Here is a 54934-nt window from a genome sequence, read left to right as displayed (position 1 = left end):
CACCACCTGCCGCGCCGCCGAGTCCGGCACCGACAGCCGAGCCGGTAGATCCACCGACGCTGTTGCCCAGCACTGAACCACCCGCCGCGCCAAGACCACCACCAATGGCGGCTTCCGTACGATTACGCTTGTTCGCTCCGACGGCACTGCCGGCTGCACCGCCAACGCCCGCTCCCACTGCGGCACCGGTGCTACCGCCGAGTTGTCCGCCGACCACGTTACCCAGCACACCACCCAGACCACCACCGACCGCCGCGGAACCATCGCCGGCAGCCATGGCGCCTTGCGCCACGAGCAATCCTAAAACCAACGCAGTTAAAGTCGATCGCATACAGACCTCGCAGGTCCCGGATCGGGACGGTACGCCCGGAAGGGGCTATACGGAATTGGAGGCGAATTCCGGAAAAACGTTCAGCAACGAAAAGGCCCGGCATAAAGCCGGGCCTTTTCAGACATGCATTCGCAATCAGTGACGCTTGTGGCCCTTGGACAGGTTGCTGCCCACCGCGCCGCCCGCTGCGCCGCCCAGGCCGGCGCCGATGGTCGCGCCGTTCTTGCCACCCAGGCTGTTGCCGATGATCGAACCACCTGCCGCGCCTACACCGCCGCCAATGGCCGCTTTGGTACGGGCACCTTTCTTCGCTGCCAACGCACCGCCAGCCGCGCCAGCCAGGCCAGCGCCGATGGCCGCGCCGCTGCTGCCGCCCATTTTCTGGCCGACCACATTACCCAGCGCGCCACCCAGGCCACCACCCAGTGCGGCGGTACCATCACCGGCCATTGCACCTTGAGCGACCAGAAGCCCCAGAACCAGAGCAGGCAGAGTTAAACGCATGACGAAAACCTCAAAAGAAGGAAGAAAAAGGGCGCAGATTGAATGCTGTTGCCGCGGCAATGTCCAGTGCCACAGCGCACTTGGCGCCGATTGGACAGCGATTTTAGAAAAGGTTTTATCACAGGCAAAAAAAAGCCCGCTGGGGAGACGGGCTGGAGACTTGCTTTCTAACGGATGGCTTCACCCTACGTAGACCGGTGTGAAAAGTTTGTGAAAGAAACCGGACGATTCCGCAATTTCTGTAGGACGCTTCTCTAGAAAATCAGCAATCAAAAACCCCGCTCAATGGCGGGGTTCTGTGGCATCCGGATTACTTCCTGGAACGTGTCGTCACCTTGGGCAGAAATTTCGCTTTCGGCCCCTTGGGTGCTGTCGACTTGATCTTGCCGGTCTGCACCGGATCTTCGCCAAAGCCCGCCTGATACTCGGTCTGGCCACAGCGCACGCAATTGTTGAATGGAAATTCAGCCCCGTCGTCTTCGATGTACGGATCAGTCATCTCTTCACCCCTTTCAAAAGCGGGCCGATACCGGCAAGACCCTTTTGCCTGAAAAAATATCGACCTCCAAGGCTTTTGAGACTAGCCGGTCATTCCTGGACTTGTGATTCAGATCGCCCGAAGCCCGACGAATGGCCTACAGAAATTAAACACAATGTTCAGACCGCTGGTCCTACGGAGCTAAAGATTCCCACCCACAGGCCGTTGCCCTTTTTCCTACGCAATGAATCTCAAGGAGAGAACATGGAAATCAAAGGATTCCCGCCAATGCCTGTTGTAAAGCTCACGGACGAGCAGATCGCCGCCGCTAAAGCCGCGGCGGAAAAATTCAAGGAGAAGGTTGCCTCGGGTGAAATCGTCATCAAGCCACTGGACGGACCTAGTCCAGTGCAGCCTGGCAAACCTGGCGTCATCTACCATCCAGATCCGGTCCAGCCTGGCGGTACGCCAATGGTTGCAATCGATACGCCCCTGACCTACGACTCGAAAGGCACTGTCGTACTCAAACCGCAGGGCTGATTCATGGCAAGGAGCCCATTCCATTGAATGGGCTCCAACGATCAACGCAACTTGACCGCCGTACCGGTCGCAAACACCACAACCATTCCGCCCTTCCCCGCCGGCATGCTGATCTCGAAATCCACCCCGACCACCGCATCAGCCTGCAAGGCCCGCGCACGCTCCTTGATCTCGTCAGTCGCCTGAACACGCGCCTCTTTCAACGCCCGCTCCAACGTCTGCGAACGCCCACCGAAAAAGTCCCGCATCCCGGCGAACATATCGCGAATCACATTCACGCCCTGCACCGACTCGGCACTGACAACATCCAGATACGCCGTGATCTGCCGGCCTTCGATGGAGTGAGTGGTGGAAATGATCATGGAAGTCGTCCTTTTACATACAAATAAAGCCGCGATTGTACTGCCCCGGCAAAGTGAAGCCGAACCCAACTCTGTGAGCAAAAAAATCCGGACGCCAGAATGCACAAAACCCCTGGTTTCTCTCGAAACCAGGGGTTTTGTTTACATCGAATTTGGCGGTGAAGGAGAGATTCGAACTCTCGATACAGTTTCCTGTATACACACTTTCCAGGCGTGCTCCTTAAGCCACTCGGACACTTCACCGTATCTCTTCAAACATGTTCTGTCTGTCGAGGCGCGCTAATGTAGTCGAAAGCTTTTCTGATGGCAAACTTTTTTTCAGAATTTTCATGCGGTTAAGAGAAAAAGTCGTTTCCGCTGTCGATGGGCCATGGCGATCCGGCCAATCTCGGGTGGGCGCGGCCCTTCTATATAGGCGCGCAGGCGTTTGTCGTGGGGCACGTTGCGGCGGATCAGCCGCTCAAGGGTGACCGGCGGGTCAGTCACAGTGCTTTACCTGACCGGCGACGGTGGGTAACGTCTGCCCATCTTTCTTATAAGGAATTGCGCCATGAGCGACCTGATTGCCTACCACCTCGAAGACGGTATCGCGACCCTGACCCTGAGCAACGGCAAGGTCAACGCCATTTCCCCGGACGTGATCGCGGCCTTCAACGCGGCGCTGGATCAGGCGGTGGCGGATCGTGCAATCGTGATCATTACCGGCCAGCCGGGCATTCTCTCCGGCGGCTACGATTTGAAAGTGATGACCGCTGGCCCTAAAGAGGCCGTGTCGCTGGTAACCGCCGGTTCGACTCTCGCCCGCCGCCTGCTGTCGCACCCGTTCCCGGTGATCGTTGCCTGCCCGGGCCATGCCGTGGCCAAAGGTGCATTCATTCTGTTGTCTGCCGACTATCGTATCGGCGTCGACGGCCCGTTCAGCATTGGTCTGAACGAAGTGCAGATCGGTATGACCATGCACCACGCCGGCATTGAACTGGCCCGCGATCGCCTGCGTCGCTCGGCCTTCCACCGTTCGGTGATCAACGGCGAAATGTTCGATCCGCAAAGCGCTGTGGACGCCGGTTTCCTTGACAAGGTGGTTTCTGCCGAGGAACTGCAAGGTGCCGCCCTCGCCGCCGCACGTCAGTTGAAGAAGATCAACATGACCGCGCACAAGAACACCAAGCTCAAAGTGCGCAAGGCGCTGCTGGAAACCCTGGATAACGCGATCATTCAGGACCAGGAACACCTGGGCTGACCCCCTTCGTTCCGCTAAAGAAAAGCCCGACCGTCGTGTCGGGCTTTTTCTTACATGCGCGGTTTAAAACTCTTCGGCAGCTCTAGGACGCCTCTGACCGCCAAGTCGGAAACATGCGCTTAAACATCGCCCATCTCCGGACTCTATAGCGGCAATTGCCGAAAACAGTGCACATCCGTACACTGCGCCACCTTTTGTCCCGGTGGGCCTGAAAATGCTGTTTGTGTTTCGTATGTTATTGATGGGCCTGCACTTTATGCTGGCGGGTGTGCTCGGGGTGATTCTCGGGCTGTGCCGGCCATTCAATCCGGACAACAGTCGTCTGTGCGCCCGTCTCTATGCCCTGCCGGCAATGTGCATTCTGCGCCTGCGAGTGAAGGCCGACGTCGGTCAGCTGATGAACAAGCCCGACAGCTGCGTGATCATCGCCAACCACCAGTCCAACTATGACCTGTTCGTGTTCGGCAACGTCGTGCCGCGACGGACCGTGTGCATCGGCAAAAAAAGCCTGAAATGGGTGCCGCTGTTCGGGCAGCTGTTCTGGCTCGCCGGCAACGTGTTGATCGATCGTGGGAACGCGCACAAGGCGCGCCAGTCGATGCTGACGACCACCGACACCTTGCAGCACAAAGACACCTCGATCTGGGTGTTCCCGGAAGGCACGCGCAACCTGGGCGAAGAACTGCTGCCGTTCAAGAAAGGTGCGTTCCAGATGGCCATCGCCGCCGGTGTACCGATCGTCCCGGTGTGTGTCAGCAGCTACATCAAGCACATGCGCCTGAACCGCTGGCGCAGCGGGAAAATCCTCATACGCTCGCTGCCGGCAATTCCTACCGCCGGCCTGACCATGGACGACATGCCCATGCTCATCAGCCAGTGCCGCGAACAGATGCGCGAGTGCATCGATGCGATGGATCGGCAGCTTCAGGCTGCGTGAAAAAGAAACCCGCCCTGTGCGGGTTTTCTTTTGCCCGGTGAACTGTGCAGATTTCACTGACTCTCAAGCAGCGACACGGCTAAGCTGAAGCCATGCCTCCCCTGCCATCTGCCAAGAAGAAGTGAACCACCACCATGGGTCGAGTTGTTGCTGCTGCGGTATACAGCGCCGGTAAGAAAGTCACCAATATTTCCCTCGATGAAGGCGCTGCCTGGGCCGCCAAGACCGGACACTTCGTCTGGATCGGCCTCGAAGAGCCGAACGCCCAGGAGCTGGCCAATCTGCAGCGCCAGTTCAACCTGCATGAACTGGCCATTGAGGATGCCCTGGAAAAACACAGCCGTCCGAAACTGGAAACCTTCGGCGACGCGCTGTTCATCGTCACCTACTCCCCCGTTCGCGAACACGGCATCCTGCAGTTCATCGAAACCCACATCTTCGCCGGCAAGGGCTACATCATCACCGCCCGCAATGGTCATTCGGCGTCCTACGCTCATGTCCGTCAACGCTGTGAGGCGCGGCCGCTGTTGCTGGAACACGGGGAAGATTTCGTACTGTATGCGCTGCTGGATTTCGTGATCGAAAACTATCAGCCGGTGGGTGAAGCGATCCACGCCGAGATCGACGAACTGGAGCGCAACGTGTTGTGCAGCGCGCTGAATGAGCACGACATCCAGAAGCTTCATGGCCTGCGCCGCGATGTATTGCGCTTGCGTCGATACGCGGCGCCGATGGTGGAGATCGGCGAAGAGTTGCAGAAGCTGAGCTTCCCCTTCATCGACAAGAACATGCGCCCTTACTTCCGCGATGTGCAGATCCATGTCACGCGGCAGATGGAAGACCTGACCACCCTGGCCGACATTGCGAGCCAGACCATCGAGATCGGTGTACTGCTGGAGGCGTCACGGCAAAGCGTGGTGCAGCGCAAGTTTGCGGCTTGGGCGGCGATTCTGGCGTTCCCGACGGCGGTCGCCGGGATCTACGGGATGAACTTCCAGAACATGCCGGAGCTGAGCTGGCATTACGGCTATTTCGCCGTGCTGGGCTTTATCACCGTGGGTTGCGTGGGGTTGTGGGCGAGCTTCAAGAAATCGGGCTGGCTGTAAGGAAAAAAGCCCCCGTGCAGGACACGGGGGCTTTCGGGTTCAAGCAGCGTCTGGCTTGTGCGCCACAAAACGCATCATCCATTCCGCCACCGTGGTGCCGTGGTGATCGCTCTCAAGGCTGGCCACACCCTTGCTGTAGATCTGCTCGCCCAGCGCTTCCTGACGCAGATCCAGCAGCGCCCGCGAGTAATCGTGAATGAATTCCGGATGCCCCTGGAAGCACAGCACCTGATCGTTGATGTGATACGCAGCGAACGGACAGAAATCGCTGGAAGCAATCACCGTGGCGTTCTCCGGCAGCGCCGTGACCTGGTCCTGATGACTGATCAACAGGGTCAGCTCTTCACGCACCGGGCTCATCCACGGAGCCTTGGCCGCCAGCTTGTAGTTGTGAGTACCGACGCCCCAGCCCTGGGTCGCACGTTCGCTCTTGCCTCCCAGCAACAGCGCCAGCAGCTGATGGCCGAAGCACACGCCGAGCAGTTTGTCGCCGCGTTCATAGCGGGTCAGCAGGTATTGCTTGAGGGTCTGAATCCACGGATCGGTGCCGAACGAGTCAGCCTTGCTGCCCGTGATCAGGTACGCATCGAAGGTCAGGTCATCACTTGGATAGTCGCCCTGCATCACGTTGTACACCGTGAACTCGGCGGCAATCGGCTGTTGCGAGAACAGGCGCTGGAACATCTGCCCGTATCCCTGATATTCATCGACCAGTTCCGGACGCAGGATGTCGGTTTCCAGAATGCAGATGCGTAGCGACATAAAAAATTCCTGACACTTGATGGGAATAATGCACACCCCAGAGCCTGCCCTGAAACCACCCGGCAAGGCAAGCCCCGGAATGCTTCCCCAACCCGCTAAAACAGCTCGCCGCTGGCAGCCTTTTGCAGCAGCAGCGCTGGCGGTGCGAAACGCTCGCCGTACTGTCCAGCCAGGTACTGCGCCCGCGCGACAAAGTCCTTCACGCCATATTGATTGATGAACTGCAACGCGCCGCCCGTCCAGGCCGCGAAGCCGATGCCGAAGATCGAGCCGACGTTGGCGTCCGCCGTCGACGTCAACACGCCCTCTTCCACACAGCGCACGGTTTCGATGGCTTGCACGAACAGCAACCGGTCACGCACATCCTTCGGCGAGATCTGCCCGTCCGCTTTCTCGAAACGGGGTTTCAGCTCCGGCCACAAGTGTTTCTGGCCACCCGCCGGGTACTCGTAAAAACCGCCTCCTGCCGCCTTGCCCGGCCGCCTGTATTCGTTGAGCAACAAGTCAATCACGGCGAACGCCGGGTGCTCAATCAGCGGTTTCCCTTCTGCTTGCAGGTCTTTGGCCGTTTGTTGACGGATATGGCTCATCAGGCTGAGGGAAACTTCGTCGGAGATCGCCAGAGGCCCGATGGGCATGCCGGCCTTGCGCGCTTCGGTCTCGATCATCGGCGCGCTGACACCCTCACCCAGCATGGCAATGCCTTCGTTAGTGAAAGTGCCGAACACCCGCGAGGTAAAGAAGCCGCGACTGTCGTTGACCACAATCGGCGTTTTCTTGATTTGCAGAACGAAATCAAACCCGCGTGCGAGGGTTTCGTCGCTGGTTTGCGCGCCTTTGATGATTTCCACCAGTGGCATTTTCTCCACCGGGCTGAAGAAATGCAGGCCGATGAACTTGCTCTGATCCGGCACCGCAGCCGCCAGGCCGGTGATTGGCAAAGTCGAGGTGTTTGAAGCGATCACCGCTTCAGCGCCGACCACCTGCTGCGCCGCTGCCGAGACCTTGGCCTTGAGCTCACGATCCTCGAAAACTGCCTCGATGATCAGATCGCAACCTGCCAGATCGGTGTCATTTTCAGTGGTCTGGATGCGCGCCAGCACCGCTTCACGCTGCTGGGCGGTCATTTGCCCCCGGGCGACTTTCTTGTCCAGCAATGCCGCCGAATGCGCCTTGCCCTTTTCGGCAGCCGCGAGGCTGATGTCCTTGAGCACCACATTGATTCCGGCCGAGGCACTGACATAGGCGATTCCCGCGCCCATCATCCCGGCGCCGAGGACGCCCACGCGCTTCGTCACATAAGGCGCAAAGCCCTGCGGACGCGAACCGCCGGCGTTGATTTCATTGAGCTGAAACCAGAAGGTGCCGATCAGGTTTTTCGAGATCTGGCCGGTGGTCAATTCAGTGAAATAACGGGTTTCGATCAGGTGCGCGGTATCAAAATCCACCTGCGCACCCTCCACCGCCGCGCAGAGAATTTTCTCCGGCGCCGGCATCGTGCCCTGGGTTTTGCTGCGCAGGATCGACGGCGCAATCGCCAGCATTTGCGCGACTTTCGGGTTCGACGGCGTGCCGCCGGGAATCTGATAGCCCTTCACATCCCAACGCTGCACGGCCGCAGGATTGGCCAGAATCCAGGCCCGGGCCTTGGCCAGCAGCTCTTCGCGATCGGCTGCCAGTTCATCGATCAAACCGGCCTGCAACGCCTGTTGCGGGCGGACTTTCTTGCCTTCGAGCAGATACGGCAGGGCTTTTTCGATGCCAAGCATGCGCACCATACGCACCACTCCGCCGCCGCCCGGCAACAGGCCGAGGGTCACTTCCGGCAAACCGAGTTGCACCGACGCATCGTCCAGTGCCACGCGGTGGTGGCAGGCCAGGCAGATTTCCCAGCCGCCGCCGAGCGCCGCGCCGTTGATCGCCGCAACCACCGGTTTGCCGAGGGTTTCCAGGGTGCGCAACTGGCCCTTGAGGGTCAGCACCATGTCGTAGAAGGCCTTGGCTTCGGGCTTGCCGACCTTGATCAGTTCATTCAGGTCGCCGCCGGCGAAGAAGGTCTTTTTGGCCGACGTGATGATCACCCCGGCGATGTCATCTTTTTCCGCGAGCAGTCGGGCGACGCTTTCGCCCATGGCCTCGCGGTACACCGCGTTCATGGTGTTGGCGCTCTGGCCCGGCATGTCGATGGTCAGGAGGACGATGCCGTCCTGGCCTTTTTCGTAACGAATGGCTTGGGTCATGACAGGTTTCCTTGGGGTCAGAGGCGTTCGATGATGGTGGCGATACCCATGCCGCCGCCGACGCACAGCGTCGCCAGGCCGTAGCGCAGGCGCCGGGCTTCCAGTTCATCGAGCAAGGTGCCGAGAATCGCGCAACCCGTGGCGCCCAACGGATGGCCCATCGCAATCGATCCGCCATTGACGTTGACCTTGTCCGGGTCCACGGCCATGTCCTTGATGAATTTCAGCACCACCGAGGCGAACGCTTCGTTGACTTCGAACAGGTCAATGTCTTCGACCCGCAGCCCGGCCTTGGCCAGTGCCTTGCGGGTGGCCGGCGCCGGGCCGGTGAGCATGATGGTCGGGTCGGTACTGGTGACTGCCGTGGCGACAATTCGCGCCCGGGGTTGCAGGCCCAGCTCGCGCCCCTTGGCTTCGGAGCCGATCAGCATCAGCGCCGCACCATCAACGATTCCCGAACTGTTGCCCGGTGTGTGCACATGGTTGATGCGCTCGACATGGCTGTAGACCCGCAGCGCCGTGGCGTCGAAGCCCATCTGGCCGATCATTTCGAAACTCGGCTTGAGCTTGCCCAGTCCTTCGAGGGTCGACTCGGCGCGAATGAACTCATCGTGATCGAGCAGGATGAGGCCGTTCTGATCCTGCACCGGTACCAACGATTTGTTGAACGAACCGCCGGCCCGGGCCCGGGCAGCTTTCTGTTGCGAATGCAGCGCGTAGGCATCGACGTCCTGACGGCTGAAGCCTTCAAGGGTGGCGATCAGGTCGGCGCCGACGCCTTGAGGGGTGAAATGGCTGTGCAGGTTGGTCTGCGGGTCCAGCGCCCAGGCGCCGCCGTCACTGCCCATCGGCACGCGGGACATGGATTCGACGCCGCCGACCACCACCAGCTCTTCGAACCCGGAGCGGACTTTCATCGCTCCCAGGTTCACCGCTTCCAGCCCCGAGGCGCAGAAGCGGTTGATCTGCACGCCAGCGACGCTGACATCCCAATCTGCAACCTGCACAGCGGTCTTGGCGATGTCCGAGCCTTGATCGCCAATCGGCGTGACACAACCGAGCACCACGTCATCGACCTGGCTGGTATCCAGCGCCGTGCGCGCCTGCAGCGCGGTCAGCAACCCGGCCACCAGGTTCACCGGTTTGACGCTGTGCAGCGAACCGTCGGCCTTGCCTCTGCCACGGGGCGTGCGTAATGCGTCGAAAATCAAAGCTTGGGTCATGGCGTTCTCGAACCTGTGCGGTGAGGGAAATTCGTGCCTCCACTCTTGGCCGGGACGGTCACGGATTCAATGACCACAGCGCTCAATGACGTTGACGTGCACGCTCAGACGGACGGTCATTCCCGGCCAGGTTAACCGGTTCAGGTCACCGAGCTGTCTAGCAAAAGGGCGGCAAAGAAGCTGGCAATGGGCCTCATGCCTTTTTAATCGCGACTGGTAGCAAATACATATGAAATGGATCTAAGCCAAGCGTGACGCGGGCCCTAAGGTGAACATGTACGTCGTTGTCGTCGGGTTTTGCCGAGGCAGGCGTTCTTCAACAGGAAGTGCAGCGCTTGCCGTCATGGATATGCAGGCAGGCATCAGGAAATAACAAAAAAGGCGGTCAAGCCATGTTCAAACAACCGAAAGTTCGTCAAGCAGGGCTCATTCTTTTCGCCACGACGCTGTTGTTGATTTTGCCGAACCTGACCAAGGTCATCGGCTGACTCAAGCGGCAGGTATTGCTCATCGCCACTAACAATGTGACTGGCCCGCTTCCCGGGCCAGCGTGGCTGTGCCAACCTTTGCGCACTTCCACGACATGGACGGCGATCACTTGAAAACGCTCATTCTGTTCGGGGCCATGCTGCTGAGCCTGCCCCTGTCTGCCGCGCAGCTGAACCTGGAGCTGGGCGAGAACAGCCGCACCTGGCAGACCGAGGAGTTGCTCAAGCATCCTCAGGTGCAAACCCTCACGGTCAAGAATGATGTGTCCTACAAGAAGGACATGACTTATCGCGCCGTACCGATTGCCGCGCTGCTGAGCGGCATCAAACCCGAAGATCACCTGCAAGCCGTAGCGCTGGACGGTTTTGCCGCAGAGCTGTCCGCCGCGCCGCTACTGAACAACAAAGGCTCACGCGCCTAGCTGGCCATCGAAGACCCGGCCCACCCATGGCCGCCGCTGTCGGAAGGCAAGCACAGCGCCGGGCCGTTCTATCTGGTGTGGACCGATCCGCAGGCCGGCAATATCAGCCCGGAACAATGGCCGTTCGAAGTCGCCAGCATCAAACGCATGGCCCCGGTGGCCGAGCGTTTCCCTGTCCTGCTGCCGGATCCTGCGTTGAAGGCCGACGACCCGGTGAATCAGGGTTTTGCGCTGTTCCAGAAGAACTGTCTGGCCTGCCATCGCCTGAATGGTGGGGGGGATGCGCAGTTCGGGCCGGACCTGAATATTCCGTACAACCCGACCGAGTATTTCGGTGCGGACTTCCTCAAGCACTACATCCGCGATCCGCAGAGTCTGCGTCAGTGGCCGCAGGCGAAGATGCCGGGGTTTTCCGCCGAGGTGTTGCCGGACGCGGATCTGCAGAAGCTGATCGGATATTTGCAGCACATGGCCGGACGCAAGGTTGCGCCCTGATGCCATTCCTTGTGGGAGCGAGCCTGCTCGCGATGCGGTGTGTCAGTCATGCATGTGCTGGCTGAAAGATTGTCATCGCGAGCAGGCTCGCTCCCACAGGAGTAGTGCGTTTATTGCTGCTGGACGGAGATCACCGGTGTCGGCGACACCAGCACTTTCGCATGCATCTGCTCTGACCCGCCGCCCCGGCGCATGCCCCGCACCGGGCAGGCGTCGAGGTAATCCAGTCCCACCGCCAGTTTCAGGTGCCGCTCCGGCCGCGCCAGCTCATTGGTCACGTCGAAGCTGTACCAGGCGTCATCGATCCAGGCCTCGGCCCAGGCGTGACTGGCCAGGTGTTCGCAATCCTCGCTGTAGAGATAACCCGACACATAGCGCGACGGCACCCCGAGACTGCGCGCGCAGGCCAGAAACGCATGGGCGTGGTCCTGGCAAACACCCGCCCGCCCGGCGAATGCCTCGGCGGCGCTGGTGTCGACTTCGGTGGAACCCGGCGTGTAGGTCATGTGCTGGTTCAGCCCATGCATCAGGTCAATCAATGCGTTGCGGTCCCGTCGTTGCTTGCAGGATTTCTCGGCAAACGCTCGCAGCGCCTCGTCAGCCTCGGTCAGCCGGGTGAAACGTAGGAACGGCAGCGCCGACTGGCTCTCATGCTCCGCTTCGCGCAATTCGTCGATATCGACCTGTCCACGGGCGCCGATGATGATCGCTTCGTGGGGCTCGTCCATGGTCAGCACGTGCAGGATGTTGCCGAACGGATCGAGCTGGGCCCGCACCGGGCGCGGCAGGTCGAGCTGCCAGCTCAACACGTGCTGACGCTCGCTGTCGTGGGGTGTCAGGCGCAGGTACTGGATGCTCGCCCGCACCTGATCTTCGTAGTGATAGGTGGTCTCGTGGCTGATGGAAAGTCTCATGCGGCCTCCAGGTAGGAACTGTGAATGGCGTTGCCCAACTGGCGCACCAGCGGGATGAACTCGGTGAGCCAGGCGTGCAGCCCTTCCTCGAGGATTTCGTGGATGCCGGTGTAGCGCAGGCGTGCGTCCATTTCCGCCGCCAGCCTCTGTGCCGGACGACCGTTGGCCCCCGGCAGTTGCGCCAGGATCTGATCGATCTCTTCGGTGCAGGCCCGCAGCGAACGCGGCACGTCGGCGCGCAACAGCAGCAGTTCGGCGACATGCCGGGCTCCGGGCGCGTCGCGGTAGATTTCGGTGTAGGCCTCGAACGAGGACAAGGCCCGCAACAAGGCGCTCCACTGGTAATAGGCGTGGGCGGTGCCGTCGCTGACCGCTTCCGCCTGATCGCCGGCCATTTCGTAACGGGCGTCAAGCAGGCGCAAAGTGTTGTCAGCGCGTTCGATGAACGTACCCAGGCGAATGAAGCGGAATGCGTCGTTGCGCATGATGGTGCCGTAGGACGCGCCACGGAACAGGTGCGAACGCTCCTTGATCCACTCGCAGAAACGGCTCATGCCATAACGGCTGAGGCCCTGATTGGCGATGCCGCGGATCTCCAGCCAGGTGGCGTTGATGTTCTCCCACATGTCGGCGGTAATCCGTCCGCGTACCGCATGGGCGCTGGCCCGGGCTGCGCCGAGGCAACTGTAGATGCTCGCCGGGTTGGCCGCATCGAGGGCGAAGAAATGCAGCAATCGTTCGGCATGCAGTTCGCCGTGGCGTTCAAGGTAATCATCCAGGGTGCCGGTGATCATCAGCGGCATCGCCAGTTCGTGCAGACCATCGCCACGGCCGTCCTGCGGCATCAGCGACAGCGAATAGCTGACATCGAGCATGCGGGCAAGGTTTTCCGCCCGCTCCAGGTAACGCGACATCCAGTACAGATCCGAGGCAGTTCTACTTAACATGGCAGGCTTCCTTCAATCCTCGACCACCCAGGTGTCCTTGGTTCCGCCGCCCTGGGATGAATTCACCACCAGAGAGCCTTCACGCAGGGCCACACGGGTCAAACCGCCGGGCACGACCCGGGTTTCGCGACCGGACAATACGAACGGGCGCAGGTCGATATGGCGCGGCGCAATGCCGTTTTCGACAAAGGTCGGACAGGTCGACAGCGACAGCGTCGGTTGCGCGATGTACGCGTGGGGCTTGGCCTTGATCCGCTCGCGGAACGCATCGATTTCCGCGGTCGTCGCCGCCGGCCCCACGAGCATGCCGTAACCGCCGGAGCCCTGGGTTTCCTTGACCACCAGATCCGGAAGATTGGCCAGTACATGGGAAAGTTCAGACGGATTGCGGCACTGCCAGGTCGGCACGTTCTTCAGGATCGGCTCTTCATCGAGATAGAAACGGATCATCTCGGTGACGAACGGATACACCGACTTGTCGTCCGCCACCCCGGTGCCGATGGCATTGGCCAGCACCACGTTGCCGGAGCGATAGGACGACAACAGTCCCGGCACGCCGAGCATCGAATCCGGGCGGAACGCCAATGGATCAAGAAACGCGTCGTCGAGTCGGCGGTAGATCACGTCCACCGCTTTCGGGCCGTCGGTGGTGCGCATGAAGACCTTGTCGTCGCGCACGAACAGATCGGCGCCCTCGACCAGTTCCACGCCCATTTCCCGGGCCAGAAACGCATGTTCGAAAAACGCACTGTTGAACCGCCCCGGTGTCAGCACCACGACACTCGGGTCGTCGATCGGACTTGAGCTTTTCAGAGTGTCGAGCAGCAGGTTCGGGTAATGGTCGATCGGGGCGATGCGCTGGGCCGCGAACAGTTCGGGGAACAGGCGCATCATCATCTTGCGGTCTTCGAGCATGTAGCTCACGCCGCTGGGCGTGCGCAGGTTGTCCTCGAGCACGTAGTAAGTGCCGTCGCCGTCGCGCACCAGATCGACGCCGGAGATGTGCGAATAGATTTCGCGGTGCAGATCCAGCCCCTGCATCGCCAACTGGTATTGCTCGTTGGCCAGCACCTGCTCGGCGGGAATGATCCCGGCCTTGATGATGCGTTGCTCGTGGTAAAGGTCGGCGAGAAACATGTTCAGCGCCTTGACCCGCTGGATGCAGCCGCGCTCGACGATCCGCCACTCACTGGCGGGAATGCTGCGCGGAATGGTGTCGAAGGGAATCAGGCGTTCTGTCCCTTGCTCGTCCCCGTAGAGCGTGAAAGTGATCCCGGCACGATGGAACAGCAGATCGGCCTCGCGTCGCCGCTGGGCCAGCAGTTCGTCAGGCGTGTCCGCCAGCCAGCGGGCAAACTCCCGGTAATGCGGGCGGACCTGGCCGCCGGCATCGTACATTTCATCAAAATAGGTGCGGATCATGCCGTACTCCTTGTCACCCCGGACCTACAGGCCTTCGCAAGGCCCGTGCCATCGGCATAAACGCTTTGATTTCAATCGGTTGGATATTCACGCCACACGCACCGCACCATTCCTGTGCGGCAAATGCCCCAACCTGATCGCCCCCGCTTCATTGCGACGCAGTCCTGTCGCCTATCACCAGCATAGTCAGAGTTGATTTCACTGCCCGGCGCCGCCTGCGGATAATCCGCACATCCGCTGCAAAACGTCCCTGACGAAGCATGCAGCTCAACTGACATGGCTTGCCCCGGCAGCCCTCCCGGCCGTAACCCTGACCGGTTTCCTCTCCTTCCGGTCTTCCCTTTCAGCCACCTCTCCTGGTGGCTTTTTTTTGCGCCGGATTCTTGTTTCAGGGTTTTGCCATGCAATGTTCAAGGTGCAGAAACGACAACGGCCGACCCGAAGGTCAGCCGTTGCTCGATGTATTGCGAGGGTGATCAGTTCAAACGATGGCGGTTGCGCACCTCCTGCTTCACGCCCCAGCCTTCGATGATGCCGCCCAGAGGCTCGACCACCGCCGAAAAGCCCTGTTCGAAATCGCCGATGTCGTCGTAGGTTGCGTACATCACTTTGCTCAATTCCAGGGACCACGCGCCGTCGTCGCGCGCACTGACCTGGGCATTGATGGATTCACCGCGAAACTTGCCTGCCGCCCTGCGCGCCCGCTCCTCGTCCGGGAAAATGGCGTAGAACTCGATGGGATGGAATCGGGAAAAATCAAAACCGCCTTCTTTCATGCGGCGCAGCACGTTGCTGCTGATGTCTTCTTGATAGGCTGTGCTCATGAACGTCCCCCTCGCATAGATGGATAGACTTTCCGTATTCCCTGCACCCGGCCGAACGGCTCAGGCGTTACGGCAACCGTGTTGCCGACGGGAAACAAGCATGTAGCTGACAAGACCAGACCTTAGCGATCCGTTCGCTGATCTCGCTTGCAGAGTAGCCCCAAGATAGAGCCGCTGCCAAGGCCTGGTGCGTTACGGGCAAGAAGATTTTCAGATGGGTGTGATGCTGCGGATTTCGATGCTGTTCTGGGTTTTCAGGCTTTTGGCGCCTGCATCGGAGGTGCGCCCTTCCAGATCGTTCAGATCCAGTGCGGCGGCGACAGGAAGGAGTCGTTCCTTGATCAGTCGTGCGGCCTCATCATCGCTGGGGCATTCCGCACGCTCGAAGACTTCATCGACAATTTCACCGTGATCATCCACGAAAGTGACTTTCCACTTTTGCATTGGAGCCTCCTCGAACAAACCCGCAAATGGGCTTACATCTATCTCGACTTTTGTCAGGATTGATCGTTCAAAAGCTTTACACCGATGAAACATGAAAAACCTTTCATCTACGGGAGCGAATTGCCCCGCTCCCGCAGTGATGACGGCCGAGTGATCAGTCGTTGCTTGGCTTGTTCACCGCTTGCAGCACGTATTGCGGCAAGGCGAAGGCGCCGATGTGGATTTCCGGGTTGTAGTAACGGGTGACGATGCCGCTGCCGATGAAGCGCTGTTGCAGGACTTCACGGCTCAGTTTGCGGTAGGCCGGGTTGGTCGAGCCCCAGGCGAAAGTCATCGAGCCGCCGATGTAGGTCGGCACGGCCGCCTGGTAGAAGTGCCAGTCCGGGAACAGGCTGCGCAGGCGACCGGCGGTGGTCTTCACTTCGTCGATCTGCATGAACGGCGTGCCGTTCTGGGTCACGAGGATGCCGCCCTCGTTCAGGCAGCGGTGGCAGGCCTGGTAGAAGTTCTCCGAGAACAGCACTTCGCCCGGACCGATCGGGTCGGTGGAGTCGGAAATGATCACGTCGAATTTTTCGGTGGTGGTGGCGACGAAACGCATGCCGTCGTCGATCACCAGGTTCAGACGTGGATCGTCGTAGGCGCCCTTGGAGTGGTTCGGCAGGAACTCCTTGCACATGTCGACCACGGTGCCGTCGATTTCGACCATGGTGATGTGCTCGACGCTGGCGTGTTTGGTCACTTCGCGCAGCATGCCGCCGTCACCGCCGCCGATGATCAGCACGCGCTTGGCGGTGCCGTGGGCGAGGATCGGCACGTGGGTGAGCATTTCGTGGTAGATGAATTCATCGGCTTCGGTGGTCTGGATCACGCCGTCCAGCGCCATCACCCGGCCCATGCGCGGGTTCTGGAAGATCACCAGGTGCTGGTGCTCGGTGCGCACTTCGTGCAGCAGTTTTTCCATGCGAAAACGCTGGCCGTAGCCTTCGTAGAGGGTTTCCAGGTATTCGCTGGTCTTGGTGACGGTCATGGTGAAGTGCTCCGATGAATGCGCGGGCGCCAATCGTCAGGTTCGATTGCCCGGGAAAGGCGCGCATTCTACGTTGCCGAAGATGACAGGTCGAACCTCAGTTCATCGGCCCCGCGCAATCCATGGTGCGAACGGTCAGATCCGCACATTGCCCCGCGGCCCGGCGATCGCCCAGATGATCAGGCCCAGCACCGGCAGGAGGATGATCAACAGCACCCAGAGGATTTTCATCCCGGTCTCGGCGCCGCTTTTCAGCACGTTGATGATCGCCCAGATGTCGAGGGCAAGGATGATCAGGCCGATCAGGCCGTTGAACGTGGAACCCATGGTGTCGCTCCAGAATAGTGGCATGCACTTTTAGGATAGACGGTCGCGCGCAGGGTTCCCTTTTATTGCGTTCAGACGTGGACGGCGATCTTCAAGGCTTCCAGCGACGGCGCGGCAGCGATGCCGACCTCGGCGCACAGCTCCAGCACGCGCGGTACGTCGTTGCCGTAGACCAGCACCACTTGCAGCTCGTCGTCGAGCAACTGGCTGAAGTTCATCAGCGTGTAACCGCCGTTTTCCTTGTTCAGGCTGCTCATCTGCACCTGGATGCGGTTGAGCGCAGTCAGCGCTTCGGTCTTGGCCAGTTGTTTGGGCTTGAGGTTGAACTCCACGCCCGGACCGAACGACGCCACGATCTGCGCGAACAGGTCGACATAGGTGTCGGCCTGGAACAGCACGGTCTCCGGCAGACTGCCGACCACGACCCACTCGCCCAGCGGAATCGGGAAGGTGTCGTCGTAGTTGATGTCCGGGTTGGCAGTCAGAAAAGCGTCGGCATCGGCGTAGGCCTGTGCGGCCTCGTCGGCGACTTTCTGAATCTCGTCTTCGCCCATGCAGCCGGAGCTGATTTTGCTGATGAGTTCGGCGAGTGCGGCTTTCATGGGGGCAGGTCCTGTGGCTTGGGGAATTTCGAGGGCGCGAAGGATAGCGCATTCTCGCCCTCGCCACAGAGCCGGCTGCGGACCGACGGTGTCAGCCCAGCAGTTTTTCCAGCTGCGCGGTGGTGTCCACAGCGCCCATGGTGCGGGCGGCGTCCAGCGCGGTGACGCCGTTGGCGTCCTTGGCTTTCGGGTCGGCGCCCTGGTCGATCAGGAACTCGACGATTTCAACCCGGTTGAACATCGCCGCCATCATCAGCGCCGTGCGGCCATCGAAAGAGGCGCCTTCAATTTGCGCACCACCGGCCACCAACGCCTTGACCACCGCCAGATCACCCTTGAACGCCGCGCCGGCAATCGGGCTCTGGCCATTGCCATTGCGTTGTTCCGGGTCGGCCTTGTGCTTGAGCAGCACTTGCACCGCGTCCACGTGACCGTAGTAGCTGGCGAGCATCAGCAGGGTGTCGCCCTTGCTGTTGGTCAGGTTCACCGGCAGACCGGCGGTGATCAGGCGGTCCAGCATCACCGCATCGCCTTCGCGCGCCTTGTTGAATACCTGCTCGGTGAATTCGGCAGCTTCTTCGGGGGTCATCTGGCGGCTTTGGTCGGACATGGGGCAACTCCACTTTCGGTCAATCGGAAAGCCGCTAGTTTCCCGAGCGCGGCGATAGCTGTCACCCCCTTTTTTCCAAGCTTCGCGATAGCCAATATCAATAACGGAACTTGCCTGCGTGGATGTCCGCAAGGATTTCATCCGTGACCTGCACGTAGGTTTCGGTGCCCGGCAACCAGGCGTAGATCGGATCGTCACCCGTCTGGCCGGGATCGAAGCCTTCGTTTTTCAGGCGCGTCTTCTGGTATTTGAAGGTGCCGGTAGTTTCCATCTTCACCTTGACCCGCAGGAACAGCGGCACCGCATAAGCCGGCATACGTTGACGGGCGAAGGCCAGCAACTCGGTGAAATCCAACGTCGCCAGAGACTCGGCCGGGGTGATCGCCGCCATGCCGGCGCGACCGTTGGTGTCGGGGATTTCCACGCCATAGGCCACGGCTTCGGAAATGTGCGGATGCTGGAGCAGCAGGTTCTCGACCTCGGTGGTCGAGACGTTCTCGCCCTTCCAGCGATAGGTGTCGCCGAGCCGATCGACAAACTGCGCATGGCCGAAACCGATGTTGCGCAGCAGATCACCGGTATTGAAGAAGCGGTCACCCTTGACGAATACATCCTGCAGCACGACTTTCGCGGTTTTCTGCGGATCGGTGTAGCCGTCCAGCGGCGCCTTGTCGTCGATCCGCGCCAGCAGCAGGCCGCGCTCGCCCCGGTCGACCTTGCGCATGAAGCCGTCAGCACCACGAATCGGCTCGCCGCTGTCCTGGTCATAAGCGACCAGTTCCCAGGCCATCAGCGAGAAGCCGATGGTGTTGTCGAAATTGAGGATGTTGGTGAAGCCGATATTGCCGTCGCTCGCCGCGTACAGTTCGCAGATGTGATCCACCGCGAACCGGGTCTTGAACTCGGCCCAGGCACCGGGCCGCAAACCGTTGCCGATCATCTTGCGCACGTCATGGCGGCTGTCATCGCTGCTGACCGGCTGATCCACCAGATAACGGCACAACTCGCCGACGTAGCCGATGGTGGTGGCGCGGTAGCGGCGTACGTCGCTCCAGAACTGCCGGGCGCTGAACTTGCGGCGAATCGCGAAACCCGACGCGCCATTGACCGCCGAACCCCAGCACACGCAAAGCCCGGTGGCGTGATACAGCGGCAAGGTGCAATAGACGATGTCGTCCGGGCGCATGTCGAGGGCGATCATGCCGAAGCTCGCCGAGCTGCGCATCCAGCGTCCGTGCTTGAACACCCCGGCCTTGGGCAAACCAGTGGTGCCGGAGGTGTAGATGTAGAAGCACGGGTCATCGAAGAAGATCTGCCGGCTGCTGGCCGGATTGTCGCCCGGCGCGTCGGCGCTAGCGCTGATCAGATTGGTGTAACCCTCCGGCGCAATGCCCGGATGGCTGAACGTGTCCTGATCGGCGACGAACCAGGTACGGGCCGACGCAATCGACACTTGCTCGCGCACCGCCGCGAAGGCTGGCAGCAACTCCTCGCCGACGACAATCGCCACCGGCGCCACCAGATTGATGCTGTGGATCAGCGTGTCGCGGGTCTGTGAGGTATTGAGCAGCGCGCTGACGGCGCCGACCTTGGCCAGCGCCAGAATCGTCACCAGCAGTTCCGGACGGTTCTCGATGAACACCGCCACTACATCGCCTTTGCCGATGCCCTGCCCGATCAGATAGTGGGCGATGCGGTTGGCCCATTGGTTGACCTGTGAATAGCTCAGCACCACTTCGCCCGACAGCAGCGCGGGGCCTTCCGGATTGCGCAGGGTCGCTTGCTCGAATGTCCAGCCCAGGCCACAGGTTTGGGTCGGATCCTTGACGTTGGCCACCTTCATGCCTTTCACCACCCGAGGGATGGCTTTGGCGATCATCGGCAGTTTGCGGAGCATCATGCCCCAGGTAATCGTGTCGCTAGGCGCGTGACTCATGGCAGCTCCCGTTCGACCTTGACGTGCAGGCCGGATTTTTATTGTCGGGCAATCGGGTGAGGCAACCGGCGCTTCTCGAGCGAGGGTCGAGGCCGAAAATACGTCAGGGCTTCTCGGGCTGTACACGCGGTTTTTGCAATGTTTTGTATCCGCCAGCGCTACAAGGCGAAACGTGATTGCGGACGGATGGAATGGTTCCATCGGATCGACAGTGATCCCGCAAAATGCAGGATGCACGATGGCCATTCATGCAGAATGCACGACGAGTTGAATTTACATAATTTATAACTTATTGATTTATAAGAAATTTATAAAAACAAAATACTGGCACAATCGCTGCAACCTCCTCCGCATGCTTGCCATTCAAGTGCATACGGAGCTGAAAGACATGAGCCTGATCCAAGAAAAATTTACCTCCCTGTTCTCCAACTTCGCAGTCACCACCCAACCGCGTCCCGATGGCGGGATCCTGCTGACGCTCAAGAGTGCCGACGGCAAAGTGTTCAAACGTGCGCTCACCTATCAGCAATTGCATGCCGGCGACCAATTGTCGTGGGCGATCAGCGCGATTCGCCGTGACCTGGCAGAACAGGCCAGCGAGCTGCCGCAGATCGGCATGTTGCAAAGCCAGCAGCGTTTTGCCCTGCCGACCTATCACTCGATGTAATTCGAACACCGCATAAACAAACAGGCCGTGGAGCTTTCGCTTCACGGCCTGTTTGTTTATGCGTCGATTTGCGGAGTCAGAACGCTTCCGGCTCGATCCCGGTAAAGCTGTCGACGGTCACATGCCCTTCCAGCTCCCCACCCTCACGGGCCAGGCCACAGGTTTGCAGGCCGGCGATCCGGGCGGCATCGAGTTCCTGCACGATGTCGGACAGGAACAGGATTTCCTGCGGCTCAACGCCAATGGCCTGCTGGATATTGCTGTAGGACTGCGCTTCGCGCTTGGGCCCGGAAGTGGTGTCGAAGTAACCGCTGAACAGCGGCGTCAGATCCCCGGCTTCCGAGCAGCCGAAGATCAGCTTCTGTGCCTGAATCGAACCGGACGAGTAAACGAACAGTTGATACCCGGCCAGATGCCAGCGCTGGAGCGCTTCGACGGCGTCGGGGTAAACATGCCCTTTCAACTGCCCAGCCTGATAGCCCTGCTCCCAGACCATGCCCTGCAACGCTTTCAGCGGCGTGGCTTTGCGGTCTTCGGCGATCCAGGCCAGCAGAATTTCCACGACCCGTTCAACATCGGCCTGCGGTTCGTTGCTGTCGCGGCGCACGGCGTCCAGTTGTTCGGCAACGTCGGCGCGTGTGGCGTTCTGGCGAACGAAGTCCGGCAGGTGTTTCGCCGCATACGGAAACAGCACGTCGAACACAAAACTCACCGCGCTGGTGGTGCCTTCGATGTCGGTGAGGATGACCTTGATCGACATCGGCTCAGTCCTCCAGACGCGGGAAGCGGCCGGCGATGTCTTCGCCGGTGAAATTGGCCACCCAGCCTTCAGGGTTGTTGAACAGGCGGATCGCCACGAAATGCGGGTTCTCGCCCATGTCGAACCAATGCTTGGTGCCGGCGGGCACCGAAATCAGGTCGTTCTTCTCGCACAGCACGGCGTAGACGTAATCGTCGATGTGCAGGGTAAACAGGCCACGGCCGGCAACGAAAAAGCGCACTTCGTCTTCGCCATGGCGATGTTCTTCGAGGAACTTGGCGCGCAGCTCGGCTTTTTGTGGGTGATCGCTGTTGAGGCTGACCACATCGACGGTGATGTAACCGCGCTCGGTCATCAGCTTGTCGATCTGCTCTTTGTAAGCGCCGATCACCTCTTCCTGGCTGGCACCGGGCTGGATCTTCGCGGTGGCTTGCCAGCGGTCGAAACGCACGCCCTGCTCGGCCAGGGTCGAGGCGATGTCTTCGAAATGGGTCAGCACCTTGTTCGGAATTTCAGGGCTGGAAACGTGATAGACGGACAGGCTGCTCATGGGGCAACTCCTCGGTATCGGCCTTGCCGTCCGGTTCTTCGAGACCGGTCGGGCACTGCATTCATCAGGCAAATGGGCTGGTTCTGGTGAAGTCAGCCTTGGCGGTTCATGACGCTGCGGGTCTTCAACTCGCATTCAAACAGGAATTCAAAGGCCTCGATCTGGCGCAACGCGTCACTCATCTGTGCGCCCCAGGTGTAGAGACCGTGGCCGCGAATCAGATAACCGACGCAATCGGGATGGGCGTCGAGCCAAGGCTGCACCTTGGCGGCGAGGCGTGCAATGTCCTGATCGTTGTCGAAGATCGGCACCCGCACCCGGGATTCGTGGGTCGAAATGCCGCTGAAGGCTTTTTGCAATTCGTAGTCTTCGAACTCGATGAAGTCTTCCGGCGTCAGACGCGACAGCACCGTGGCGTTCACCGAGTGGGTGTGCAGCACCGCGCCAATTTCCGGGCGCCAGCTGTAGAGCTGGGTGTGCAGCAGGGTTTCGGCGGACGGCTTTTTGCCCGGTTCCAGACTGTTGCCGGACAGGTCGGTCGCCAACACATCGTCCAGACCCAACTGGCCCTTGTGCTTGCCGGACACGGTCAGCAGCGCTTCGCTCGGCGACAGGCGCGTCGAATAGTTGCTGCTGGTGGCCGGCGACCAGCCGCGACCATAAAGAAAACGCCCGGCATCGACGATTTGCTGGGCAAGCTGTTCACGGGTAAGGCTCATGGCCTGTCCTCTTGCATTCGAATGGCAATGATAACGGCAGCGGCGAGCGCTGCGAGACTGGCAATACTAAAGGTCAATGTCGCGCCGAGGACATTCCAGCTGTAGCCGGAATACAACGCGCCGAGCGCACCCCCGGTGCCGGCCAGCGCCGCGTACAGCGCCTGGCCCTGCCCTTGCTGACGGGCGCCGAAGCTACGTTGCACGAACGCGATGGCAGATGCATGAAAGCTGCCGAATGTTGCGGCGTGCAGCACCTGGGCAAACAGCAGCACCCAGAGGAATTCGGCGAACGAACCTAGCAGCAACCAGCGCAGCGCCGCCAGCAGAAAACTTGCCATCAGCACGCGGCGCAGGGAAAACCGCGCGAGGATCCGGCTCATGGCCATGAACATCAGCACTTCCGCCACCACGCCAACGGCCCAGAGCATGCCGATCACGCCACGGCTGTAACCCAGTCGCTCAAGGTGCAAGGTCAGAAAGGTGTAATACGGCCCGTGGCTCATCTGCATCAGTGCTACGCAACCGTAGAACGCCAGCACCCCGGGACTGCGCAACTGTTTGAGAAAACCCTCGCCCGTCGGCCGGTTGCCCTGGGGCGGCTGCGCGTTCGGCACCCACAGACTGCTGAGCACAATGCCGGCCATGATCAACACCAACGCCGCCGGGTAGATGTCGAGGCTCAGCCATTCGAACAATCGCCCGAGCGCGACCACGGTGATGATGAAACCGATCGAGCCCCACAGGCGGATCTGGCTGTAGCGGGAGGTCTGGCCCTGCAGATGCGCAAGCGTGATGACTTCAAACTGCGGCAACACCGCGTGCCAGAAGAACGCATGCAACGCCATGACCATCGCCAGCCAGGCGTAGGTCTTGCTGACGAAAATCAACGAGAAGGTCAGCAGCGTGCATGCCGCGCCGAAGCGCACGATGGCCAGGCGTTTGCCGGTGTAGTCGCCGAGCCAGCCCCAGATGTTCGGCGCCACGCAGCGCATCAGCATCGGAATCGCCACCAGCTCGCCGATGCGCGCGGCGCTGAATCCGAGGTGATCGAAGTACAGCGCCAGAAACGGCGCCGTCGAGCCGAGCAAGGCGAAATAGAACAGATAGAAACTGGACAGCCGCCAGTACGGGAGCGCCGCCACCGTCAGACCGCAGCGGCTGTGAGTTGACCCATCAGAGCTGGCCCAGAACCGGGGTGTTCACGCGCACGTCGGCGTTCTGGCCACGGTGACGCAGCAGGTGATCCATCAGCACGATGGCCATCATCGCCTCGGCAATCGGCGTGGCGCGGATGCCGACGCACGGATCGTGACGACCCTTGGTGATCACTTCGACCGGGTTGCCGTCGATATCGATCGAACGGCCCGGGGTGGTGATGCTCGAGGTCGGTTTCAGCGCCAGATGGGCGACGATCGGCTGACCGGACGAGATGCCGCCGAGGATGCCGCCGGCGTTGTTGCTGAGGAAACCTTCCGGGGTCATTTCATCGCGGTGCTCGGTGCCACGCTGGGCGACCGAAGCGAAACCGGCGCCGATTTCCACGCCCTTGACCGCGTTGATGCTCATCAGCGCGTGGGCCAGTTCGGCGTCGAGACGGTCGAAGATCGGCTCGCCCAGGCCCGGCATCACACCTTCGGCAACCACGGTGATCTTGGCCCCGACCGAGTCCTGATCACGGCGCAACTGGTCCATGTAGGCTTCCAGCTCCGGAACCTTGTCCGGGTCCGGGCTGAAGAAGGCGTTCTGCTCCACCGATTCCCAGGTCTTGAACGGGATTTCGATCGGGCCGAGCTGGCTCATGTAGCCGCGAATGACGATGCCCTGGGTCGCCAGGTATTTCTTGGCAATCGCACCGGCCGCCACGCGCATGGCGGTTTCCCGCGCGGAGCTGCGGCCGCCGCCGCGGTAATCGCGCTCGCCGTATTTATGGTGGTAGGTGTAGTCGGCATGGGCCGGACGGAACAGATCCTTGATCGCCGAGTAGTCCTTGGACTTCTGGTCGGTGTTGCGGATCAGCAGGCCGATGGAGCAGCCGGTGGTGCGGCCCTCGAACACGCCGGAGAGGATTTCGACTTCGTCCGCTTCCTGACGCTGGGTGGTGTGGCGGCTGGTGCCCGGCTTGCGGCGATCGAGGTCGCGTTGCAGGTCCTCAAGGGAAATCTCCAGGCCCGGCGGGCAGCCGTCGACAATGGCGACCAACGCCGGACCATGGCTTTCGCCCGCGGTGGTGACAGTGAACAACTTGCCGTAGGTATTGCCGGACATGCAGGACGCTCCGTGAAATCAAACCCAAATTCATGATGCGCGCCAGTATACGCAGGCTAACCGAGTAGTTCATCCTCGAACCTTGGCGGTGTTGGTGAGTCCAACCGGCACCTTTGCAAATGATGGCGTGATGATGCTGCGAGTTTTGATCTTGAGCCTTACCCTGTTTACTGGCTACGTCCAGGCAACTCTCCTGCAACGTCCGGTGACTCTGGACACCGGCAGCGGCGAACTTTTCGGCTCGCTGCTGCTGCCAAAGTCTGACAATCCGGTGCCGGTTGTCCTCATTCTTTCTGGCTCGGGTCCTACGGATCGTGACGGAAACAACCCCGACGGCGGGCGCAACGACAGCCTCAAGCGGCTGGCCTGGGTGCTGGCCAAACACAATATCGCCAGCGTGCGTTTCGACAAGCGCGGGGTGGCCGCGAGCCTGGCCGCGACGCCGGATGAGCGCAATCTGTCGGTGGGCGCCTACGTCGCGGACGCCGTGGCCTGGGGTCAGAAGCTCAAGGCTGACCCGCGTTTCGGCCCGTTGATTCTGTTGGGTCACAGCGAGGGCGCACTGATTGCCAGCCTGGCCGCACCGAAAGTCGACGCTGCGGCAGTCATTTCGCTGTCCGGCACAGCCCGGCCAATCGATCAGGTGCTGCGCCGACAACTGGCCCGCAGCCTGCCGCCACCGTTGATGCAGCGTAGCAATGAACTGCTCGACAGCCTCAAGGCCGGCCACACCGACGACAATGTCCCGCCGCCCTTACAGCCAATATTTCGTCCGAGCGTGCAGCCGTATCTGATTTCGCTGTTCCATCAGGATCCGTCCAAGGCCTTCGCTCAACTGAAAATGCCGGCCTTGATCGTCCAGGGCAGCAACGACATTCAGGTGCAGGTCGATGACGCCAACCTGCTCAAAGCGGCAAAACCCGACGCGACACTGGCGTTGATCGAAGGCATGAACCACGTAATGCGCATCGTGCCCAACGACGTGAAGCGGCAAATGGCGTCATACAAGGACCCGAATTTGCCGCTGGCGGCGGAATTGGGGACACGCATCCTCGAATTTATTGACGGACTTCGCGCCCGTTAAGGTCTTTTCACCCTCCAGTCCTGAAAAAAACGGCCGATAAGCCTTTGTCGCCAGCGTACTGGCTGGCGACATGCAGCTTGGACAGGATCTCGCCGTTATGACTGATACCCAGACTTCACCCGACACCACCGCTGAAAAAGACGCACCGCCAGCGGTCGAGCTGCCATGGGCGGATGTCCACGTCGAGCACCACAAGATGCTCCGCCTGGCGCCGTTGCAGACCGACCGCAACACCGGCGGGCGGCCGTTGCGCTTCGTCGAATTCGGTTACGCCGAGCGCAACAACAAAGAACACAGCCTGATGCGCATGGCGATCAAGCTGCCCGCGCAGCGTGTGCGCAAAGAGCAGAATCAGCTCGACGTGTGGGTCGACCACAAGACCAAACGCGTGCACTTCGGCCCCGACAGCGGCTTGCAGATCGAACCGCTGAACCGTGGCATCGGCCGCTTCATGGCCGCCCAGGGCATCAACTGGGCGAAAAAGCGCTGGCCCACCTACACCGTCGACGGCATGGACTTGAACAACAAGGACGCGCTGAACGAAGACACTCGCCTGCGCCGCGATCACTTTCTGCGTGTGCATGGCTTTGATGTGGTGTACGCCGACGCCCAGCATTTGAAGGGCAGCGTCAAGGAAGTCCAGGTCGGGGATTTGCTGGGCGACTGGAACAGCGAAAAGCTGCAGATCGTCGAGATTCTCGAAGCCGCGCAGATGCTGCAGCAGGCCGAGCAGAATCTGGCCGAGCAGGAAGTGAAGCTGAAAAAGCAGGAAGACAAGGTCAGCAAGTTCAAGCGTGAAGACGCGGGTTTGCGCTTCACCATTACGTGTCTGGTGGCGTTTGCGGTGTTCCAGGCCGGTTTGCTGATCTGGATTGCCACGCACCGCTAAGCCAATGATCGTTCCCACCGAGGTGGGAACGATCGGTTCAGGTCAGACGCGGGAAGCGAACAGCGCCTGGTGATCGCGGCACTGTTCGGCAGTCAGCATGAACACGCCATGCCCGCCACGCTGGAATTCCAGCCAGGCGAAATCGACTTCCGGGTACAGCGCTTCGACGTGTACCTGGCTGTTGCCCACCTCAACGATCAGCAAACCTTTCTCGGTCAGGTGATCTGCCGCTTCGGCGAGCATCCGGCGCACCAGATTCAAACCATCATCGCCACAGGCCAGGCCCAACTCCGGCTCGTGCTGGTATTCGTCCGGCATGTCGGCGAAATCTTCCGCATCGACGTAGGGCGGGTTCGACACGATCAGGTCGAAACGTTGACCCGGCAGACCGTCAAAACCATCGCCCTGCACGGTAAACACACGCTCATCGACGCCATGGCGCTCGATGTTCTGGTTCGCCACTTCCAGCGCTTCGAACGACAGGTCCGCCAGCACCACTTCAGCGTTCTGGAACTCGTAGGCGCAGGCGATGCCGATGCAGCCGGAGCCGGTGCACAGGTCGAGAATCCGCGCCGGTTCGTCGCCGATCCACGGTGCAAAACGGTTTTCGATCAACTCGCCAATCGGCGAACGCGGGATCAGCACACGCTCATCGACGATGAACGACATGCCGCAGAACCAGGCTTCGCCCAACAGGTAAGCAGTCGGAATGCGTTCTTCGATGCGGCGCTTGAGCAAACGCTGAAGATTGACCAGTTCGTCGTCTTCCAGCGCGCAGTCCAGATAGCTGTCGGCGATTTCCCATGGCAGGTGCAAAGCGCCGAGCACGAGTTGCCGGGCCTCGTCCCAGGCATTGTCGGTGCCATGGCCGAAAAACAGATCCTCCCCATGGAAGCGGCTGACGGCCCAACGGATGTGGTCGCGCAGGGTACGAAGTCGGGAAGTGATCACGGGGCAGAACTCCAGAAAAAACGACTGGCGATTCTACCAGCCAAAACGCGCCACGACGACGCAGGAAAAATCCCGGAGCGACGGTAGGAGTGTTCCGAATTCCTTATCGGCTATTGAACAGAACGTGTAACTTGACGAGGCTGCAGGCCAGTAACGACGGTGCCTACGATGGTAGCGATTCACAGAACCGCTCAGCCAGAGGACAATGTCGCAAAAGCCCCACCCCAAGGAGCCCCAGAATGTCCGTTCCAAAAACGATGTTTCAACTCAGCGGTCGCGGTTACGCAGCGGCCACGTTGAGCCATGCCACCGTGGTCATCATCGATGCCCAGAAAGAGTACCTCAGCGGCCCGCTGGCCCTGAGCGGCATGGACGCGGCTGTCGCGAACATCAAACAACTGGTTGCCGCCGCCCGCGCAGCCGGCCGTCCGATCGTGCACGTGCGCCACCTCGGCACCGTCGGCGGTCTGTTCGACCCGCAGGGCGAACGCGGCGAATTCATCCCCGGCCTGGAACCCCAGGGTGATGAAACCATCATCGGCAAATTGCTGCCGAGCGCTTTCCACGGCACCGAACTCTACGATCGTCTGCAAACCCTCGGTTCGCTCGACCTGATCGTCTGCGGTTTCATGAGCCACTCCAGCGTCAGCACCACCGTGCGTGCCGCGAAAAACCTGGGTTTCCGTTGCACCCTGGTCGAAGACGCCTGCGCCACCCGCGATCTGCCGTTCAAGGGCCGCGTGCTCAGTGCCGAACAGGTTCAGGAGGCGGAAATGGCGATCATGGCCGACAACTTCGCCACCCTCGCGTTGACCAATGACCTGATCTGATCGACCGCCAATGAGCGGCTCAGCCCGCCGCTCATCCGCAAAAGCCTCGCATTTGCTTCAATTACCCTAGCCTCAGGAACAACCCGGTCAACTCCCGGTCGAAGGGCCGATACCCATTGAGGAAGGTCGGAATGAAGTTATCCGATGGATTTGACGCACGCCGCTTGCGGCCCAAAGGCCAAAGCAACTGGCGTTTTCGATTCGGCGCAGCGATCGCCGCCATTCTGGCGACGTTCGGTGTGCTGTTGGCGATGGCCGGGGCTGCCAGCCTGATCGGGCATCCGCCGGCACTCGGCGACTTGAATGCGACGCCGATGGGCTCGGCGATCATTCTGGCCGTCGGCCTGCTGTTCCTGTATTTCGGCGTGGCCCTGTGGCGTCGTTGCCGGCGTCGCGCACGGCAATCGCGGGAGCTGAACATGTCCCCGCACCTGATGAAAAAACACGACTGAATCGACGGCCTGGCTTTTTGCCGGGCCGTTTTGTGTCTGTTTGGGTAAACTGGCCGCCCTTCGCGGAGGCTGATATGCAAGACGACGATTTTTCCCTGTTCAAAAGTGCGATCCAAGGCGTCAAGCCGATCAAGCACGACCGCGCCGACACCGGCAAACCCAAGACTGACCGCGCGCAAATCGCCAAGCTGCGCCAGTCCGCGACCATCCGCACCGAAACCACCACCGTTGACGGCCTGTCCGATCAGTTCGTGATCGATGTCGGTCCCGAAGACGAGTTGATGTGGGCCCGCGACGGCGTGCAGGAAAGCCAGATGCGCAAGCTCAAGATCGGGCAGATCCCGTTCGAGGGCAGCCTCGACCTGCACGGCATGAGCGTCGAAAAGGCCCGGGAAACCCTCTGGGCGTTTCTGGCCGAAGCGACCAAGTTCGAAATCCGCTGCGTGCGCGTCACCCATGGCAAGGCTGTGCGACTGGACGGCAAACGACCGATGATCAAGAGCCACGTCAACACCTGGCTGCGCCAGCATGCGCAAGTGCTCGGATTCTGCTCGTGCCAGGCCAAACACGGCGGCGCCGGCGCGGTTTACGTGATGCTCAAACGCACCATGATGGAAGGCCGCGACGAATAATCCCGTCACACCGAACTTGCAGGGTCGTGTCCGCCGCCGTACCCTTGCCCTTTGCGAAAATCCCCACAGGTAGTTTCATGTCCCTGGAACAGAATTACACCGCGATTCTCGGCCAACTGGGCGAGGACGTGTCCCGCGAGGGCCTGCTCGACACGCCAAAGCGTGCCGCCAAAGCCATGCAGTACCTCTGCCGCGGTTATGAACAGACGCTCGAAGAGGTCACCAACGGTGCCCTGTTCAGCTCCGACAACAGCGAAATGGTGCTGGTGAAAGACATCGAGCTCTACTCGTTGTGCGAACACCACCTGCTGCCGTTCATCGGCAAGGCCCACGTCGCGTATATCCCGAGCGGCAAAGTGCTGGGCCTGTCGAAGGTCGCGCGGATCGTCGACATGTACGCCCGCCGCCTGCAGATCCAGGAAAACCTCAGCCGCCAGATCGCCGATGCGGTCCAGCAGGTTACCGGCGCGCTGGGCGTGGCCGTGGTGATCGAGGCCAAGCACATGTGCATGATGATGCGCGGTGTGGAGAAACAGAATTCGTCGATGATCACCTCGGTGATGCTCGGTGAGTTCCGCGAAAACGCGGCGACCCGCAGCGAGTTTCTCAGCCTGATCAAGTAATTCGTGACACAAAAAAACCGGCGTTGATCGCCGGTTTTTTTTCGTCCGTGAAAAATCGGGTAAGCTGCGCGCCTTCTTCAATGTCCCTGTGAGGCTTGTAACGTGTTCGTCAAAGCGCTTCGTGTCGGCCTCGGCCAACTGATCATCTTCGTTGACTTCCTGACCCGCCCGGGCAAGAAACAGCGCCCCGCCGCTGCCCAGGCCCAGGTTGACGCCGCCGCCAAGGACCTGACCCTGTATCAGTTCCACGCCTGCCCGTTCTGCGTGAAGACCCGCCGCAGCCTGCGTCGCCTGAACGTTCCGGTGGCCCTGAAAGACGCGAAGAACAACGAGCAGGACCGCCAGACCCTGCTGGAACAGGGCGGCAAGATCAAGGTGCCGTGCCTGCGCATCGAAGAGAACGGCCAGACCACCTGGATGTATGAGTCCAACACGATCATCGAATACCTGAACAAGCGGTTCGCCGCCGTCTGAATCAAAAAAAACCGGCCTGATGGCCGGTTTTTTTATGCGGCCTGCGCGGCCTGTGCCTGGCGCACCACCGCTGCCAGACGCTTGAGCCCTTCGTCCAGGCGGGCCGGGTCAATGTGACTGAAGTTCAGGCGCAGATGACCGTGATTGCGATCCGGCTCGGGGAAAAACGGCTCGCCCGGCATGAACGCCACATCGTTGGCCAGCGCGGTATTGAGCAAGGTGCGCGTGTCCAGCGGCTGTTTAAGGGTCAGCCAGAAAAACAGCCCGCCCTGCGGCGTGTTCCAGTCCGCCAGATCAGCGAAATGAGTTTCCAGCGCCGCTTGAAAGGCATCGCGACGCTGACGGTAGAAGCCGCGCAATTCACTCAAGTGCTGCTGATACTTTTCGCTGCCGATCCACTGCAAGGCCTGCCATTGACCGATGCGGTTGGTGTGCAGATCCGCTGACTGCTTGAGTTTGAGCAGATGCGGAAACAGATCCGGGCTGGCGATCAGGTAGCCAACGCGCAGGCCCGGCAACAGGGTTTTCGACACGGTGCCGGTGTAGATCCAGCTGGATTTTTTCAAGCGTCCGGCAATCGGCTGGGCGCTGCCGCCGTCGAAGGTCAGTTCGCGGTAAGGCTCGTCTTCGATCAGGGTTACGCCGAATTCGTCGAGCAACGCCGCAACTGCTTCGCGCTTGGCTTCGCTGTAGCGTACGGCGGACGGGTTCTGGAAGGTCGGGATCAGGTAGATGAACGCTGGACGATGTTGCTCCAGGCGTTGACGCAACTGCGCCAGGTTCGGTCCGTCAGCTTCCAGCGGCACGGTCAGGCTATCAGCGCCGAACAGCTGGAAAATCTGCAAGGCTGCCAGATAGGTTGGCGCTTCCAGCAGGATTTCGCTGCCCTTGTCGATGTACAGCTTGGCGGCCAGATCGAGTGTTTGCTGGGAACCACTGACCACCAGCACCTGACTCGCCTCACACGGCAGACCCAGCGCCCTCGCCTCTGCCGCCAGCGCTTCGCGCAAGGCTGGCTCGCCTTCGCTCATACCGTATTGGCCGAGGGACAGCGGCATGTCGGCCCACTCGACCTTCGGCAACATGGCTTCAGCCGGCAGACCGCCAGCGAAGGACATCACTTCCGGGCGCTGGGCCGCAGCAAGGATTTCACGGATCAGAGAACTTTTGAGACGCGACACACGTTCGGAAAAAGCCATGGAAGTCACCGCTAGCGAGGCATGGGAAAAATGAGTCAAACTTATTGACTGAAATTACGACACCCTCTCTGGAAGCGTCAATATGCTTGACCTTAAAAACTGCACCAGCCAACAGCAAGCCATGGAAGCTTTTTTCTTCGGTTATCAAGCGTTCACTGCCAAGGCTGACGAAATGCTCGAGCGTCGCGGCCTGTCCCGCGTGCATCAACGCATCGTGTTTTTTATTGCCCGTTATCCGAATTTGAGCGTCAAGGAGTTGCTCGCGCTGCTCGGCGTTAGCAAACAGGCATTGAACATGCCGTTGCGTCAGCTGCAGGAAATGCATCTGGTGGAAAGCGTGGCGTCCGAAGAAGACAAACGTAAACGGCTTCTGACGTTGACCGTCGAAGGCGCGAAATTTGAGCAGGCATTGCGCCGCGAGCAGGTGAAATTACTGGAACGGGTGTTTGCCGAGGCCGGCGAAACCGCGGTGAATGGCTGGCTGGCGGTGAATATGGCGTTGGGGAAAAACCGCTCGGCCGAGTGATATAGCGCGATCCTCAAAACTTTCGTCTACAAAACCAAAAACAATATTTGCTTTATTTGTACACAAAAGCATAATCCACTGCGTGCGAGTTCCTGACCGCATGGTCAACAAATTCGCGTATGCCTCAAAGGGCCGCTGCCACCCCCTCATAGGGTCCGGCCCTGGAAATAACAATAAAACTCTTGAGGAGTACTCGCTGTGGAAAGCCGCAAATCCGAAGCATCGACGCTGGAACTCTCGCCGCCGTTACGCAATGGCCTGCTGGAGCGCCTCTTTAAACTCAGCTTGCATGGCACCACGGTGAAGACCGAGCTGATCGCCGGTCTGACAACCTTCATCACCATGGCCTACATCATCTTCGTCAACCCGAACATCATGGCCGATGCCGGGATCGATCACGGTGCGGCCTTCGTCGCCACCTGCATCGCCGCCGCGCTGGGCTGCCTGCTGATGGGCTTGTACGCCAACTGGCCGGTGGGCCTGGCGCCGGGCATGGGCCTCAACGCGTTCTTCACCTACACCGTGGTTGGCACCATGGGCTACAACTGGGAAACCGCCCTCGGTGCGGTGTTCGTCTCGGGCGTGCTGTTCATGATCCTGACCTTTTCGCGGATTCGCGAATGGCTGCTCAACAGCATCCCGGTCAGCCTGCGCTTTGCAATGGGCGCCGGCGTGGGTCTGTTTCTCGGGCTGATCGGCCTGAAAACCGCCGGTATCGTCGTCGACAGCCCGGCCACGCTGATCAAGCTCGGCTCGCTGCGTGAACCCGGCCCGCTGCTTGCCGCCATCTGCTTCCTGATGATCGCGATCCTCAGCTACCACAGAGTATTCGGCGCAATCCTCATCAGCATCATCACCGTGACCCTGGCAGGCTGGGGCCTGGGCATCGTGCACTACTCAGGCATCATGTCGACTCCGCCAAGCCTGGCGCCGACCTTCATGGCCATGAACGTCGCCGGCGTGTTCAACGTCAGCATGATCAGCGTGGTGCTCGCCTTCCTCTTCGTACACATGTTCGACACCGCCGGCACCCTGATGGGTGTTGCCCAGCGCGCCAATCTGGTGGGAGCTGACGGCCGCATCGAAAACCTGTCCCGCGCCATGAAAGCCGACTCCGCCTCCAGCGTATTCGGTGCAGTGGTCGGCGTACCGCCGGTCACCAGCTACGTGGAAAGTGCCGCCGGTGTAGCCGCTGGTGGTCGGACTGGTCTTACCGCAGTGACCGTTGGTGTGCTATTTATAGCCGCGATGTTCTTTGCCCCGCTGGCCGGCATGATTCCCGCCTATGCCACTGCTGGCGCGCTGATTTATGTAGCGATGCTGATGATGGGCGGCATGGCGCACATCGAATGGGACGAAGCGACCGACAGCATTCCGGCCATCGTCACCGCGATCATGATGCCGCTGACCTTCTCGGTCGCCGACGGCATCGCGCTGGGCTTCATTACCTATGTCGCGCTGAAGGCCGGCACCGGTAAGTACAAAGAGATTTCGGTCAGCCTGTGGGTGCTCTGCGCGATCTTCATCGCCAAGTTCATCTTCCTGTAAGCGACACGCGGTTCGAGCGTCAAAACAGCCTCACCCTTGCGGGTGGGGCTTTTGCACATTCTTGATAACGATAAAAAGGAGAAAGTGATGAGTCTGGAAACCTGGCTGCTGTTCAGCGGCGCTGCGCTGGTGGTGATCCTGATTCCGGGGCCACTGTCGTTGCTGATGATCAGCAACAGTCTGAATTACGGTTTGCGCCGCTCCTACCCGGCGTTTCTCGGTGGCGTGAGTGCGTCGATCTGCCTGCTCAGCGCTTCGGCCCTGGGGCTGGGCGCCCTGCTGCTGGCGTCGGAAAAGCTCTTCAGCGCGCTGAAGATCGTCGGTGCGTTGTACCTGTTCTACCTCGCCTGGCAGAGCTGGCAGCAATCGCGTCAGCCATCGGTTGGCGCAGAAGTGCCGCAGGCGGCACCGGTTCCACGCTTTCGCGCACTCTTCGGACGTGCATTCATGCTGGGCGCCAGCAATCCGAAAGACATCCTGTTCTTCGCCGCGTTTCTGCCGCAATTCCTCAGCGCCGAACAGCCGTTTCTGCCTCAACTGCTGGTGATGATTGCGACCTGGACCGTGCTGGATCTGCTATGCAAATTGACCTACGGCCTCGGCGCCCACGGTGCCGCGCGTTACCTGCGCAGCGGCAAGGGCCAGAGCTGGTTCAACCGCATCAGTGCCGGACTGTTTGGCGGCGCAGGTGCAGCTTCATTGTTGAGCAGCCACTGAGGCCATTGAAAGCGGCCAATACCTGGCAACATTTCGCCTGGCGCATAGATATATGTACCGCACTTCGCAACGTTGATTCACCGAACATCCGGCCTCTTCTGGCCAGATCAACGTGAATCGACCTTGCGAGTGAAATACCCATGAGCCCCAAACGCCCGATAAAACCCGGTGCCTCGACCACCTCCCCCGAAACGCCTTTCACCCTTCCCGACATCGGACCTCCGGCACTCCACAGGTTGCCGCTGAACATCGCGCCCCATGGCGAAGACCCAATACCTGTCGATCACCTGAGGGCGCCTGTTCAATCACCTTCCTCCCGGCATATACCTTTAGAGATCGTCGACCTTCCGGCCGAGACCCATATCACCCCTGTCGTGGTCCATGCGCCGATCGAGCACTATTTCCTTGCGCCCAATCAGCTATCCAGACTTCCGGCGCCGAATACGCTTTCCGGCATTCGGGAACTCGGGACGCAGAGGCACTTCGTGGATCTTCAGGAAGGGGGAACCGTGCTGCTGGGCATTGATTCGGAGAACCATTTCCGGGCCAGATTGAACAGCGACTTCAGACCTTCCGGTCCACGACTCGAACGGATGGAAGGCACCCTCACCTGGCGCGTGAAACCCAGCGACGAGAGTGCCGGCGGCAGCGATTCCAGATTGACGCTCAAGCGCCTGCGAAACCCGGATGATGATCCGCAAGAAGTGGTCGCACCCAAACGCTCTTCCACCGCGACGGGTGAGGAATGGTCCGATCCCTGGAAAAAATGGGACGCGCCTCCCCAGCAGGCATCCATCAGCGGCATTGAAGTCGATGGCATCCGGTTTCTGCTTGTGCCGCGCGGTACCGACCCGGATCACCCGATCGTCTACATCAAGAATCCGGAACACTGGGTGTATGACTTCGACTATATGGAGCGCATCCTCGGCACTGACCTGATGCAGCAACCCAGGGGGGCGATCCGCGTTCCGCCTGCCAATCAGTGGGAGATCGATCCGAACCTGCCCTTTCAACACCCGCTGAAGCAGTACATCGCCACTTATTTTCCGCTGTTGTCGGGTACCTCGGTAAACAAGGTGGCCAGACATCAATTCGGCCTGGCAAACGATGGGGATATGGCAACCGGCGTGGGGCTGACTCGCCTCAGGCAAACGTTCAACGATTGGAAACGCGGTAACAGCACGCCTCATCCGCCACTGGCCGATCCATTGCTGATGCTGCCGACGCTGGCTACATCCAGCGGCGGGCCAGGGCTCAGCCGTACACTGGAATTGCCAACCCTGACCCCGGAAGGCCCCCTGCAGCGACTGGACTTCGACCTGACAAGGCAAGAGTGGGATTATTTCAAAACGACGCAGTCAGGCGTTGAGCTCAAGCGGCTCATGGCCAACATCCTGAATCGCCAGGGCTATGATGTTTTCACGCCAACGCCTTCATCTTCCTTCCCGGCCCTGGTGTTTCGTCGGGAGAATCATCCCTTTGTCTTCTTCATCAGCCTGCATCGCGTCAGGGGCAGGAAAATTCATCAACCCCTGAATTCCGGTCCCGACGCTGCCGACGCCCGGTTGAACACCCAGGTCGGGTATCCGGCACTGCAGGAAATCCTCCAGGCGCACGCCGAAAAAAGGCTGGTGTGGCTCAAGGGCGGATCTCAAATTCATGCTTCGCAACCGGACAGTATTTTCATCGTCAGGGATGATGAGTCGAGGCTCGGAACGCTTGCCGACCTTTAATCAGGAACGCCTTTGGCGAGACGAAAAAAAGCCCGCAGTGTGAGCGGGCGAAAGACCAAAGAAGCTATATGCGCAGTCGCTTCCCGGTGGAGGCAGCTGCTTGGGGGTCAGCTGCCCCGGTACGTGGAATAGCTGTAAGGCGAGATCAGCAACGGTACGTGGTAGTGATCCTGTTCGGCAGAGATGCCGAACCGCAGCACCACCACGTCCAGAAATGCCGGCTCCGGCAACTGGACGCCACGGGCGCGGTAGTAATCGCCAGCGTGGAACTGAACCTGATAGACACCGGTACGGTAGTCATCGCCTTGCAACAGCGGCGCATCGACCCGGCCATCGCTGTTGGTAAACGCACTGGCGACCAATTCCAGGTGCGAACCTTCAACGCGGTACAGCTCGACCTTGATCGAGCTGCCCGGGCAACCGTGTGCAGCGTCCAAAACGTGTGTTGTCAAACGTCCCATTGATTCTGCGCGCCTGCCTGCGTGGAGCAGTCAGACTTCGCGCCTCCCGAAGTCAGTTGAAAAGGAGACCGCACCGTTTCGGAGCACGAAAAGCTGCGGCGAGCGACTGATTAAGACACTTTTCAAAAAAATTGTACACAATAAAAACGACATTTTTCCGCTTACCTCCGCCATCCCGCGATTTCCCGGGGATCTGCCCGAGAACCAGGCATTCATTGAACCCCTGAACCATTAGCTGACTGGTCAGGCAGGTTTCTTGCAGGTTCACGCCATTAACAGCAAAAGATGACAGCCGGTGAAAAATGCGAAAATTCAGGCTTACAAATTGAGAATAAAGTTGTATACAATCAGCCCATCGCTGTGACGCCAGCCTGCCATCCAAACTTCAGGGCGCCACACAATCTGTCAACGAATAAGAAGGAAGACTGCAGTGAGCGCTGACTACCCACGCGACCTGATCGGTTACGGCAGTAACCCTCCTCACCCACACTGGCCGGGCAATGCCCGGATCGCCCTGTCGTTCGTACTCAATTACGAAGAAGGCGGCGAGCGCAACATCCTGCACGGTGACAAAGAATCCGAAGCCTTCCTCTCGGAAATGGTTGCGGCCCAGCCTCTGCAAGGCGCGCGCAACATGAGCATGGAATCGCTTTACGAGTATGGCAGCCGTGCCGGCGTCTGGCGGATCCTGAAACTGTTCAAGGAATTCGACATTCCGCTGACCATCTTCGCCGTGGCCATGGCCGCCCAGCGTCACCCGGACGTGATCCGTGCGATGGTCGAGGCCGGTCACGAGATCTGCAGCCACGGCTACCGCTGGATCGACTACCAGTACATGGACGAAGCCCAGGAACGCGAGCACATGCTCGAAGCGATCCGCATCCTCACCGAACTCACCGGCGAGCGCCCACTGGGCTGGTACACCGGCCGCACCGGCCCGAACACCCGTCGTCTGGTGATGGAAGAAGGCGGTTTCCTCTACGACTGCGACACCTATGACGACGACCTGCCCTACTGGGAACCGAACAACCCGACCGGCAAGCCGCACCTGGTGATCCCGTACACACTGGACACCAACGACATGCGCTTCACCCAGGTCCAGGGTTTCAACAAGGGCGACGATTTCTTCGAATACCTCAAAGACGCGTTCGACGTGCTCTACGCCGAAGGCGCCGAAGCACCGAAGATGCTGTCGATCGGTCTGCACTGCCGACTAGTGGGCCGTCCGGCGCGTCTGGCTTCGCTCAAACGCTTTATCGAATACGCTAAAAGTCATGAACAGGTGTGGTTCAGCCGCCGCGTCGACATCGCCCGTCACTGGCACGAAACCCACCCGTACCAAGGGGCTGCCAAATGAGCACCTTTCAAACCCTGAAACCGTCGACCCTGAGCCGCGACGCCTTCGTCAAAGCCTTCGCCGACATCTACGAACATTCGCCATGGGTGGCCGAGAAGGCCTTCGACCTGGGCCAGGACGCGTCGATCGACCAGATCGAAACCCTGCACCAGCGCATGAGCGACATCCTGTTGAGCGCCGATCACGCCAGTCAGCTGGCACTGATCAACGCTCACCCGGACCTGGCCGGCAAAGCTGCCGTCCAGGGCCAGTTGACCGAAGCCAGCACCAATGAACAGGCTGGCGCCGGTATTCACCAATGCACGGCCGAAGAGTTTTCTCGCTTCACCGAGCTGAACGACGCCTACAAGGCCAAGTTCAAGTTTCCCTTCATCATGGCGGTAAAAGGCAGCAACCGGCATCAGATCCTCGCGGCGTTCGAAACGCGCATTCACAACCCGGTCGACACCGAGTTCAAATGCGCGCTGGCGGAGATCAACAAGATCGCCCTGTTCCGTTTACTGACTCTTTAGCAAGCCTGGCCCGAGCGTGTCAGACGCGGAGAACGCCCAGGGCCTCGCAAGCATCCCCAGCCACTTATTTAAAGGCAGACAAGAAGAATGAAAGCTTACGCCGTACCTTTCGAGAAGTTCGTCAACCTGGCCGATGCCCGTCTGGGCACCAAAATCATCTCGGTCACCGATGACTGGTTCGCAGACGCCAATCGTCTGTTTCAGCCGACCCCGGCCGTGTGGAAGGAGGGCGTGTTCGACGACAACGGCAAGTGGATGGACGGCTGGGAATCGCGCCGCAAGCGCTTCGAAGGCTACGACAGCGCGGTGATCCGCCTGGGCGTACCGGGTTCGATCAAAGGCGTGGACATCGACACTTCATTCTTCACCGGCAACTTCCCGCCATCGGCCTCGCTGGAAGCGTGCTTCCTGGCGTCGGGCGAGCCGGACGAAAACACCCAGTGGACTGAAGTGCTGTCGGCCGTCGAGCTGCAGGGCAACAGCCACCACTACCACGAAATCAGCAACGACAAGGCGTTCAGCCACCTGCGCTTCAACATCTACCCGGACGGCGGTGTTGCCCGTCTGCGCGTGTACGGCATTCCGTTCCGCGACTGGTCCGCTGTTGGCGACAACGAGCAAGTTGACCTGGCTGCAGCCCTCAACGGTGGCCGCGCCCTCGCCTGCTCCGACGAACACTTCGGCCGCATGAGCAACATCCTCAACCCGGGCCGTGGCATCAACATGGGCGACGGCTGGGAAACCGCACGTCGTCGCACGCCAGGCAATGACTGGGTGATCGTCGCGCTGGGCCACCCGGGCGAGATCGAGAAAATCGTCGTCGACACCCTGCACTTCAAAGGCAACTACCCGGACAGCTGCTCGATCCAGGGCGCGTTCGTCAAGGGCGGCACCGACAGCCAGATCGAAACCCAGTCGCTGTTCTGGCGCGAACTGTTGCCGAGCCAGAAGCTGGAAATGCACGCCGAACACACCTTCGTCGAGCAGATCAAGGCACTGGGCCCGATCACCCACATCCGTCTGAACGTGTTCCCGGATGGTGGTGTGAGCCGCCTGCGCCTGTTCGGCAAGGTAGCTAAATAAGGGTGAACCCAATCGCTGGCAAGCCAGCTCCCACAGGTTTTGTGAACGCCACAGTCCACTGTGGGAGCGGGCTTGCCCGCGATGGCGATAGTTCTAACAACACAGAATTTTGGATAAGAAGAACAGCATGCGCACATTGACGATTGAACCGCTGACCAAAGAAGCCTTCGCCCCGTTCGGTGACGTGATCGAAACCGACGGCAGCGATCACTTCATGATCAACAACGGTTCGACCATGCGCTTCCACAAACTGGCGACGGTCGAAACCGCTACGCCCGAGGACAACGCGATCATCAGCATCTTCCGCGCCGACGCGCAGGACATGCCGCTGACCGTGAGCATGCTGGAACGCCATCCGCTGGGCAGCCAGGCTTTCATTCCGCTGCTCGGCAACCCCTTTCTGATCGTGGTCGCGCCACTTGGCGATGTACCTGTATCAGGCTTGGTCCGCGCCTTCGTCACCAACGGCAGGCAGGGCATCAATTACCATCGCGGCGTCTGGCACCACCCGGTGCTGACGATCGAAAAGCGGGATGACTTCCTGGTGGTTGATCGCAGTGGCACAGGCAATAACTGCGATGAGCATTTTTTCAAAGAGGATGAGCGTTTGATCCTCGCCCCCCACCAATAAGAGAAGGTCCGATCACTCGACAACAAGAGTGACGGGCGAGAGGTAAAGACTGTGGAAGCACATCTGTTGGAATGGCTGAACCTGAGCGTGCGCTGGGTTCACATGATCACTGGCGTGGCCTGGATCGGCGCGTCGTTCTACTTCGTCTGGCTGGAGAACAACCTCAACCGCGTCAACCCGAAAACCGGTCTTGCCGGTGATCTGTGGGCGATCCACGGCGGCGGTATCTATCACCTGGAAAAATACAAACTGGCCCCTCCGTCGATGCCGGAGAACCTGCACTGGTTCAAATGGGAAGCCTATTTCACCTGGATGTCGGGGATCGCGCTGCTCTGCGTGGTGTTCTACTCCAACCCCGTGCTCTACCTCGTGGCACCCGGCAGCGGCCTGACCGGCCCTGAAGGCGTGGCCATCGGCATCGGTTCGCTGATCGCCGGCTGGTTCATCTACGACTTCCTCTGCGATTCGCCCCTCGGCAAGAAACCCGCCCTGCTCGGCTTCATCCTGTTCGTGCTGATCATCGGCGCGGCGTATGGCTTCAGCAAGGTGTTCAGCGGTCGTGGTGCGTACCTGCACGTCGGCGCGATCATCGGCACCATCATGGTCGGCAACGTGTTCCGCATCATCATGCCGGCACAACGCGCACTGGTGGCCGCGATTGCCGAGAACCGCACGCCGGATCCGGCGCTGCCGGCCAAAGGCCTGTTGCGTTCGCGTCACAACAACTACTTCACCCTGCCGGTGCTGTTCATCATGATCAGCAACCACTTCCCGAGCACTTACGGCAGCCAGTACAACTGGCTGATCCTGGCCGGGATCGCCGTGTTGGCGGTGTTGGTGCGTCACTACTTCAACACCCGTCACGACAGCCACAAGTTTGCCTGGACCCTGCCGGTGGCAGCGGTGGGCATGATCACCCTGGCGTACGTCACCGGCCCTGCGCCGATGCCGACCGCGCCGGACGTGGCCAAGGCTCCTGCGAAAATCGAGTACCAGCCGCTGCCGGAAACGGCCCTGGGTGGTGGCGCGAAACCGGCTGAAGCGGCACAACCGGCCGCCGCTGCTGCACCTGCTGCACCCGCCGCTGCTCCGGCTCAGGCATCCAACGCAGGTCCTGCGTTCGACAAGGTGCACAACGTGATCCAGGAACGCTGCGCGGTCTGCCACTCGGCCAAACCGACCAGCCCGCTGTTCAGCGCTGCCCCGGCCGGTGTGATGTTCGACACCCCCGAGCAGATCCGCCAGAACGCGGCGCGGATCCAGGCGCAAGCCATCACCACGCAGATCATGCCACTGGGCAACATCACGCAGATGACCCAGCAGGAACGCGACCTGATCGGTGCATGGATCGCCCAGGGAGCCCAGACCAACTAAGCAGTAAAAGCATCGCTGGCAAGCCAGCTCCCACAGGGTTTTGCACTGCCTGTGTGGGAGCTGGCTTGCCGGCGAATTGCCGCAACGCGGTTTACCTGATGCAAAGAAACAGCTGTGAGCAACCCGGCAGCTGTTCAATCACAAGAATAAAAAAGATCCGAGGTGTTGCATGTCCGAGCTGTCCAAAGCGCGCATCCCCGACGCACCCGCCATTCAGCGTTTGCCCCTTTTGCAACTGATCCTGGTCGGTTTGCAACATGTTCTGCTGATGTACGGCGGCGCCATCGCGGTACCGCTGATCATCGGACAGGCCGCTGGCCTGAGTCGTGAAGAAATCGCCTTCCTGATCAACGCCGACCTGCTGGTCGCCGGCATCGCCACCATCGTGCAGTCCCTGGGGATAGGCCCCATGGGCATTCGCATGCCGGTGATGATGGGCGCCAGTTTCGCCGCCGTCGGCAGCATGGTCGCCATGGCCGGCATGCCCGGCATCGGTCTGCAGGGGATCTTCGGCGCTACCATCGCCGCCGGGTTCTTCGGCATGATCATCGCACCGTTCATGTCCAAGGTCGTGCGCTTCTTCCCGCCGCTGGTGACCGGCACGGTCATCACCTCGATCGGTCTGTCGCTGTTCCCCGTGGCCGTGAACTGGGCCGGTGGCGGCGCAGGCGCCGCCCAATTCGGTTCACCGATTTATCTGGCCATCGCCGCGCTGGTGCTGGCGACCATTCTGCTGATCCACCGCTTCATGCGCGGTTTCTGGGTCAACATTTCCGTGCTGATCGGCATGTGCCTGGGCTACGTGCTCTGCGGCGCCATCGGCATGGTCGACCTGAGCGGCATGGCCAACGCGCCATGGGTTCAGTTCGTCACCCCGCTGCATTTCGGCATGCCGAAGTTCGAACTGGCGCCGATCCTGTCGATGTGTCTGGTGGTGGTGATCATCTTTGTCGAATCCACCGGGATGTTCCTGGCGCTGGGAAAGATCACCGGCCAGGAAGTCTGCCCGCGCATGCTGCGTCGCGGCTTGCTGTGTGATGCCGGCGCATCGTTCGTTGCCGGTTTCTTCAACACCTTCACCCACTCCTCCTTCGCGCAGAACATCGGTCTGGTGCAGATGACCGGCGTGCGCTGCCGCTCGGTGACCATCGTTGCCGGCGGTCTGCTGATCGTCCTGAGCCTGCTGCCGAAAGCGGCGTTTCTGGTGGCATCGATTCCTCCGGCGGTACTCGGTGGTGCGGCGATTGCGATGTTCGGCATGGTGGCGGCAACGGGGATCAAGATCCTGCAGGAAGCCGACATCGGTGACCGTCGCAATCAACTGTTGGTGGCGGTGAGCATCGGCATGGGCCTGATCCCGGTGGTGCGTCCGGAATTCTTCGCCCACCTGCCATTGTGGATGAGCCCGATCACCCACAGCGGGATCGCCATGGCCACCCTCAGCGCACTGACGCTGAACCTGTTGTTCAACATCCTGGGCGGCGCCGAGCGCGCGGCCATCAACGACTGTCACGCACACCCGCACTGATCCGAAGAGTAAAAAAAGGGGGCTCGCCAACGCCAGCCCCCTCGCGACAGCTTTGCCTCAAACAATAAAAACAAGAGGGAGCAACAGATGATCCGGACTCAAACCAACGTGTTGTTGAGCGGCGGCCTGCTGGCCGCATCACAAGCCATGGCCGGCGATTTATTGCTGTGGCAGACCAACAGCCTGAGCTACCTGTACGGCAAGAACTTCGCGATCAACCCGTCGATCCAGCAGACGGTGACGTTCGAGCATGCCGACAAGTGGAAGTACGGCGACAACTTCCTGTTCGTCGACAAGATCTTCTACAACGGCAAGGAAGACCGCAACAAAGGCCCGCACACCTACTACGGCGAATTCACCCCGCGCTTCTCCTTCGGCAAGATCTTCGACCAGAAGATCGAATTCGGCCCGATCAAGGACGTGCTGCTGGCAATGACCTACGAGTACGGCGAAGGCGAGAGCGAGGCCTATCTGATCGGTCCCGGTTTCGACCTGAAAGTGCCAGGCTTCAACTACGTCACCCTGAACATCTTCCGCCGCCAGACCGAAGGCCCGCGCCCGGGCGATGGTGTCTGGCAGATCACCCCGGGCTGGTCCTACAGCTTTCCGCTGGGCAATTCCGACGTGCTGATCGACGGCTATCTCGACTGGGTCGTCGACAACGACGAAAACTCGCGCGGCACCTATCACGCCAACCTGCACATCAACCCGCAGATCAAATACGACCTGGGCAAAGCCCTCGGCTGGAGCCAGAAGCAGTTGTATGTCGGTACCGAATACAGCTACTGGAAGAACAAATACGGGGTCGAAAGCAGCCACAACCTCGACACCAATCAGAACACCGCCAGCCTGCTGGTGAAGGTGCACTTCTAAGATGACCCGCAACCGTGCCGCCTACCTGTCGTCGGTGCTCTGTTGCGGGGCACTTGAGGCCTGGCCGTTGAGTCAGTATTCTCCGCGGCCTCCTGAATTCGGTCTAAAAAAAAGCCCGGATTTAATTCCTGACCGACGAGCCAACTTATCCCGGCCCCGGTCAGTACCGAGGCGTCCCGAAAACACGCTCAATCGACTGTTTTTCAGCAGCCGACGGGCGTTTTTTTGCTTTTCGAAAAGCCTTGGCTCAGCTCTTGCTAACAGCATTAAAGCTGACCGAATGGATGATTTTTGCGGCAACGAAAAAAGGCGCCACACCAGAGCGCCGACTCAAAAAAATAAACGTGGAATACCTACTTTGGGAGCAACCGAATGAAACGTATGAGCACCAGCCTGATGCTTGCGGGAACCATGCTGGCGGGGGGCCAGGCCATGGCCGACGGCCTGCTGCAATGGCAGAACAACAGCCTGACCTACCTGTACGGCAAAGACTTCAAGGTCAACCCGGCCATCCAGCAGACCGTCACCTTCGAGCACGCCGATGCGTGGAAGTACGGCGACAACTTCCTGTTCGTCGACAAGATTTTCTACAACGGCAAGCCTGACGGTGGCGTCGGCAACAACACCTATTACGGTGAGTTCCAGCCACGTATCTCGCTGGGCAAGGTGCTCGACCAGAAGATCGAATTCGGCCCGATCAAAGACGTGCTGCTGGCCATGACCTACGAGTTCGGCGAAGGCGACGTCGAGTCCTACCTGATCGGTCCAGGCTTCGACCTGGCGATTCCGGGCTTCGACTACTTCCAGCTGAACTTCTACCAGCGTCACACCGAAGGCTCGCGTCCGGGTGACAACGTCTGGCAGATCACCCCGGTCTGGTCCTACACCATTCCGGTCGGCAACTCGAACGTGCTGATCGACGGCTACATGGACTGGGTGGTCGACAACGACGTCAACAGCAAAGGCGAATACCACGCCAACCTGCACTTCAACCCACAGGTCAAATACGACCTGGGCAAGGCGCTGAATTTCGGCGAGAAGCAGCTGTATGTCGGTGTGGAATACGACTACTGGAAAGACAAGTACGGGATCGACGACACCCGTGGCTTCACGACCAATCAGAACGTGACCAGCTTCCTGGTGAAATTCCACTTCTGATAGCGCGGCGTCCTCACGGACGCCATCGCGAGCAGGCTCGCTCCCACATTGGTTTTGTGCACGACACAAATCCCGGTGGGAGCCAGCCTGCTGGCGATTGCTGTACCACTGATTTCAGGCTGGGACCACCGCCTCGCCAATCCCGAGAAACCGGCACAACTCATCGCGCTTGGCCAGTGCATCGCGCCGCCCAAGATCAATCAATTCGCTGCAATACCCCGCCTCGAACAGCAAATAACTCAACACCCCTGCCCCGCTGGTCTTGGTCGCCCCCGGCCCGCGCAAGAACAGCCGCAACGCCGCCGGCAGTTCCTGACGATGCCGTGCCGCGATTTCATCGATTGGCTGACTTGGCGAGATCACCAGCACGTCCACCGGCGCCACACCCAGCGTGCGTATCGGCGTGCCTTCGGGCATCAAATGGCTGAACTGGTTCAGACGCTGAAGCAGCTCGATATCGCTTTCCAGGCTGTCAATGAAGGTGCTGTTGAGCATGTGCCCGCCGATCTGCGCCAGCGTCGGCTGCTGACCGGTATAAGTGCGCTCCAGCGGTTGTGCCGGGTCGAAACCGCGCGGGTTGCCGCTGACGCCCACCACCAGCACCCGGCTCGCGCCCAGGTGCAGCGCCGGGCTGATCGGCGCCGACTGTCGCACTGCGCCATCGCCAAAGTATTCCTCGCCGATTTTCACCGGCGCGAACAACAGCGGGATCGCCGAACTGGCCAGCAAATGCTCCACGGTCAATTGCGTCGGCACACCAATGCGTCGATGGCGCAGCCAGGCATCGATGCTGCCGCCGCCCTGATAGAAGGTCACCGCCTGCCCCGACTCGTAGCCGAACGCGGTCACCGCCACCGCATGCAATTGCTTGCGGGCGATGGATTCGGCGATGCCGGGCATGTGCAGTTTTTCATCGAGCAGATGCCGTAGCGGCGAGCTGTTGAGCAGCGCCACCGGCAGGTGCCGGCCCATGCCCAGCAGGCTGTGACTGACGAAACGGCTGGCCTGGCGGATCACCCCCGGCCAGTCGCTGCGCAGCACGCGATGGCTGCGAAAGCCTTGCCAGAACAGGGTCAGGCGTTCAATGGCGGCCCGAAAGTCCGTGGCGCCGCTGGCGAGGCTGACTGCGTTGATCGCCCCGGCCGAGGTGCCGACGATCACCGGGAACGGATTATCCGCGCCCAGCGGCAGCAATTCGGCAATCGCCGCCAGCACCCCCACCTGATACGCCGCCCGAGCCCCGCCGCCGGAAAGAATCAAACCTGTGACCGGTTCAGCTGGGCTCATCGCAACGCTCCGTGGTGCTTATGGGATGGGGTGAATCAACGACGTTTGGCGTACAGCTTCGGCTCGCCCGGCGGACGGCTCTTGAAGCGCCGGTGCGCCCACAGGTACTGCTCGGGGCAATCACGCAACACGCCTTCGACCCACTGATTGATGCGGATGCAATCGGCTTCTTCGGTCTCCCCCGGGAAACCTTCCAGCGGCGGATGGATCACCAGACGATAGCCGCTGCCGTCCGCCAGGCGCTCCTGAGTGAACGGCACCACCAGCGCTTTGCCCAGTCGGGCGAACTTGCTGGTGGCGGTGACCGTCGCGGCCTGAATGCCGAACAGCGGCACGAAGATGCTTTGCTTGGCGCCGTAGTCCTGATCCGGCGCGTACCAGATCGCGCGCCCGGAACGCAGCAGCTTGAGCATGCCGCGCACATCGTCGCGCTCCACCGCCAGCGAATCCAGATTGTGCCGCTCGCGGCCCTGGCGCTGGATGAAATCGAACAGCGGGTTCTTGTGCTCGCGGTACATGCCGTCGATGGTGTGTTGCTGGCCGAGCAGCGCCGCGCCGATTTCCAGGGTGGTGAAATGCACCGCCATCAGAATCACGCCCTTGCCTTCGCGCTGAGCCTGTTGCAGGTGCTCGAGGCCCTCGACATGGGCCAATTTCGCCAGACGCTGACGGGACCACCACCAGCTCATCGCCATTTCAAAGAACGCGATGCCGGTGGAGGCGAAGTTTTCCTTGAGCAGGCGTTTGCGCTCGGCGGCGGACTTTTCCGGGAAACACAGTTCCAGATTGCGCTTGGCAATGCGCCGCCGGTCGCCGGCGAAGCGATACATCAGGGCGCCGAGAAAACGACCGATGGCCAGCAATGCCGGATAGGGCAACTGCACCGTCAGCCACAACAGCCCCAGGCCGCACCAGAGCGGCCAGAAGCGTGGCGCGAGAAATGCTTTTCGAAAACGCGGGCGATCCATTAAAGCTTCCGTAAATAAGTGGCCGCGCATTCTACATCGTTCAGCCCGGCTTGCGGCTGGCGGGCGTTCTCGTTATAAGTCTCGGCACTTTTAGTGACAAGCCGTTGTATGCCGACATGAGCCAAAACGAATCGCCAGACCAAGATCCCGTGTTCCAGTTGAAGGGCAGCATGCTCGCCATCACGGTGCTCGAGCTGTCCCGTAACGACCTGGACAGCCTCGATCGGCAACTGGCCGCCAAAGTCGCCCAGGCACCGAACTTCTTCAGCAACGCGCCGCTGGTCCTGGCGCTGGACAAGCTGCCGCCGAGCGAAGGCGCGGTCGATCTGCCGGGCCTGATGCGCGTGTGCCGCCAGCACGGCCTGCGCACCCTGGCGATCCGCGCCAGTCGCATCGAAGACATCGCCGCCGCCATCGCCATCGACATCCCGGTACTGCCGCCGTCCGGCGCCCGCGAACGGCCGCTGGAAACTGCCGAACCCGTTGCACCGAAGAAGCCGGAAAAGCCGCCGGAGCCGACCGTCAAACCGACCCGCGTCATCACCACGCCAGTACGTGGTGGCCAACAGATCTATGCGCAAGGTGGCGATCTGGTGGTGGTGTCTTCGGTCAGTCCGGGGGCGGAACTTCTCGCCGATGGCAACATCCATGTATACGGCCCGATGCGCGGTCGTGCGCTGGCCGGGGTCAAGGGTGACACCAAGGCGCGGATTTTCTGTCAGCAATTGAGCGCTGAACTGATCTCCATCGCAGGCCATTACAAGGTTTCCGAAGACCTGCGTCGCGATCCGATGTGGGGTTCGGGCGTACAGGTCAGCCTGTCGGGCGACGTGTTGAACATCATTCGGCTTTAACGGATACTGCCGCATTTTCCAAGCATCTCTAAAACGTAGCGAAAACGGCTCAAACGAAGTAGGAAAAAGGCCAAAAGCCGAATTCCAGCCAAGGCTGTCCGACTGCAGTAGTTTTCAAGAGATGTTTTTCAGGGGCTGAACAGTCCTTCTTCCTTAGGGGTGAAACACCTTGGCCAAGATTCTCGTGGTTACATCCGGCAAGGGTGGTGTGGGTAAGACCACCACCAGCGCCGCTATCGGTACCGGCCTCGCTCTGCGCGGCCACAAAACAGTGATCGTCGACTTCGACGTGGGCTTGCGTAACCTCGACCTGATCATGGGTTGCGAGCGCCGCGTGGTGTATGACTTCGTCAACGTGGTCAACGGCGAAGCCAACCTGCAACAGGCCCTGATCAAAGACAAGCGCCTGGAAAACCTCTACGTGCTGGCCGCCAGCCAGACCCGTGACAAAGACGCGCTGACCCAGGAAGGCGTGGAAAAAGTCCTGATGGAGCTCAAGGAACAATTCGAGTTCGTGGTCTGCGACTCCCCGGCGGGCATCGAGAAAGGCGCCCACCTGGCCATGTACTTCGCTGACGAAGCTATCGTCGTGACCAACCCTGAAGTGTCCTCGGTACGTGACTCGGACCGCATGCTCGGCCTGCTGGCCAGCAAGTCCCGTCGCGCCGAACGCGGCGAAGAGCCGATCCAGGAACACCTGCTGATCACTCGCTACCACCCGGAGCGCGTCGAAAAAGGCGAAATGCTGGGCGTCGAAGACGTCAAGGAAATCCTCGCCGTGCGCCTGCTGGGTGTCATTCCGGAATCCCAGGCCGTGCTCAAGGCTTCCAACCAGGGCGTCCCGGTTATCCTCGACGACCAGAGCGACGCCGGCCAGGCCTACAGCGATACCGTTGATCGCTTGCTGGGCAAGGAAAAAGAACACCGGTTCCTGAATGTCGAGAAGAAGGGATTCTTCGAGCGTCTGTTTGGAGGTAGGTAATGAACCTTTTTGACTTCTTTCGTGCCAACAAAAAGCCAAGTACCGCCTCGGTCGCGAAAGAGCGTCTACAGATCATCGTGGCGCATGAACGCGGCCAGCGCAGCACCCCTGACTATCTGCCGTCCCTGCAAAAGGAACTGGTGGAAGTGATCCGCAAGTACGTCAACATCGGCAACGACGACGTACACGTGGCACTGGAAAGCCAGGGCAGCTGCTCGATTCTGGAACTCAACATCACCCTGCCCGATCGCTGAGTCGATCCGGCAGGAACGACGGCGGCTCAGGGCCCTTCCGACACCGGAAGGGCCCTGAGCCGCCGTTGGCATTTGTTACGAGGCTGTTTTAATGCCGCTGTCCAACATCCACATCATTCATCAGGACGCCGCCGTACTGGTGGTGAACAAACCGACCCTGTTGCTCTCGGTACCCGGCCGGGCCGACGACAACAAGGACTGCCTGATCACCCGCCTGCAGGAAAACGGCTACCCGGAAGCGCGTATCGTCCATCGTCTGGACTGGGAAACCTCCGGCATCATCCTGCTGGCCCGCGACGCCGACACCCACCGCGAACTGTCGCGGCAGTTTCACGACCGCGAAACCGAAAAGGCCTACACCGCCCTGGCCTGGGGCCAGCCGGAACTGGACAGCGGCAGTATCGACCTGCCCCTGCGCTACGACCCGCCAACCAAGCCGCGCCACGTCGTAGACCACGAATTCGGCAAACACGCCCTGACCTTCTGGCGCGTGCTGGAACGTTGCGGCGACTGGTGCCGTGTCGAACTGACGCCGATCACCGGCCGTTCGCACCAGTTGCGCGTGCACATGCTGTCCATCGGTCATCCGCTGCTCGGTGACGGGCTCTATGCTCACGAACAAGCCCTCGCCGCCTGGCCGCGCCTGTGCCTGCACGCCAGCATGCTCAGCTTCACCCACCCGCAAACCGGTGAGCGCTTGCGCTTCGACTGCCCGGCGCCGTTCTGACCCCACCACAATGTCCCAAGCATCAGGCCGATGCGTTAAACTCCCGCCCATTGCTGTCTGGAGCTTCTTATGCGCGAAGAGTTGAACCAAGGCCTGATCGACTTCCTCAAGGCCTCCCCTACCCCGTTTCACGCCACCGCCAGCCTTGTTCAACGCCTGGAGGCCGCCGGTTATGTGCGCCTCGACGAGCGCGAGACCTGGCACACCGAAGCCAATGGCCGTTACTACGTCACCCGTAACGACTCCTCGATCGTCGCGATCAAGATGGGCCGCAACTCACCGCTGCACGACGGTATCCGTCTGGTCGGCGCCCACACCGACAGCCCGTGCCTGCGGGTCAAGCCGCAACCTGAACTGCAGCGCCAGGGTTTCTGGCAACTCGGTGTTGAAGTCTACGGCGGCGCGCTGCTGGCGCCGTGGTTCGACCGCGACCTGTCGCTGGCCGGCCGCGTCACCTTCCGTCGCGACGGCAAGGTCGAGAGCCAGTTGATCGACTTCAAAGCGCCGATCGCGATCATTCCCAACCTGGCGATTCACCTCAATCGTGAAGCCAACCAGGGCTGGGCCATCAACGCCCAGACCGAACTGCCGCCGATTCTCGCGCAGTTCGCCGGTGACGAACGTGTGGACTTCCGTGCGGTACTGACCGATCAACTGGCCCGCGAACACGGCCTCAATGCCGACGTGGTGCTCGATTACGAGCTGAGCTTCTACGACACCCAGAGCGCTGCGGTCATCGGCCTGAACGGTGATTTCATCGCCGGCGCCCGCCTCGACAACCTGTTGTCGTGCTACGCCGGCCTGCAAGCCCTGCTGACTGCCGACACTGAAGAAACCTGCGTGCTGGTGTGCAACGACCACGAAGAAGTCGGCTCCTGCTCGGCCTGCGGCGCCGACGGCCCGATGCTGGAACAGACCCTGCGCCGCCTGCTGCCGGAAGGTGACGAGTTCGTACGCACCATCCAGAAATCCCTGCTGGTCTCGGCCGACAACGCCCACGGCGTGCACCCGAACTACGCCGAGAAACACGACGCCAACCACGGCCCGAAACTCAACGCCGGCCCGGTGATCAAGGTCAACAGCAATCAGCGCTACGCCACCAACAGCGAAACCGCCGGTTTCTTCCGTCATCTGTGCATGGCCGAAGAAGTCCCGGTGCAAAGCTTCGTGGTGCGCAGCGACATGGGCTGCGGCTCGACCATCGGCCCGATCACCGCCAGCCACCTGGGCGTGCGCACCGTCGACATCGGCCTGCCGACATTCGCCATGCACTCGATCCGCGAACTGTGCGGCAGCCATGACCTGGCGCATCTGGTGAAAGTACTGAGCGCGTTCTACGCCAGCCGCGAACTTCCGTAGAAACCACGGGGATCGCAGCCTCACGCTGCGATCCCCTGCCCCGCGAATCCGGCTCATTTCTGATACACATCACCACCGGTCGGCAAAAAGCGACCTAGACTTAAATCATCCCCTTCGACAAGGCTGTCGCCATGATCTCGATGTCTGCGTTCCACTCCATGCTCATTCCGATCCTGTCCGGAATGATTCTGCTGGCGATCGGCTTCAACTTCCGCGACAAGAACGCCGGCGTGCTCGCCATGTGGATCGGCATGCTGATGATCCTGGCCACCGTGGTCTACAAGATCCTCGCCAAACTCAACGAATAAATCCGCGCCCGGCTCGCATTGATTCTGGCGGGCTCGTACACTCGCCCGATCCGCCCCTTGCGAGGTTGACCGCCTAGTGTTCGCTCGTTTCTTTGCCCTGCCCTGCCTTTTCCTCGTCTGCCTGATGACGCTGCTGCCGTCGGCGCCTGCCCACGCGGTGAGTCTGCCCGGCCTGCTCAATGGCTCGAACAAGGCGCAACCGGAAGCCCAGGAACCGCTCGGCCAGTCACTCGACGAAGTCATCAAATCCCTGGAAAACGATCAGCAGCGCACCCAGTTGCTGGGCGACCTGAAAAAACTGCGCGACGCCACGAAAAAAGCCCAGGCCACCCCGGAAGAAGGCGTGCTCGGCCTGATCGGCGGCACCCTGGCCAATTTCGAAAAACAGTTCACCGGCAGCGACAGCCCGCTCAACCGCTGGTCCGCCGAATTCGAACTGGCCAAAGACGAACTGTCCGCCCTGATAATGCCGGCCAGCGAATGGCTGCCGATCATCTTCGGCTTCGCCATGATCCTGATGGTCTGGAGCCTGCTGGCCGCCGCGCTGATCTGGCTCGGCCACCGGGTGCGCATGCGCTTCGGCCTGACCGAAGAACTGCCGCAACACCCCCGGGCCCTCGACATGTTGCGCTTCGCCCTGCGCAAGCTCGGGCCGTGGATGATTGCCCTGGTCATCACCGTCTACATGAGCTACGCGCTGCCATCGTCCCTGGGCAAAAGCCTGGCGATGGTCCTGGCTTACGCGCTGGTGGTCGGCACCTGTTTCTCGGCGATCTGCGTGATCGCCTTTTCCGTACTCGACGGCCCGCACCGCCACCGGGCGCTGTACATCCTGCGGCATCAGGCCTTCCGCCCGTTGTGGCTGATCGGCAGCTTCGCCGCATTCGGTGAAGGGCTGAACGATCCGCGTCTGGTGGCGGGTCTGGGCGTACACCTGGCCCACACCGCCGCCACCGTCACCAATGTGCTGGCGGCGCTCTCGACCGGACTGTTCATCCTGCGCTTCCGTCGCCCCATCGCGCACCTGATCCGTAACCAGCCACTGTCCCGCCGCCTGACCCGCCGCGCCCTCAGCGACACCATCGATATCCTCGGCACCTTCTGGTACGTACCGGCGCTGGTGCTGGTGGGGATTTCCCTGTTCGCCACCTTCGTCTCCGCCGGAGACACCAGCACAGCCTTGCGCCAGTCGCTGATCTGCACCGTGCTGCTGGTGTTGTGCATGGTCATCAACGGCCTCGTCCGCCGCCACGCCCTCAAACCCCAACGCGGGCCGAAACGCCATGCGCTGTATTCCGAGCGCCTGAAAAGCTTCTTCTACACCCTCGCGCACCTGCTGGTGTGGCTGGCCTTCATCGAACTCGGCCTGCGGGTCTGGGGCATGTCACTGATCGGCTTCACCGAAGGCGAAGGCCACGACATCAGCGTCAAACTGTTCAGCCTGATCGGTACGCTGATCTTCGCGTGGCTGATCTGGATCCTCAGCGACACCGCCGTCCACCACGCCCTCACCCGCTCACGCAAAGGCCTGGCCAACGCCCGCGCGCAAACCATGATGCCGCTGATCCGCAACGTGCTGTTCGTGGCGATCTTCATCATCGCCCTGATCGTCGCCCTGGCGAACATGGGCATGAACGTCACGCCCCTGCTGGCCGGTGCCGGCGTGATCGGCCTGGCCATCGGCTTTGGCGCGCAATCGCTGGTGGCCGACCTGATCACCGGCCTGTTCATCATCATCGAAGACTCCCTGGCCATCGACGACTACGTCGACGTCGGCGGGCACCTCGGCACCGTCGAAGGCCTGACCATCCGCACCGTACGCCTGCGGGACATCGACGGCATCGTCCACACCATCCCGTTCAGCGAAATCAAAAGCATCAAAAACTACTCCCGGGAATTCGGCTACGCGATCTTCCGCGTAGCGGTGCCGTTCAACATGAACATCGACGAAGCCATCAAACTGATGCGCGAAGTCGGCCAGAAAATGCGCACCGACCCGCTGCAGCGACGCAACATCTGGTCGCCACTGGAGATTCAGGGTGTGGAAAGTTTTGAATCGGGTAATGCGATATTGCGCGCCAGGTTCAAGACCGCACCGATCAAACAGTGGGAAGTTTCACGGGCGTTCAACCTGTCGCTGAAACGGCATCTGGACGAGGCCGGGCTGGATCTGGCGACGCCGAGGATGAATGTGCAGGTGATTACCGCAGGCGGTGGCCAAACTCAAGAATAGGGCCACCATCAAAGCTCTCTTCGCTGGCAAGCCAGCTGCCACCACTCACCACGATGAGCGTTAGCTCGAGTACCGCTTTTGAAGTGCCGGCCCCTTCACGCCCTGAGCCTGTCCGTCAACTCGTGAGCACCTCGGGCAGCGGCTTTATCAACGCTGATCCGCGTTGCACTAAAGCCTGCAAA

At 60.6% G+C, this 54934-nt stretch carries 58 protein-coding genes, 1 tRNA gene and 1 pseudogene (1 of these 60 cut by a window edge); 32 read left to right on the top strand and 28 right to left on the bottom strand.

Annotated features, from left to right (window positions below):
- The 3 genes from M5B98_RS28300 to M5B98_RS28290 form a co-directional block, all read right to left on the bottom strand.
- Positions 1 to 331, bottom strand: partial view of a hypothetical protein gene (locus M5B98_RS28300; RefSeq protein ID WP_085710667.1) — the 5' portion only. 86 nt of this gene lie to the left of the window's left edge; the window shows 331 of its 417 coding nt (coding positions 1-331); the start codon lies at positions 329 to 331; its stop codon lies beyond the left edge, outside the window.
- A 135-nt stretch (positions 332 to 466) separates the two neighbouring features.
- Entirely contained in the window at positions 467 to 835 is a 369-nt protein-coding gene (locus tag M5B98_RS28295) for a bacteriocin (protein ID WP_085710666.1), read from the bottom strand.
- A 310-nt stretch (positions 836 to 1145) separates the two neighbouring features.
- Positions 1146 to 1334, bottom strand: coding sequence for a hypothetical protein (locus M5B98_RS28290; RefSeq protein ID WP_085701198.1), 189 nt, complete (start codon positions 1332 to 1334; stop codon positions 1146 to 1148).
- 243 nt (positions 1335 to 1577) lie between these two features.
- Between M5B98_RS28290 and M5B98_RS28285 the strand changes: the two genes are divergently transcribed.
- Positions 1578 to 1853, top strand: a complete 276-nt coding sequence (locus M5B98_RS28285; RefSeq protein WP_085710665.1) for a hypothetical protein — start codon at positions 1578 to 1580, stop codon at positions 1851 to 1853.
- Positions 1854 to 1894: 41 nt separating this feature from the next.
- Here M5B98_RS28285 and M5B98_RS28280 read toward each other — a convergent pair whose 3' ends face one another.
- Positions 1895 to 2215, bottom strand: a complete 321-nt coding sequence (locus M5B98_RS28280; protein ID WP_114882012.1) for a YbjQ family protein — start codon at positions 2213 to 2215, stop codon at positions 1895 to 1897.
- A gap of 153 nt (positions 2216 to 2368) precedes the next feature.
- Positions 2369 to 2458, bottom strand: a tRNA-Ser gene (locus M5B98_RS28275).
- 307 nt (positions 2459 to 2765) lie between these two features.
- Here M5B98_RS28275 and M5B98_RS28270 point away from each other — a divergent pair.
- The 3 genes from M5B98_RS28270 (at position 2766) to M5B98_RS28260 (ending at position 5498) form a co-directional block, all read left to right on the top strand.
- A complete protein-coding gene (locus tag M5B98_RS28270; RefSeq protein ID WP_085732367.1) occupies positions 2766 to 3455 on the top strand; it encodes a crotonase/enoyl-CoA hydratase family protein in 690 nt (229 codons plus the stop codon).
- A gap of 214 nt (positions 3456 to 3669) precedes the next feature.
- Positions 3670 to 4392, top strand: a complete 723-nt coding sequence (locus M5B98_RS28265; RefSeq protein WP_085710663.1) for a 1-acylglycerol-3-phosphate O-acyltransferase — start codon at positions 3670 to 3672, stop codon at positions 4390 to 4392.
- Positions 4393 to 4526: 134 nt separating this feature from the next.
- Positions 4527 to 5498 carry a magnesium and cobalt transport protein CorA gene (locus M5B98_RS28260; protein WP_134825980.1) on the top strand — a complete coding sequence of 324 codons (972 nt, stop codon included), beginning with the start codon at positions 4527 to 4529 and terminating at the stop codon, positions 5496 to 5498.
- Positions 5499 to 5537: 39 nt separating this feature from the next.
- On the opposite strand, the gene M5B98_RS28255 is transcribed toward M5B98_RS28260, so the two are convergent.
- From M5B98_RS28255 to M5B98_RS28245, 3 genes are all read right to left on the bottom strand, one after another.
- Positions 5538 to 6260: an amidotransferase gene (locus M5B98_RS28255; protein WP_085710661.1), complete on the bottom strand. Its 723-nt coding sequence runs from the start codon at positions 6258 to 6260 to the stop codon at positions 5538 to 5540.
- Positions 6261 to 6355: 95 nt separating this feature from the next.
- Positions 6356 to 8500 (bottom strand): 3-hydroxyacyl-CoA dehydrogenase NAD-binding domain-containing protein, encoded by a 2145-nt coding sequence (locus M5B98_RS28250; RefSeq protein WP_248744646.1) that lies wholly within the window; start codon positions 8498 to 8500, stop codon positions 6356 to 6358.
- 17 nt (positions 8501 to 8517) lie between these two features.
- Positions 8518 to 9723 carry an acetyl-CoA C-acetyltransferase gene (locus tag M5B98_RS28245; protein WP_248744645.1) on the bottom strand — a complete coding sequence of 402 codons (1206 nt, stop codon included), beginning with the start codon at positions 9721 to 9723 and terminating at the stop codon, positions 8518 to 8520.
- A gap of 583 nt (positions 9724 to 10306) precedes the next feature.
- Here M5B98_RS28245 and M5B98_RS28240 point away from each other — a divergent pair.
- Positions 10307 to 11128, top strand: a pseudogene (locus M5B98_RS28240) (c-type cytochrome).
- 110 nt (positions 11129 to 11238) lie between these two features.
- Here the strand turns inward: M5B98_RS28240 and M5B98_RS28235 are convergent.
- The 10 genes from M5B98_RS28235 to M5B98_RS28190 all read right to left on the bottom strand — a co-directional run bounded on the left by M5B98_RS28235 (position 11239) and on the right by M5B98_RS28190 (position 20184).
- A complete protein-coding gene (locus M5B98_RS28235) occupies positions 11239 to 12042 on the bottom strand; it encodes a transglutaminase family protein (protein WP_119428433.1) in 804 nt (267 codons plus the stop codon).
- Positions 12039 to 12989, bottom strand: a complete 951-nt coding sequence (locus M5B98_RS28230) for an alpha-E domain-containing protein (RefSeq protein ID WP_065258049.1) — start codon at positions 12987 to 12989, stop codon at positions 12039 to 12041. Before M5B98_RS28230 ends, M5B98_RS28235 begins: the two co-directional genes overlap by 4 nt.
- A gap of 12 nt (positions 12990 to 13001) precedes the next feature.
- Positions 13002 to 14411: a circularly permuted type 2 ATP-grasp protein gene (locus M5B98_RS28225; RefSeq protein WP_248744644.1), complete on the bottom strand. Its 1410-nt coding sequence runs from the start codon at positions 14409 to 14411 to the stop codon at positions 13002 to 13004.
- A 476-nt stretch (positions 14412 to 14887) separates the two neighbouring features.
- Positions 14888 to 15235, bottom strand: a complete 348-nt coding sequence (locus tag M5B98_RS28220; RefSeq protein WP_007960698.1) for a ribonuclease E inhibitor RraB — start codon at positions 15233 to 15235, stop codon at positions 14888 to 14890.
- A gap of 210 nt (positions 15236 to 15445) precedes the next feature.
- Entirely contained in the window at positions 15446 to 15679 is a 234-nt protein-coding gene (locus M5B98_RS28215) for a hypothetical protein (protein ID WP_085710655.1), read from the bottom strand.
- Positions 15680 to 15833: 154 nt separating this feature from the next.
- Entirely contained in the window at positions 15834 to 16709 is an 876-nt protein-coding gene (gene speE, locus M5B98_RS28210) for a polyamine aminopropyltransferase (RefSeq protein WP_085608797.1), read from the bottom strand.
- Positions 16710 to 16844: 135 nt separating this feature from the next.
- Positions 16845 to 17036: a PLDc N-terminal domain-containing protein gene (locus M5B98_RS28205; RefSeq protein WP_003223221.1), complete on the bottom strand. Its 192-nt coding sequence runs from the start codon at positions 17034 to 17036 to the stop codon at positions 16845 to 16847.
- A gap of 71 nt (positions 17037 to 17107) precedes the next feature.
- The gene (locus M5B98_RS28200; RefSeq protein ID WP_248744643.1) at positions 17108 to 17638 is read right to left on the bottom strand and encodes a hypothetical protein; all 531 of its coding nucleotides are present in this window, start codon (positions 17636 to 17638) and stop codon (positions 17108 to 17110) included.
- Positions 17639 to 17729: 91 nt separating this feature from the next.
- Complete coding sequence (locus M5B98_RS28195) at positions 17730 to 18248, bottom strand: ankyrin repeat domain-containing protein (protein ID WP_085710653.1); 519 nt, start codon at positions 18246 to 18248, stop codon at positions 17730 to 17732.
- Between the two features lie 97 nt (positions 18249 to 18345).
- Complete coding sequence (locus tag M5B98_RS28190; protein ID WP_248744642.1) at positions 18346 to 20184, bottom strand: long-chain-acyl-CoA synthetase; 1839 nt, start codon at positions 20182 to 20184, stop codon at positions 18346 to 18348.
- A 388-nt stretch (positions 20185 to 20572) separates the two neighbouring features.
- On the opposite strand from M5B98_RS28190, the gene M5B98_RS28185 reads away from it, so the two are divergent.
- Complete coding sequence (locus M5B98_RS28185; RefSeq protein ID WP_085710651.1) at positions 20573 to 20851, top strand: DUF3509 domain-containing protein; 279 nt, start codon at positions 20573 to 20575, stop codon at positions 20849 to 20851.
- A gap of 76 nt (positions 20852 to 20927) precedes the next feature.
- On the opposite strand, the gene mtnC is transcribed toward M5B98_RS28185, so the two are convergent.
- The 5 genes from mtnC to aroC all read right to left on the bottom strand — a co-directional run bounded on the left by mtnC (position 20928) and on the right by aroC (position 25145).
- Entirely contained in the window at positions 20928 to 21611 is a 684-nt protein-coding gene (mtnC, locus tag M5B98_RS28180; RefSeq protein ID WP_248744641.1) for an acireductone synthase, read from the bottom strand.
- 4 nt (positions 21612 to 21615) lie between these two features.
- Entirely contained in the window at positions 21616 to 22161 is a 546-nt protein-coding gene (locus M5B98_RS28175; RefSeq protein ID WP_248744640.1) for a 1,2-dihydroxy-3-keto-5-methylthiopentene dioxygenase, read from the bottom strand.
- Positions 22162 to 22253: 92 nt separating this feature from the next.
- Complete coding sequence (locus M5B98_RS28170; RefSeq protein ID WP_085710648.1) at positions 22254 to 22880, bottom strand: methylthioribulose 1-phosphate dehydratase; 627 nt, start codon at positions 22878 to 22880, stop codon at positions 22254 to 22256.
- Positions 22877 to 24022: an MFS transporter gene (locus M5B98_RS28165; RefSeq protein ID WP_248744639.1), complete on the bottom strand. Its 1146-nt coding sequence runs from the start codon at positions 24020 to 24022 to the stop codon at positions 22877 to 22879. The genes M5B98_RS28170 and M5B98_RS28165 overlap by 4 nt, the downstream gene beginning before the upstream one ends.
- 31 nt (positions 24023 to 24053) lie before the next feature.
- The gene (aroC, locus tag M5B98_RS28160) at positions 24054 to 25145 is read right to left on the bottom strand and encodes a chorismate synthase (protein ID WP_114882003.1); all 1092 of its coding nucleotides are present in this window, start codon (positions 25143 to 25145) and stop codon (positions 24054 to 24056) included.
- 130 nt (positions 25146 to 25275) lie between these two features.
- Here aroC and M5B98_RS28155 point away from each other — a divergent pair, with 130 nt between their 5' ends.
- On the top strand, positions 25276 to 26229 hold the full coding sequence (locus M5B98_RS28155; RefSeq protein WP_248744638.1) for an alpha/beta hydrolase: 954 nt from the start codon (positions 25276 to 25278) through the stop codon (positions 26227 to 26229).
- A gap of 97 nt (positions 26230 to 26326) precedes the next feature.
- Complete coding sequence (locus tag M5B98_RS28150; protein WP_248744637.1) at positions 26327 to 27118, top strand: hypothetical protein; 792 nt, start codon at positions 26327 to 26329, stop codon at positions 27116 to 27118.
- A gap of 42 nt (positions 27119 to 27160) precedes the next feature.
- Here M5B98_RS28150 and prmB read toward each other — a convergent pair whose 3' ends face one another.
- Positions 27161 to 28069, bottom strand: a complete 909-nt coding sequence (prmB, locus tag M5B98_RS28145) for a 50S ribosomal protein L3 N(5)-glutamine methyltransferase (RefSeq protein ID WP_085710643.1) — start codon at positions 28067 to 28069, stop codon at positions 27161 to 27163.
- A gap of 239 nt (positions 28070 to 28308) precedes the next feature.
- On the opposite strand from prmB, the gene M5B98_RS28140 reads away from it, so the two are divergent.
- The 5 genes from M5B98_RS28140 (at position 28309) to M5B98_RS28120 (ending at position 31080) form a co-directional block, all read left to right on the top strand.
- Positions 28309 to 28899: a cysteine hydrolase family protein gene (locus M5B98_RS28140; RefSeq protein ID WP_085732351.1), complete on the top strand. Its 591-nt coding sequence runs from the start codon at positions 28309 to 28311 to the stop codon at positions 28897 to 28899.
- 131 nt (positions 28900 to 29030) lie between these two features.
- The gene (locus M5B98_RS28135; protein WP_085732350.1) at positions 29031 to 29351 is read left to right on the top strand and encodes a hypothetical protein; all 321 of its coding nucleotides are present in this window, start codon (positions 29031 to 29033) and stop codon (positions 29349 to 29351) included.
- Between the two features lie 74 nt (positions 29352 to 29425).
- On the top strand, positions 29426 to 29983 hold the full coding sequence (locus tag M5B98_RS28130; RefSeq protein ID WP_065258068.1) for a Smr/MutS family protein: 558 nt from the start codon (positions 29426 to 29428) through the stop codon (positions 29981 to 29983).
- Positions 29984 to 30060: 77 nt separating this feature from the next.
- A complete protein-coding gene (gene folE / locus M5B98_RS28125; RefSeq protein WP_003204506.1) occupies positions 30061 to 30606 on the top strand; it encodes a GTP cyclohydrolase I FolE in 546 nt (181 codons plus the stop codon).
- Positions 30607 to 30708: 102 nt separating this feature from the next.
- Positions 30709 to 31080 carry a glutathione S-transferase N-terminal domain-containing protein gene (locus M5B98_RS28120; RefSeq protein ID WP_007960011.1) on the top strand — a complete coding sequence of 124 codons (372 nt, stop codon included), beginning with the start codon at positions 30709 to 30711 and terminating at the stop codon, positions 31078 to 31080.
- Between the two features lie 32 nt (positions 31081 to 31112).
- Here M5B98_RS28120 and M5B98_RS28115 read toward each other — a convergent pair whose 3' ends face one another.
- On the bottom strand, positions 31113 to 32279 hold the full coding sequence (locus M5B98_RS28115) for a PLP-dependent aminotransferase family protein (protein ID WP_248744636.1): 1167 nt from the start codon (positions 32277 to 32279) through the stop codon (positions 31113 to 31115).
- Positions 32280 to 32361: 82 nt separating this feature from the next.
- Here M5B98_RS28115 and M5B98_RS28110 point away from each other — a divergent pair, with 82 nt between their 5' ends.
- The 4 genes from M5B98_RS28110 to M5B98_RS28095 all read left to right on the top strand — a co-directional run bounded on the left by M5B98_RS28110 (position 32362) and on the right by M5B98_RS28095 (position 36803).
- Entirely contained in the window at positions 32362 to 32805 is a 444-nt protein-coding gene (locus tag M5B98_RS28110; protein ID WP_248744635.1) for a MarR family winged helix-turn-helix transcriptional regulator, read from the top strand.
- A gap of 198 nt (positions 32806 to 33003) precedes the next feature.
- Positions 33004 to 34353, top strand: coding sequence for an NCS2 family permease (locus M5B98_RS28105; protein WP_114881997.1), 1350 nt, complete (start codon positions 33004 to 33006; stop codon positions 34351 to 34353).
- 87 nt (positions 34354 to 34440) lie between these two features.
- Positions 34441 to 35070, top strand: a complete 630-nt coding sequence (locus M5B98_RS28100) for a LysE family translocator (RefSeq protein ID WP_248744634.1) — start codon at positions 34441 to 34443, stop codon at positions 35068 to 35070.
- A 140-nt stretch (positions 35071 to 35210) separates the two neighbouring features.
- Positions 35211 to 36803: a hypothetical protein gene (locus tag M5B98_RS28095; RefSeq protein ID WP_248744633.1), complete on the top strand. Its 1593-nt coding sequence runs from the start codon at positions 35211 to 35213 to the stop codon at positions 36801 to 36803.
- A 107-nt stretch (positions 36804 to 36910) separates the two neighbouring features.
- Here the strand turns inward: M5B98_RS28095 and uraH are convergent, their stop codons facing one another.
- Positions 36911 to 37264: a hydroxyisourate hydrolase gene (gene uraH / locus M5B98_RS28090; protein WP_236182467.1), complete on the bottom strand. Its 354-nt coding sequence runs from the start codon at positions 37262 to 37264 to the stop codon at positions 36911 to 36913.
- Positions 37265 to 37694: 430 nt separating this feature from the next.
- Here uraH and puuE point away from each other — a divergent pair, with 430 nt between their 5' ends.
- From puuE to M5B98_RS28050, 8 genes are all read left to right on the top strand, one after another.
- Positions 37695 to 38621: an allantoinase PuuE gene (gene puuE, locus M5B98_RS28085; protein ID WP_007960032.1), complete on the top strand. Its 927-nt coding sequence runs from the start codon at positions 37695 to 37697 to the stop codon at positions 38619 to 38621.
- Positions 38618 to 39133, top strand: a complete 516-nt coding sequence (gene uraD, locus M5B98_RS28080) for a 2-oxo-4-hydroxy-4-carboxy-5-ureidoimidazoline decarboxylase (RefSeq protein ID WP_085710634.1) — start codon at positions 38618 to 38620, stop codon at positions 39131 to 39133. The genes puuE and uraD overlap by 4 nt, the downstream gene beginning before the upstream one ends.
- Before the next feature lie 87 nt (positions 39134 to 39220).
- Positions 39221 to 40216 carry an allantoicase gene (gene alc / locus M5B98_RS28075; protein WP_085710633.1) on the top strand — a complete coding sequence of 332 codons (996 nt, stop codon included), beginning with the start codon at positions 39221 to 39223 and terminating at the stop codon, positions 40214 to 40216.
- 127 nt (positions 40217 to 40343) lie between these two features.
- A complete protein-coding gene (locus M5B98_RS28070) occupies positions 40344 to 40847 on the top strand; it encodes an ureidoglycolate lyase (protein ID WP_027613342.1) in 504 nt (167 codons plus the stop codon).
- 51 nt (positions 40848 to 40898) lie between these two features.
- Positions 40899 to 42221 (top strand): urate hydroxylase PuuD, encoded by a 1323-nt coding sequence (locus tag M5B98_RS28065; RefSeq protein ID WP_248744632.1) that lies wholly within the window; start codon positions 40899 to 40901, stop codon positions 42219 to 42221.
- Positions 42222 to 42390: 169 nt separating this feature from the next.
- Positions 42391 to 43749: a nucleobase:cation symporter-2 family protein gene (locus M5B98_RS28060; RefSeq protein ID WP_085608811.1), complete on the top strand. Its 1359-nt coding sequence runs from the start codon at positions 42391 to 42393 to the stop codon at positions 43747 to 43749.
- 87 nt (positions 43750 to 43836) lie between these two features.
- Positions 43837 to 44622 (top strand): outer membrane protein OmpK, encoded by a 786-nt coding sequence (locus M5B98_RS28055; RefSeq protein WP_248744631.1) that lies wholly within the window; start codon positions 43837 to 43839, stop codon positions 44620 to 44622.
- Positions 44623 to 44994: 372 nt separating this feature from the next.
- Positions 44995 to 45780 carry an outer membrane protein OmpK gene (locus M5B98_RS28050; protein WP_119428451.1) on the top strand — a complete coding sequence of 262 codons (786 nt, stop codon included), beginning with the start codon at positions 44995 to 44997 and terminating at the stop codon, positions 45778 to 45780.
- 114 nt (positions 45781 to 45894) lie between these two features.
- Here the strand turns inward: M5B98_RS28050 and M5B98_RS28045 are convergent, their stop codons facing one another.
- Positions 45895 to 47067 carry a patatin-like phospholipase family protein gene (locus M5B98_RS28045; protein WP_085710629.1) on the bottom strand — a complete coding sequence of 391 codons (1173 nt, stop codon included), beginning with the start codon at positions 47065 to 47067 and terminating at the stop codon, positions 45895 to 45897.
- A gap of 35 nt (positions 47068 to 47102) precedes the next feature.
- Positions 47103 to 48035, bottom strand: coding sequence for a lipid A biosynthesis lauroyl acyltransferase (locus tag M5B98_RS28040; protein ID WP_114881990.1), 933 nt, complete (start codon positions 48033 to 48035; stop codon positions 47103 to 47105).
- A gap of 116 nt (positions 48036 to 48151) precedes the next feature.
- Here M5B98_RS28040 and minC point away from each other — a divergent pair, with 116 nt between their 5' ends.
- The 7 genes from minC (at position 48152) to M5B98_RS28005 (ending at position 54752) form a co-directional block, all read left to right on the top strand.
- Positions 48152 to 48889, top strand: coding sequence for a septum site-determining protein MinC (gene minC, locus M5B98_RS28035; RefSeq protein WP_085710676.1), 738 nt, complete (start codon positions 48152 to 48154; stop codon positions 48887 to 48889).
- Positions 48890 to 49058: 169 nt separating this feature from the next.
- Positions 49059 to 49871, top strand: a complete 813-nt coding sequence (gene minD, locus M5B98_RS28030) for a septum site-determining protein MinD (protein WP_064378705.1) — start codon at positions 49059 to 49061, stop codon at positions 49869 to 49871.
- Positions 49871 to 50125, top strand: a complete 255-nt coding sequence (gene minE, locus M5B98_RS28025) for a cell division topological specificity factor MinE (protein WP_007960071.1) — start codon at positions 49871 to 49873, stop codon at positions 50123 to 50125. Before minD ends, minE begins: the two co-directional genes overlap by 1 nt.
- A 91-nt stretch (positions 50126 to 50216) precedes the next feature.
- Positions 50217 to 50852 carry an RluA family pseudouridine synthase gene (locus tag M5B98_RS28020; protein ID WP_119428454.1) on the top strand — a complete coding sequence of 212 codons (636 nt, stop codon included), beginning with the start codon at positions 50217 to 50219 and terminating at the stop codon, positions 50850 to 50852.
- Positions 50853 to 50921: 69 nt separating this feature from the next.
- Positions 50922 to 52211 carry a M18 family aminopeptidase gene (locus M5B98_RS28015; protein ID WP_085710626.1) on the top strand — a complete coding sequence of 430 codons (1290 nt, stop codon included), beginning with the start codon at positions 50922 to 50924 and terminating at the stop codon, positions 52209 to 52211.
- A gap of 131 nt (positions 52212 to 52342) precedes the next feature.
- Entirely contained in the window at positions 52343 to 52519 is a 177-nt protein-coding gene (locus M5B98_RS28010; protein ID WP_167443765.1) for a hypothetical protein, read from the top strand.
- 76 nt (positions 52520 to 52595) lie between these two features.
- The gene (locus M5B98_RS28005) at positions 52596 to 54752 is read left to right on the top strand and encodes a mechanosensitive ion channel domain-containing protein (protein WP_248744630.1); all 2157 of its coding nucleotides are present in this window, start codon (positions 52596 to 52598) and stop codon (positions 54750 to 54752) included.
- Positions 54753 to 54934: the final 182 nt, after the last annotated feature.

It is taken from the genome of Pseudomonas sp. MWU12-3088 (assembly GCF_023242405.1).
In the GTDB taxonomy this organism is placed as follows: Bacteria; Pseudomonadota; Gammaproteobacteria; order Pseudomonadales; family Pseudomonadaceae; genus Aquipseudomonas; species Aquipseudomonas kribbensis.
The sequence above is the reverse complement of the archived record's forward strand: the minus strand, read 5'-3'. Positions and strand labels throughout refer to the sequence as shown.

Excerpts from the sequence above, each read along its gene's own strand:
- M5B98_RS28295 (WP_085710666.1), bottom strand. The coding sequence starts at position 835 with ATGCGTTTAACTCTGCCTGCTCTGGTTCTGGGGCTTCTGGTCGCTCAA.
- M5B98_RS28290 (WP_085701198.1), bottom strand. The coding sequence starts at position 1,334 with ATGACTGATCCGTACATCGAAGACGACGGGGCTGAATTTCCATTCAAC.
- M5B98_RS28285 (WP_085710665.1), top strand. The coding sequence starts at position 1,578 with ATGGAAATCAAAGGATTCCCGCCAATGCCTGTTGTAAAGCTCACGGAC.
- M5B98_RS28280 (WP_114882012.1), bottom strand. The coding sequence starts at position 2,215 with ATGATCATTTCCACCACTCACTCCATCGAAGGCCGGCAGATCACGGCG.
- M5B98_RS28270 (WP_085732367.1), top strand. The coding sequence starts at position 2,766 with ATGAGCGACCTGATTGCCTACCACCTCGAAGACGGTATCGCGACCCTG.
- M5B98_RS28265 (WP_085710663.1), top strand. The coding sequence starts at position 3,670 with ATGCTGTTTGTGTTTCGTATGTTATTGATGGGCCTGCACTTTATGCTG.
- M5B98_RS28260 (WP_134825980.1), top strand. The coding sequence starts at position 4,527 with ATGGGTCGAGTTGTTGCTGCTGCGGTATACAGCGCCGGTAAGAAAGTC.
- M5B98_RS28255 (WP_085710661.1), bottom strand. The coding sequence starts at position 6,260 with ATGTCGCTACGCATCTGCATTCTGGAAACCGACATCCTGCGTCCGGAA.
- M5B98_RS28250 (WP_248744646.1), bottom strand. The coding sequence starts at position 8,500 with ATGACCCAAGCCATTCGTTACGAAAAAGGCCAGGACGGCATCGTCCTC.
- M5B98_RS28245 (WP_248744645.1), bottom strand. The coding sequence starts at position 9,723 with ATGACCCAAGCTTTGATTTTCGACGCATTACGCACGCCCCGTGGCAGA.
- M5B98_RS28235 (WP_119428433.1), bottom strand. The coding sequence starts at position 12,042 with ATGAGACTTTCCATCAGCCACGAGACCACCTATCACTACGAAGATCAG.
- M5B98_RS28230 (WP_065258049.1), bottom strand. The coding sequence starts at position 12,989 with ATGTTAAGTAGAACTGCCTCGGATCTGTACTGGATGTCGCGTTACCTG.
- M5B98_RS28225 (WP_248744644.1), bottom strand. The coding sequence starts at position 14,411 with ATGATCCGCACCTATTTTGATGAAATGTACGATGCCGGCGGCCAGGTC.
- M5B98_RS28220 (WP_007960698.1), bottom strand. The coding sequence starts at position 15,235 with ATGAGCACAGCCTATCAAGAAGACATCAGCAGCAACGTGCTGCGCCGC.
- M5B98_RS28215 (WP_085710655.1), bottom strand. The coding sequence starts at position 15,679 with ATGCAAAAGTGGAAAGTCACTTTCGTGGATGATCACGGTGAAATTGTC.
- speE (WP_085608797.1), bottom strand. The coding sequence starts at position 16,709 with ATGACCGTCACCAAGACCAGCGAATACCTGGAAACCCTCTACGAAGGC.
- M5B98_RS28205 (WP_003223221.1), bottom strand. The coding sequence starts at position 17,036 with ATGGGTTCCACGTTCAACGGCCTGATCGGCCTGATCATCCTTGCCCTC.
- M5B98_RS28200 (WP_248744643.1), bottom strand. The coding sequence starts at position 17,638 with ATGAAAGCCGCACTCGCCGAACTCATCAGCAAAATCAGCTCCGGCTGC.
- M5B98_RS28195 (WP_085710653.1), bottom strand. The coding sequence starts at position 18,248 with ATGTCCGACCAAAGCCGCCAGATGACCCCCGAAGAAGCTGCCGAATTC.
- M5B98_RS28190 (WP_248744642.1), bottom strand. The coding sequence starts at position 20,184 with ATGAGTCACGCGCCTAGCGACACGATTACCTGGGGCATGATGCTCCGC.
- M5B98_RS28185 (WP_085710651.1), top strand. The coding sequence starts at position 20,573 with ATGAGCCTGATCCAAGAAAAATTTACCTCCCTGTTCTCCAACTTCGCA.
- mtnC (WP_248744641.1), bottom strand. The coding sequence starts at position 21,611 with ATGTCGATCAAGGTCATCCTCACCGACATCGAAGGCACCACCAGCGCG.
- M5B98_RS28175 (WP_248744640.1), bottom strand. The coding sequence starts at position 22,161 with ATGAGCAGCCTGTCCGTCTATCACGTTTCCAGCCCTGAAATTCCGAAC.
- M5B98_RS28170 (WP_085710648.1), bottom strand. The coding sequence starts at position 22,880 with ATGAGCCTTACCCGTGAACAGCTTGCCCAGCAAATCGTCGATGCCGGG.
- aroC (WP_114882003.1), bottom strand. The coding sequence starts at position 25,145 with ATGTCCGGCAATACCTACGGCAAGTTGTTCACTGTCACCACCGCGGGC.
- M5B98_RS28155 (WP_248744638.1), top strand. The coding sequence starts at position 25,276 with ATGATGCTGCGAGTTTTGATCTTGAGCCTTACCCTGTTTACTGGCTAC.
- M5B98_RS28150 (WP_248744637.1), top strand. The coding sequence starts at position 26,327 with ATGACTGATACCCAGACTTCACCCGACACCACCGCTGAAAAAGACGCA.
- M5B98_RS28140 (WP_085732351.1), top strand. The coding sequence starts at position 28,309 with ATGTCCGTTCCAAAAACGATGTTTCAACTCAGCGGTCGCGGTTACGCA.
- M5B98_RS28135 (WP_085732350.1), top strand. The coding sequence starts at position 29,031 with ATGAAGTTATCCGATGGATTTGACGCACGCCGCTTGCGGCCCAAAGGC.
- M5B98_RS28130 (WP_065258068.1), top strand. The coding sequence starts at position 29,426 with ATGCAAGACGACGATTTTTCCCTGTTCAAAAGTGCGATCCAAGGCGTC.
- folE (WP_003204506.1), top strand. The coding sequence starts at position 30,061 with ATGTCCCTGGAACAGAATTACACCGCGATTCTCGGCCAACTGGGCGAG.
- M5B98_RS28115 (WP_248744636.1), bottom strand. The coding sequence starts at position 32,279 with ATGGCTTTTTCCGAACGTGTGTCGCGTCTCAAAAGTTCTCTGATCCGT.
- M5B98_RS28110 (WP_248744635.1), top strand. The coding sequence starts at position 32,362 with ATGCTTGACCTTAAAAACTGCACCAGCCAACAGCAAGCCATGGAAGCT.
- M5B98_RS28100 (WP_248744634.1), top strand. The coding sequence starts at position 34,441 with ATGAGTCTGGAAACCTGGCTGCTGTTCAGCGGCGCTGCGCTGGTGGTG.
- M5B98_RS28095 (WP_248744633.1), top strand. The coding sequence starts at position 35,211 with ATGAGCCCCAAACGCCCGATAAAACCCGGTGCCTCGACCACCTCCCCC.
- uraH (WP_236182467.1), bottom strand. The coding sequence starts at position 37,264 with ATGGGACGTTTGACAACACACGTTTTGGACGCTGCACACGGTTGCCCG.
- uraD (WP_085710634.1), top strand. The coding sequence starts at position 38,618 with ATGAGCACCTTTCAAACCCTGAAACCGTCGACCCTGAGCCGCGACGCC.
- alc (WP_085710633.1), top strand. The coding sequence starts at position 39,221 with ATGAAAGCTTACGCCGTACCTTTCGAGAAGTTCGTCAACCTGGCCGAT.
- M5B98_RS28070 (WP_027613342.1), top strand. The coding sequence starts at position 40,344 with ATGCGCACATTGACGATTGAACCGCTGACCAAAGAAGCCTTCGCCCCG.
- M5B98_RS28060 (WP_085608811.1), top strand. The coding sequence starts at position 42,391 with ATGTCCGAGCTGTCCAAAGCGCGCATCCCCGACGCACCCGCCATTCAG.
- M5B98_RS28055 (WP_248744631.1), top strand. The coding sequence starts at position 43,837 with ATGATCCGGACTCAAACCAACGTGTTGTTGAGCGGCGGCCTGCTGGCC.
- M5B98_RS28050 (WP_119428451.1), top strand. The coding sequence starts at position 44,995 with ATGAAACGTATGAGCACCAGCCTGATGCTTGCGGGAACCATGCTGGCG.
- M5B98_RS28045 (WP_085710629.1), bottom strand. The coding sequence starts at position 47,067 with ATGAGCCCAGCTGAACCGGTCACAGGTTTGATTCTTTCCGGCGGCGGG.
- M5B98_RS28040 (WP_114881990.1), bottom strand. The coding sequence starts at position 48,035 with ATGGATCGCCCGCGTTTTCGAAAAGCATTTCTCGCGCCACGCTTCTGG.
- minC (WP_085710676.1), top strand. The coding sequence starts at position 48,152 with ATGAGCCAAAACGAATCGCCAGACCAAGATCCCGTGTTCCAGTTGAAG.
- minE (WP_007960071.1), top strand. The coding sequence starts at position 49,871 with ATGAACCTTTTTGACTTCTTTCGTGCCAACAAAAAGCCAAGTACCGCC.
- M5B98_RS28020 (WP_119428454.1), top strand. The coding sequence starts at position 50,217 with ATGCCGCTGTCCAACATCCACATCATTCATCAGGACGCCGCCGTACTG.
- M5B98_RS28015 (WP_085710626.1), top strand. The coding sequence starts at position 50,922 with ATGCGCGAAGAGTTGAACCAAGGCCTGATCGACTTCCTCAAGGCCTCC.
- M5B98_RS28010 (WP_167443765.1), top strand. The coding sequence starts at position 52,343 with ATGATCTCGATGTCTGCGTTCCACTCCATGCTCATTCCGATCCTGTCC.